The following is a 55,720-nucleotide window of genomic DNA, read 5'->3' on the forward strand; positions in this document are numbered from 1 at the left end:
GCTTTTTTTTTTCTTATATCCTTCGCCCGCTTTTGGGGGTCGGGCGGCCCGGGGGGTGGGGGGGGGGTGAGGGGCTTCTTCGAGATTTGTGTTCGCCTCGCCCCTCACCCCGACCCTCTCCCCGCAAGCGGGGAGAGGGAGAAGAGAGATGGAGGAATCAATGACCGAACAAAACATTCCGCTCTGGGAAGTCTTCATCCGCAGCCGCACCGGGCTCGCGCATCGCCATGTCGGCTCAGTGCATGCCGTCGATGCCGAGATGGCGCTGCAGAATGCGCGCGACGTCTACACCCGGCGCGGCGAGGGGCTATCGATCTGGGTGGTGCCGTCGCAGGCGATCACCGCCAGCGATCCGGCCGACAAGGATTCGCTGTTCGAGCCGACGGCGTCGAAAGTCTACCGCCATCCGACGTTCTATGAGGTGCCGGACGAAGTCGGGCATATGTAATCGTCAGCGGGGAGAGGTGAAGGAAACGGACATGACCGAAACTCCGCTCTTTGCCTACACGCTCCGGCTCGCCGACAACGCGCTGATCCTCGGCCACCGCGTGTCGGAATGGGTCGGGCATGCGCCGGTTCTGGAAGAAGACCTCGCGCTCGGCAATCTCGCGCTCGATCTGATCGGGCAGGCGCGCTCGTTCTATACATACGCCGGTGAGATCGAGGGTAAAGGTCGCGACGAGGATGCGCTCGCCTATCTGCGTGACGCCGCGGACTGGCGCAATGTGCTGCTGGTCGAGCAGCCAAACGGCGATTTCGCCCAGACCATCGTACGACACTTGCTCTACTCTGCCTTCGCGCATCCCTATTTCGAGGAATTGTCGCGCAGCAAGGATGCGACGCTTGCCGCCATCGCCGCAAAGGCGGTGAAGGAGATGGCCTATCATGTGCGCCACACCGGCGAATGGACCATCCGGCTCGGCGACGGCACCGACGAGAGCCATCGGCGCACTCAGAATGCGCTGGACGAACTCTGGCCCTTCACCGGCGAGCTGTTCGAAACCGACCAGATCGAGCGCGCCCTGATCGAGACGGGAATCGCGGTCGACCCTGCCAGCGTCCGCGCGCGCTGGTCGAGCACGCTCGATCATGTGTTCGAGGAGGCGGCGCTCACCCGGCCGCGCGACGGCTATATGCAGAGCGGCGGCCGCAGCGGGCGCCACTCCGAGCATCTTGGCTTCATTCTCACCGAATTGCAGTTCCTGCAGCGCACCTATCCCGGAGCCAAGTGGTGATCGCGACGGTCGCAGCGATTGATGCTCGCGAGCAGGTGGCGCGCGCCTGGAAGGCCGCGGAATCCGTGGTCGATCCGGAAATCCCGGTGCTGACCATCGCCGATCTTGGCGTGCTGCGCGATATCACCATCGTCGACGGCTTCATCGAGGCGACCATCACGCCGACTTATTCCGGCTGTCCGGCGATGAACCTGATTGCGCTCAACCTCGAACTCGCGCTCGAGGAAGCCGGCTTCCACATGCCGCGGATCAAGACCGTGCTGTCGCCGGCCTGGACCACGGACTGGATGACAGACGCCGGCAAGGCCAAGCTGAAGGAATACGGGATCGCGCCGCCAAACGGGAAGGCGTCGCGCCGCGCGCTGTTTGGCGAGGACGAGGTGGCCTGCCCGCATTGCGGCTCATCGAACACCGAGCGTCTGTCGGAATTCGGATCGACGTCCTGCAAGGCATTGTGGCGCTGCAGGGCTTGCGCCGAACCTTTCGATTATTTCAAGTGCATATGAGGCTTCGCCCATGGCCGTCGCGTTCCACACCCTGAAAGTTGCAGACGTGCGGCGCGAGACGCCCGACGCGGTGTCGATCGCGTTCGCGGTGCCGCCCGAGCTTGCGGAGGAGTATCGCTTTCATCCCGGCCAGCATCTGACGCTGCGGCGCGACTGTGATGGGCAGGACATCCGGCGCTCGTATTCGATCTGCACGGGGCTCGACGACCGCGAATTGCGGGTCGCGGTGAAGAAGGTCGATGGCGGCGTGTTTTCCACGCTGTGCAACGAGATCATCCGGCCGGGTGACATGATCGAGGTGATGACGCCGCAGGGCCGTTTCGGTGTCATGCCGGCGCCGGGCGCCGCGAAAACCTATCTCGCGATCGCGGCGGGTTCCGGCATCACGCCGGTGCTATCGCTGATGCGCAGCGTTCTCACCCGCGAACCGGGCAGCCAGTTCATGCTGATCTATGGCAACCGCACGGCCAAGGACATCATCTTCAAGGAAGCGCTCGAGGACTTGAAGGATCGTTTCCTTGGACGCCTCGTCGTGCATCACGTGCTGTCGCGCGAGCAGCAGGATATCGAGCTGTTCAACGGCCGCATCGACGCAGGCAAGATCGAAGCCCTGCTGAAATCCTTCGCGCCCGCGGAGCGGATCGATCATGCGTTTCTGTGCGGACCGGGCGCCATGATCGAGGAGGCGAGGGCAACGCTGCGGCGCCTCGGTACGCCGGAAGGCCACATCCATATCGAGTATTTTTCCACCGATGGCGTTCCGGTCGCGCCACGCCGTGCCGCCGCTGCCTCCGCCACGGAGCAGCCGGTCGCGCATGCGCATGTCACGCTGCACGGGTCGGCCTATAATATCCCGATGCTGGACGGCGAAACCGTGATCGATGCCGGCGAACGGATGGGGCTTGAGATGCCGTATTCCTGCCGCGGCGGCATGTGCTGCACCTGCCGGGCGAAGCTCGTCTCCGGCGAGGTCGAGATGGCGCTGAATTATTCGCTGGAGCCGTGGGAGCAGGAGGCCGGCTATGTGCTCACCTGCCAGGCGCGCCCGCTGACCAAAGAGATCGTCGTCGATTACGACGAGGTCTAGGCCCGACATTGCGCGCCTGCAATCAACACTTATCCGAACGGCAGGACGCAACATTGCGCCTGCCGCCGGATACTGTGCCGCAGCGGCTAGAGCATCAACGGAAAGCCGTCTCTATTTCTTGCTTGTGCACTGGCTGATGTAGGCTTGGCGCTGAGTTTTGTCGGTGATGTTTTTCGCCTTCGCCTCAGCCCGGCAGGCGTCTTTCTTCGCACGGATGGCGGACTGGTCTGGCTTCGCCGGAGCCTGGGCGAGAGCGGCAGGGGCAAATGAAACGATCAGCAGTGCAGCGAAAAGACCTGTCTTGGACATGGCATGACCCTTGGTATGCGTTAATTCGCGCGTCACGGGTGAGCCCGGACAACGGTAAAATTGCGGCAGAACAGAAGCCAGACGAAAGGCCCCAGGCTCCCTGCGATCATAGTTGATACCTGGTCGTGCCGGACCTGACGGGGTTTTATAGCGCCCGCGGTGAGATTTTGGCGGTCCGCTCAGGCGTCGCCAGCGCCTGCGCGCCCTCGATCAGCAATGTGGTTGCAAGATCTGCATAATCTTCGCGGCTCATCGTGCCGCCCTCGCGAAACCACATATAGTGCCAGTTCAGCATCCCGAACAGCGACATGGTCACGGGCTTCAGCAATGTTTTGCTGCGGCCGATCGCCGGCAGCACATCGGCAATCGCGGCGGCAAAGACCGCCACCAGATCGCGCTCCATGCCAATCAGCGCCTTCTGACGCTCCGGCGGCAGCTTCGCCATCTCGTTGATCTGAATCTTGTGCTGCTGATCGGCGTCGCGATAGGCATCGAGCAGGGCCCCAACGAGTGAACGCAACCGCTCGCGTGCCGGCAACGACATACTCACCGCATTGGCTGCGTCCAGCAACTCCTGCAAATGGACGCTGAGAATGTCGAACAGCAGCGTCTCCTTGCTCGCATAATAGTGATAGAGCAACGCTTTCGACACACCGCAGGCCGCCGCCACTTCCGCCATCGAGGTACGGTCATAGCCGTGCTGTGCGAACAGTTTGGCGGAGCGATCGAGGATCGCGCGGCGCTTGATGTCGTGATCGGCGGAGCGGGGGCGCGCCATCAGTCCTTCGGCCTCTTGTCGATCACCCGCCGCGCTTTGCCCGCGGAACGCTCCACCGCGCCGGGGTCGCCGACCAGCACCTTGATGCCGATCCCGATGTTGTTGCGGATATGCATTGCGAGCGACGCCGCCTCGGCGGTGCGCTCCGCCTCGCCGTGAACCTCCGGCCGGGCTTCGACGAACAGCGTTGCGACATCGAGCCGGTCCTCGCGCGACAGCTCGATCAGGTAATGCGGCGACAGCCCCTGGCAGCGCAGCAGCAATTCCTCGATCTGGGTCGGGAACACGTTGACCCCACGGATGATCATCATGTCGTCGGACCGGCCCGTGACCTTCTCCATGCGCCGGTGCGTGCGCGCGGTTCCGGGCAGAAGCCGCGTCAGGTCGCGGGTGCGATAGCGGATGACCGGCAAGCCTTCCTTGGTCAGCGTGGTGAAAACCAGTTCGCCCTTCTCCCCGTCCCGCAATGGCTTGCCGCTTTCCGGGTCGATCACCTCCGGATAGAAATGGTCCTCCCAGATATGCAAGCCGTCCTTGGTCTCGACGCATTCATTGGCGACGCCCGGTCCCATCACCTCGGACAGGCCGAAAATATCGACCGCATCCATGGCGAAAGCGTCCTCGAGCTCTGCCCGCATCTGGTTGGTCCAGGGCTCGGCGCCGAAAATGCCGATCGACAGCGAGCTCTCGCGCGGGTCGATGCCCTTGGCTTTGAACTCATCCAGGATCGCCAGCATGTAGCTCGGCGTCACCATGATGATGTCCGGCTCAAAGTCGGTGATGAGCTGCACCTGCCGTTCGGTCATGCCGCCGGACACCGGGATCACCGCGCAACCAAGCCGCTCGGCTCCGTAATGCGCGCCGAGCCCGCCGGTGAACAGGCCGTAACCGTAGGCAACATGCACCTTCATACCGGGACGGCCGCCGGATGCACGGATCGACCGCGCCATCAGGTTCGCCCAATTGTCGATATCGGCCTGCGTGTAGCCCACTACGGTCGGCTTGCCGGTAGTGCCGGACGAGGCGTGGATGCGCACGATTTTTTCCTGCGGCACCGCGAACATGCCGAACGGATAATTTTCGCGCAGGTCGGCCTTGGTGGTGAACGGGAATTTGGCGAGGTCTTCGAGCCGCTTGAAGTCGGATGGTCGCACGCCGGCGGCGTCGAACTTCTTGCGATAGGCCTCGACATTGTCATAGGCGTGCTTCAGCGACCAGGCGAGGCGCTGCGTCTGCAATGCGGCGATCTCGTCGCGCGAGGCGGTTTCGATCGGCTCCAGTCCATACGGCTTGTAGGATGCGTCGACCATGGCTCTATGCCTTCCCGGCAGGCAGCAACGTGCCCTCGATGGTGCGCGAATGGCCGCGGAATTCGGCGATCACGGTGCCGTCCTCGCGCGTCACGGTGATGTCGTAAATGCCGGAGCGGCCGGCGCGGTGCCGTTCGACGCCCCTTGCGATCAGGCGGTCGCCCAGCTTGCCGGCGGTGAGAAATGTCACCGCGCAATGCTGCGCCACGGTGCGCTGGTTATAGGTGTTGCAGGCGAAAGCGAAGGTTGAATCGGCCAGCGTGAAGATGAAGCCGCCATGCGCGATATTGTGGCCGTTCACCATTTTGTCGGTGATGGTCATCGCCAGCACTGCGCGGCCGGGCTCGACCGAGATCAACTGCATGCCGAGACCCTTGCTGGCAGAATCCTCCGCCCACATGGCATCGGCACAGGCGCGCGCGATTTCGCCCGCGTCCATGGTCACGATCCCTTCTCGCCGGTGAATTTCGGCGCGCGTTTCTCCATGAAGGCGCTGACGCCTTCCTTGTAGTCCGGGCTCGATCCGGCGCTGCGCTGGAAATCCCGTTCGAGGTCAAGCTGGGTGGCAAGATCGTTGGTTTCGGCAGCGTCGAGCGCGCGCTTGATCAGCGACAGTCCGTAGGTCGGACCGACGGCGAAGCGCATGCACAATTCATTGGCGGCGCCGATCAGTTCGCCATCCGGCACGCATTTCCAGATCAGCCCCCAGCTTTCCGCTGTCTCGGCCGGCAGCGGATCGGCCAAGAGCGCCAGTCCGCGCGCGCGGGCAGGGCCCACCAGCCGCGGCAGAAACCAGGTGCCGCCGGAATCCGGCACCAGTCCGATCTTCGCGAAGGCCTGCAGGAAAGACGCCGACTTGGACGCAACCACGATGTCGCAGGCGAGCGCGATATTGGCGCCGGCGCCGGCCGCAATGCCGTTCACCGCTGCAACGACAGGGAAGGGAAGCGCCCGCAACCGTCGGATCAGCGGATTGTAATATTGCTCCAGCGTGCCACCGAGTACGATGGTCTCACCGGGCTTTGCCAGCCGGTCGTTCAGATCCTGACCCGCGCAGAAGCCGCGGCCGGCGCCGGTGATCATCAGCGCCCTGCAGGTGGAATCGTTTTCCGCATCGTCGAGCGCCTTTTTCAGCGCGACATGCATATCCTCGGTGAATGAATTCAGCCGCTGCGGCCGGTTCAGCGTGATGACGCGATAGCCCGTACGCACGTCGACGAGAATGGAACTCTCGTCCATCCGCACCTCCCGATTCCCGGCGCATTGTTGCGCTCTGGTGTTTTCCACCCTTACGGCAGCAAGACAATCGACAAAGTTACTTGACTGACCGTCCGGTCGGATAATTAATATGCCGGACATTCGGGTGTCAACGCGGTCGGATTTGATAACGGCCCAAACATCCGCGGGAGGACGCATGAATTTTTTCGAGGCGCATCGCGCGCAGCTCGAACAGGCGGTCAACGCGTGCCGCACGCGCTCCTATTGGAGCGCCTATCCGGAAATTGCCAGCGGCAAGATCTATGGCGAGACCGCGAAAGCGGACGGCGAGGCCGCGTTCAAGGCGCTGCTCGGCAAGCCTTTCGATCTTGGTGAGAGCGGCGGCAGACAGGTCGGCCGCGAAGTGTCGCCCTTTGGCATGGCGCTCGGTATCACCTATCCGGCGGCCGATGCCGACGTGCTGATCGAACGCTCCATCAAGGCGGGACAATCCTGGGCGCGCGCGTCTATCGAAGATCGCGTCGGCGTTTGTCTCGAGATGGTGAAGCGTCTCAACGCGCAGAGCTTCCTGGTCGCCAACGCCGCGATGCATACGACCGGGCAGGCCTTCATGATGGCGTTCCAGGCCGCCGGTCCACATGCGCAGGACCGGGCGCTGGAAGCAATCGCCTACGCTTATGACGAGATGACTCGGGTGCCGCGTACTGCGCAATGGGTTAAGCCCCAGGCAAGGGCGATCCGATCGTGCTCGACAAGAGTTTCCGTATCGTGCCGCGCGGTGTCTCGCTGGTGATCGGTTGCGCCACCTTTCCCACCTGGAACGGTTATCCGGCGATCTTCGCCAGCCTTGCCACCGGCAATAGCGTGATCGTGAAGCCGCATCCGGGCGCTATCCTGCCGCTCGCGATCACGGTGAGGATCGGTCGCGAGGTGCTGAAAGAGGCGGGCTTCGATCCGGATGTGATCATGCTGGCCCCCGACGAAGCCGATGCACCGATCACGCAGGATCTGGCCGCGCATCCGGGTGTCGCGATTGTCGATTTCACCGGCTCGCCGGCGTTCGGGCAGTGGGTGCGCGAGAATGCAGCCACCGGCCTTGTCTATACCGAAGAGGCCGGGATCAACTCCATCGTCATCGATTCGACCGATGACTTCCGCGGCATGTGCGGCAATATCGCATTCTCGCTGTCGCTTTATTCCGGGCAGATGTGCACGGCGCCGCAGAACATTTTCGTGCCGGCCGGCGGCATCGAGACCGATGACGGGCACAAGAGCTACGACAAGGTCGCCTCCGGCATTGCGACCGCAATCGACAAGCTGCTCGGCGATCCCGACCGCGCCGCCAATGTTCTCGGCACCATCCAGAACGAGGCGACGGTGGAGCGTGTGGATACGGCGCGCAAGCTCGGCCGGATCGTGCGCGATTCAAGACCGGCTCCGATTGCCGGCTTCGACACCGCACGGACGGCATCTCCGCTGCTGCTTGCCGTGGATGCGAAAGACGACCGCGCCTGGGGTGAGGAGCGGTTCGGACCGATCGCCTTCGTGATCCGTACCGCATCGACAGACGAGTCGATTGCCCTCGCGTCGCAGTCGGCGCGACGCAAGGGCGCGATCACGGCCTCGCTCTATTCCACGGATGACAATGTGGTCGATGCGGCGGCCGACGCCTTTGCGCGCGCAGGTGTCGCATTGTCGGTGAACCTGACTGGCGGCATCTATGTCAATCAGTCGGCGGCGTTCTCGGACTATCACGTGTCGGGCGCCAATCCGGCGGGCAATGCATGCCTGACGGATTCCGCGTTCGTCGCCAATCGTTTCCGCGTCGCTCCCATGCGGCGCCAAAAAGCAGCCTGAACACGTCAGAAAATATCCAAGGGAGGATAAGCATGAGACTTCCGATCAAACTGCTCGCTGCCGCAGCGGCCATGGTGCTGTCGGCGTCGTTCGCCCAGGCACAGGCGCCGATCAAGATCGGTTCGGTGCTGTCGGTTACCGGCGGCGCATCGTTCCTCGGCGATCCCGAAAAGAAGACGCTGGAAATGTATGTCGCCGATCTCAACGCCAAGGGCGGCATCAACGGCCGCAAGATCGACCTCGTCATCTATGACGATGCCAGCGATCCCAACCAGGCGCGCACCTTTGCAACCCGCCTGATCGAGCAGGACAAGGTCGATGCGTTGCTCGCCGGGTCGACGACCGCAAGCACCATGGCGATCATTCCGCTGGCGGAAGAGGCCGAAATTCCGCTGATCAATTTCGCCGGCGCGGTGCAGGCGGTCCATCCGGTGAAGAAATGGAACTTCAAGACACCGCATACCGATCTGATGGCTTGCGAGAAGATCTTCGAAGACATGAAGAACCGCAATCTCACCAAGATCGCGATGATCTCCGGTGCCGATGCCTTCGGCAAGTCGATGCGCGACCAGTGCATGACCGTAGTCAAGAAATACGGCATCGAGGTTCTGCACGAGGAAACCTACCAGCCACGCGACAATGACATGACCGCGCAGCTCACCAACATCAAGGGCAAGGCCGGAGTGCAGGCTGTGCTCAACCCGGGCTTCGGCCAGGGGCCGGCGATCGTGACCCGCAACTACAAGCAGCTCGGCATTCCCCATCCGCTCTATCAGAGCCACGGCGTCGGCACGAAGCAGTTCATCGAACTGGCGACACCGGCGGCGGCGGAAGGCGTCCGTCTGCCGGCCGCGGCGCTGCTGGTTGCGGAGAAACTGCCCGACAGCGATCCGCAGAAGAAGGTCGTGGTCGATTACAAGAAGACCTACGAGGCCAAGACCGGCCAGCCGGTCTCGACGTTCGGCGGGCACATGTATGACGGCCTGATGATCCTGGTAGAAGCGATGAAGCGCGCCGGCGGTCCGGACAAGGCCAAGGTGCGCGACGAGATCGAGAAGACCAAGGGCTTCGTCGGCACCGGCGGCGTCGTCAACATGTCGCCGACCGATCACATGGGCCTCGACCTGTCGGCGTTCCGGATGTTGGAGATCAAGAACGGCGACTGGGAACTGGTGAAGTGAAGGTTGTCAGCGGGTAGACTCTCTGCTCCCCTCCCCACGCGAGCGTAGCGAGTGGCGGGGAGGGGTCGGGGGTGGGGGGATGAGCAGCGCGCATAGACAACGCCGAAGCGATCCTCGTATTCCGCGAGCACGTCGGCTGCGCCGCGACGTGACGTTGGCGGAGCGGAAGCTTTGGTGGCACCTCAAACGACTTTCGCCGGAAGTCTCGCATTTCCGGCGACAGGCGCCGATTGGTTCCTACTTTGTGGATTTTGCTTGCCATGCGCAGCGGATCGCAATCGAGTTGGATGGTGGCCATCACAATGAGGCGGCGCAGTTTCAACTCGACAGGCAGCGCGATGCCTACCTTGCGTCAAAGGGCTATCGCGTCTTGCGCTTCTGGAACGACGACGTGCTGACCAATATCGACGGAGTATTGTCCGTGATCGCCGATGCGCTGACATCCGTTTCGATCGCGGCGCCCCCCACCCCCGACCCCTCCCCGCCGCTTCGCGGGGGGAGGGGAGTCGCGAGCAGTGGAGGCTGAAAGAACGCCAGATGCCCGAATTTCTCCAGTTCACCTTTTCCGGACTGACCGTGGGCGCGATTTACGCCCTGGTCGCGCTGGGATTCACGCTGATCTACAACGCCTCCGACGTGATCAATTTCGCGCAGGGCGAGTTCGTCATGATCGGCGGCATGGTCACCTTCTTCGCCGTGGCCGCCGGATTTCCGCTGCCGCTTGCGGCGTTGATCGCGCTGGTCGCCGCCGTACTTGTCGGCGTGCTGCTGCACCGGCTGGCGATCGAGCCAGCCAAGGGCGCGTCACCCGTCACCCTCATCATCATCACCATCGGCGCCTCGATCTTCCTGCGTGGAATCGCCGCGGTGGTGTTCGACAAGAACTATCATTCCTATCCCGGCTTCGCGGGCACGGAGCCGATCCAGTTCGGCGGCGCAACCATCTTGCCGCAAAGCCTTATCGTGCTCGGCGGCACGCTCGTCATCGTCGTCGCGCTGTGGCTGCTCGCCACCCGCACCATGATCGGCAAGGCGATGGCGGCGACCGCCGCCAACCGGCTGGCAGCGCGGCTGGTCGGCATCAACACCGCCGCGATCGTCGGCGTATCGTTCGCGCTGTCGGCAGCGATCGGCGCCATCGGTGGCATTCTGGTGACGCCAATCACGCTGACGAATTACGATGTCGGCACGCTGCTCGCGCTGAAGGGCTTCGCCGCCGCCATGCTCGGCGGCATGGGGCATCCGCTTGGCGCGGTGGTGGGGGGGCTATTGGTCGGACTGCTGGAGACGTTCGGCGCCGGCTACATTTCATCCGCCTACAAGGATGCGGTGGCCTTCCTCGTCATTCTCGGTGTGCTGTTCGTCATGCCGCAGGGGCTGTTCGGCAAAGCCAGCATCGAGCGCGTTTGAAATGCCGAGCCTGCTGAAACGATACGGCGTCGTGCTGCTGGTCTTGGCGCTGGTGGTCGCGCTGCCATATCTCGTTCCGACCAGTTTCTATCTTCGGATTGCCGCTCTCGTTTTCATCTTCAGTCTCGCCGTTCTCGGCATCAATCTGCTGATGGGTTTTGCCGGGCAGGTCAGCCTCGGCCATGCCGGATTCTTCGGCATCGGCGCTTATGCGGTGGCGGTGCTGCCGACGCATTTCGGCATACCGTCCTGGATCGCACTGATTGCGGGCGTGATCGTTGCGGGCCTGCTGGCTTTTGTCATCGGCCGTCCGATCCTCAAGCTGAAAGGGCACTACCTCGCGGTTGCAACACTTGGTATGGGTATCCTGATTGCCATGGTGTTCACCAATGAAGCGCGCCTGACCGGCGGCCCGGATGGCATGCCGGTGCCGCGGCTGGTGCTGTTTGGATGGACCGCGCGCGGCTCGGTGACCTGGTACTGGATTTCCGGCGTGACACTTGTGCTGGCGACGCTGCTGACGGTCAACCTGATCGACTCGCCGACCGGGCGCGCGCTTCGCGCCATTCACGACAGCGAGGTGGCGTCGCGCGTGCTCGGCATCGATGTCGCGCGCTACAAGCTGATCGCTTTCGTCTTGTCCGCAATCTATGCGGCCGTGGCCGGCGCCTATCTGGCGCTGTTCGACGGACTGGTGACGCCCGCGACCGCAGGCTTCCTGCGCTCGATCGAATTCGTGGTGATGGCGGTGCTGGGCGGCCTGGGGTCGATCCTGGGCTCCATCGTTGGCGCCGCGCTGCTGACGATCCTCCCCCAATTGCTGACGGTGTTCCACGATTACGAGCACATCGCGCTCGGCGCGATCATGATCGTGTTCATGATCTTTCTGCGCGCGGGCATCGTGCCGAGCCTTGCCAGCCTGTTCCGGCGGAGCCCGTCATGAGCGTGCTGTCGACACAGGGGCTCGGCATCGATTTCGGCGGCGTGCGCGCCGTGGACGACGTGTCGCTTTCGGTCGATGCCGGCGAAATCTTCGCCATCATCGGACCGAATGGCGCCGGCAAGACCACGCTCTTCAACATGATTTCGGGGCTTTACCAGGCGCCGCGCGGCAAGGTCACGCTGGAAGGGCAGGACGTCACCAACCTGCCGGCGCATGTGCTGGCGGCGCGCGGTCTGTCGCGCACGTTCCAGAACCTGCAGATGTTCTTCCGCATGACCGCGCTGGAAAACGTGATGGTCGGCCGTCACCTGCACGAGAACCGCAACGTGTTCGCGCATATCTTCCGGCTTCCGAGCGTGGTGATTCAAAACCGCGCCTCCCGCCGTCGCGCGGAGGAATTGCTGTCGCTCGTGGGCCTGAGCAAGCTCGGCAACCGGCCGGCCGGCGAATTGCCCTATGGCGCGCTGAAGCGGCTCGAAATCGCACGCGCGCTTGCATCCGAACCGAAGGTGCTGCTGCTCGATGAGCCCGCCGCCGGCTGCAACGCAGTCGAGACCGAGGAGGTCGATGCGGTGATCCAGAAGATCGCGGCGCAGGGCGTCGCGGTCGTGCTGGTCGAGCATGACATGCGGCTGGTAATGAAGATATCGAACCGCATTCATGTCCTCGACCAGGGCCGCACGCTGGCGCAGGGCACAGCGCAGGAGGTGCGCGCGAATCCGGCGGTGATCGCGGCCTATCTCGGTGCGCATGCGGGCGGGGAGGTGGCCGATGCTGGTCATTGACAACCTGTCCAGCCGCTATGGCCGGATCGAAGTCCTGCACGGGCTTTCGCTCGAGGTGAAGCAGGGCGAGATCGTGACGCTGGTCGGCAGCAATGGCGCCGGCAAGACCACGCTGCTGCGTGCGATTTCGGGCGTGCAGCCGGTCTCGGGCGGATCGATCCGTTTCCTCGGCGATGCGATCGACCGCGTCGCACCGCATGTCCGTGTCGCACGCGGGATCGTGCAGGTTCCGGAAGGCCGGCAGGTGTTCGCGCCGCTGTCGGTCGAGGACAATCTCCGGCTTGGCGCCTGGTCGCGCAAGGACAACGAGATCGCAACCGACATCGAAGGCGTCTATGCGACCTTCCCGGTGCTCGCGGAGAAGCGAGCGATTGCCGCGGGCTCGCTCTCCGGCGGCCAGCAGCAGATGCTGGCGATGGGACGTGCTTTGATGGCCCGCCCGAAACTGATGCTGCTCGACGAACCGTCGATGGGGCTTGCGCCAATCCTGGTCGACCAGATTTTCTCGATCGTCGCCGCGCTGAAGCGGCAGGGCATCACCGTCCTGCTGGTTGAGCAGAATGCCTATGCGGCGCTTGCCATCGCTGACCGTGGCTATGTGCTGGAGACCGGACGCATCTCGCATTCCGGCACCGGGCGCGAATTGCTCAACGACACACGGGTGCGCGAGGCGTATCTGGGGGTTTAGTTTCGTAGCCCGCATGAGCGCAGCTACATGCGGGGTTGCGACCGACGCGGATATCGCTGCGCTCATCCGATGATGGATCACGTCATCCGATCGGCAGCTTGGCTTCGTCCTTCAACGTCTCCAGCACGATGCTGGAGCGCACCCGCTCCACCGCCTCGTGCGGCAGCAGCACATCGTTGACCAGCGCCGACAGCGCCCGCAGATCGGTCACCACGACCTTGAGCAGATAGTCTGAATCGCCGGTCAGCGCGTGGGTCTCCTGCACCATTGCCAGCGTCGCTACCAGATCGCGGAAGCGCCGCGCGTTGTTGCGCGAATGCGTGGCGAGTGCGACGAAGATGAAGACCGTGATGCCGAAGCCGAGCAAAGCGGGATCGAGGTCGGCGCGATAGCGGCGGATCACGCCGGCCTGTTCCAGCCGCTGGCGGCGGCGGGAGCATTGCGAGGGCGACAGCCGGACCGCATCGGCAAGCTGCTGGTTGGTCAGAGCGCCGTTATCCTGGAGCGCGGACAGCAGCTTGAGGTCGGCGTCATCGATGGTGATCGGTTCGTGTGCCATTGAGCGTAAAAATGCATGAATTGCGCATAACATAGCGAGAAAGCAACAAATTTGCACGCAATTTGCACCCGGTGTCGGGTATTTTCCACCTCAGAACAATAAGCTTTTCGCACAGGAGATCGCCATGGGTCCGTTTCCGCATGACGCGCCGGCTGCCGTCATTTCCGAATTGAATCCGATGGGCACCGACGGCCTCGAATTCGTCGAATACGCCCATCCCGAGCCGGAAAAACTCGGCAAGCTGTTCGCGACCATGGGCTTCACGCTGGTCGCCAAGCACCGCTCCAAGAACGTGCAGCTCTGGCGCCAGGGCGACGTCAATTTCGTAGTCAATGCCGAGCCGAAGTCGTTCGCACAGCGCTTCGCGGCCGAGCACGGTCCCTGCGCCTGCGCGATGGCGTTTCGTGTCGTCGATGCGAAGAAGGCCTATGAGCGCGCGCTGTCGCTGGGCGCCGAGCCCGGCGAGACCAGCGTGGGGCCGATGGAGCTTGCGATCCCGGCGATCAAGGGCATCGGCGGTTCGCTTCTGTATTTCGTCGATCGCTACGGCGAGAAAGGCTCGATCTGGGACGTGGATTTCGTCTGGACCGGCGAGCGCGACCCGAAGCCGGAAAATTGCGGTCTGTATTATCTCGATCACCTGACCCACAACGTGCTGCGCGGCCGCATGGATCACTGGGCCGGCTGGTATCAGAAGCTGTTCAATTTCCGGGAGATCCGCTTCTTCAACATTGAGGGCAAGCTCACCGGCCTGATCTCGCGGGCGATGACGTCGCCCTGCGGCAAGATCCGCATCCCGATCAACGAGTCGCTCGACGACAAGTCGCAGATCGAGGAATATCTGCGCGAATACAAGGGCGAGGGTATTCAGCACGTCGCGATGGGCTGCCGCGACATCTACGAGAGCGTCGCGAAGCTTGGCGCCAACGGCCTGCCCTTCATGCCGCAGCCGCCTGCGACCTATTACGAGAAGATCGACGCGCGTGTGCCGGGCCATGGCGAGGACATCGCCAAGCTGAAAGCCAGCGGCGTGCTGATCGACGGGGAGGGTGTCGTCGACGGCGGCATGACGAAGGTGCTGCTGCAGATTTTCTCCGGCACCGTGCTCGGCCCGATCTTCTTCGAATTCATTCAGCGCAAGGGCGATGACGGTTTCGGCGAGGGCAATTTCCGCGCGCTGTTCGAGTCGATCGAGGAGGATCAGATCCGCCGCGGCGTGCTGAAGGCGGACCAGGACGCGGCGTAAGGTCTGGGACCGCGCCGGTATCGCAAACCTGTCATGCCCCGCGCGAAGCGGGGCATCCCGCCAGGTGTTTACGGACTTGTGGCGTGGATCGCCCGCTTTTGCGGGCGATGACAGCTATCCAATGTTGAGATCACTTCCTGACAAACACCTGGAGCAGCTCCATCACCTTGTCGCGTGCCCCGGCGCCCATCTTCTCCGCGAGCTTCGCTTCGTGGCGTGCGGCCAGCGCCTTGGCGCGCTTCAGAAGTTTCTGACCGTCCTTGGTCAGTTGCAGCGCATGGGTGCGTCGATCGGTCGGGGAGGGCAGGCGCTCGGTCAGGCCGCGCTTCTGTAGATGGTCGAGCATGTGAACCAGCCGCGCGCGCTCAATCGCCAGCCGGTCGGCAAGCTCGGCCTGCGACAGCCCCGGATTGGCGCCGATCACCGTCAGCACCGAATATTGCGCTGGGCGAATGTCGATCACCGAAAGCGTGCGGATGAAGTCCTGGAACACCCAGACCTGCGCACGGCGCAGCGCGTAACCAAGATGCGTGTCGAGCACATCGAGCGCGATGTCGCGGCGGCTCTTCGGCGGACGCGATAACGGCGCCGCGGCAGGGCTGTCAGCCATTGATCCTCCCAGCGCCCGGTACGCTTGCCGGACGCAAATTGTTGTTCTCAACACTGATTGTGCTATACAACAATTTGCTCTAATCGGAAACTGGGCTTGTGCGCGGGCCGATGTCGCAGAAGTCAGGCATTGCAAGTCGGCCGAAACAATAAGAAAAAGGGACCAATCACGGTCCCAGGGTCAGCGGACCATCAAGGGAGGAGTTACAAAATGTCCATCAAGTCTCGTCTTCCGCGCGTCACGCGCCGCACCTTCGCCGCCGGTCTCGGCGCCGCAGGCATCGTTGCCGGTACCGCGCCGTTCAACATCGGCCGGGCGCAAGGCGCGCCGCTGAAAGTCGGTGTGCTGCTGCCGCGTTCGGGCGTTCAGGCCTTCATCGGCCAGGATTGCCAGCGCGGCGTCGATGTCGCAGCCGGCATTCTCAAGGATATCGGTCAGCCCAGCCTTCAGATCATGAATGCCGACACCGAGTCGGACGTCCAGATCGCCCGCGCGCAGGCCGAAAAGCTGATCAACGAAGGTGCCCAGCTTCTGGTTGGCGCGTTCGATTCCGGCCAGTCGACCGCGATCGCGCAGGTCGCAGAGCAGCGCGGCATTCCTTACGTCATCAACATTGCAGCGGCCCCGCCGATCACCGAGCAGGGCTACAAGTTCGTGTTTCGCAACTTCCCCGTAGCCGGCAAGATCACCTCGGACGCGATGACGAACCAGAAGGAAATTTTCGGCGAGACCGGCAAGGCGCCGAAGAAGGTCGCCTTCATGCATGTGACCGATACCTTCGGCAGTGCGATGGCAAAGGTGCTGCCGGGCGCGATCGAGAAATTCCAGATGCCGTATCAGATCGCGGACACCATCGCTTACGATCTGAAGGCGCGCGACCTCTCGGTCGAAGTCGCCAAGGCCAAGGGCACCGGCGCCGATGCGCTGCTGGTGGTCAGCCGGCTCAACGACGCGATCCTGATCACCCGCGAGCTGGTCAAGCAGCGCTGGGAAGGCATGGGCGTGCTCAGCATGGGCCCGGGCTGGTATGAGGACCAGTACATGAAGACCCTCGGCAAGTTGTCCGACGGTCCGATCAGCTTCGTGCCCTGGTACGATCCCAACAAGAAGCTCGCCAAGGCGTTGCAGGCGGCGCTTGCCAAGCAGTTCCCCGACACCAACATGAACACCAACCATGTCTATACGTTCGAGGCGCTGCTGATCGCGGCTGACGCCTACAAGCGTGCCGGTTCGGCCGATCCGAAAGCGCTCGCCGATGCCGTGCGTACGACCGACATCAAGGACAACGTCTCCACCGGCCCCGGCATCCAGTTCGACGCCAAGGGTCAGAACGACAAGCTGGTCAATTCGGCGATTCAGAACCGCGGCGGCAAGCTCGTCACGGTGGCCCCGAAGGGCGCCACCGACGCCAAGGTCGACTGGCCGATGACGCCCTATGCCAAGCGCTGACGCAAAATAGCGACAAGACGCTCCGGCCGCCTCGCGGCCGGAGCCGGCTCTCATCAGACTGGCCCACGCGGGATAGGCCGTGCCAACCGAAATCTATTTCAATGTCGCGATCAGCGGTCTGCTGACCGGACTGATCTACGGCCTCAGCGCGCTCGGGCTTTCCGTCATTTTTGGCGTGATCCGGATCGTGAATTTCGCCCATGGCGAGATCATGGTGCTCGGCATGTTCTTCACCGTGGTGGCGTTCCGCCATCTCGGCATCGATCCGCTGCTCGCGGTGCCGTTCATCGCGGCAATCCTGTTCTGCTTCGGCTATCTGCTGCAGGACTGGGTCGTGCGGCGGGTCGCGCATCTGCACGATTATTTCCAGTTCCTGCTGATGGCCGCAGTCGCGGTGATGCTGATCGCGGTCTGCCTGATGCTGTTCGGGCCGCAGGCGCAGGGCGTGAACGTCCCCTATGCCCTCGACTCCTTCTCGGTCGGCCCGCTGATCATCGACAAGGTGCGGCTCTACGCCGGAATTGTCGCGCTGCTCGGCTCGGGCGCGATGTTCGCCTTCTTCAAATACACCGACACCGGCAAGGCGATCCGCGCCTGCGGCGACAATTACACCGGTGCGCTCGTGGTCGGGCTGAACGTGCGCCACTATTTCGCGCTGACCTTCGCCATCGGCTGTGCGTGTCTTGGTGCCGCCGGGGCGATCATGGTGATGATCGTTGACGTGCATCCCTATCTCGGCCCGCCCTATACGCTGCTCGCCTTCATCATCGTCATTCTTGGCGGCATGGGCAGCCTGCCGGGTGCGCTGCTCGGCGGCATCCTGATCGGCATGTCGGAGGCGCTCGCGGGCATCCTGCTGCAGCCATCGCTCAAGAGCGCCTTCAGCTTCGGGATCCTGATCCTGGTGCTGCTGTTCCGTCCGCAAGGCCTGCTCGGGAAAGTTCAGCGATGAACCGGCTGTTTGACGGCGTACCGGCCCATGGCCTTGTGCTGCTTGCCCTGTTTGGGGCGGCGCTGGTCGCGGCACCCTATCTGGTCAGCAATTACGTGCTGAGCGTGCTGATCATCGTTCTGTATTTCGCCTATGTCGGACAGGCCTGGAACCTGATGCTCGGATTCGCGGGTCTGCTCTCGCTCGGGCATGCGCTGTTTGTCGGCATCGGCGCCTATGCCAGCGCGGCGCTGTTCATCCGCTACGGCATTCCGCCGCTGATCGGTGTCTTCGTCTCGGTCGCGCTGTCGGTCGCGGTCGGATGTCTGATCGGCTATCTCGGTTTCCGGTTTTCGATCCTCGGCGTCTATTTCGCGCTGTTGACCATCGCCTTCGCCGAATTCACCGGGATCATGGTGGACCACACCCGCTGGCTCGGCGGCACCGAAGGCCTGTTCCTGCCGGTCGCCAACCGCGACCGGATCGATCTCGTCAATCTTCGCGGCTCGCCGGTGATGTTCTATTACGTGATCCTGACGATGACCGCGCTCGCGCTCGCGCTGTGCCGGCTGCTGCTGAATTCAAAGCTCGGTTACTACTGGCAGGCGATCCGCGAGGATCAGCAAGCCGCGGAGGCAAGCGGCATTCATTTGTTCAAATACAAGATGATCGCGGTCGCGATCTCGTCCGGGCTCACCGGCATCGCCGGCGTCTGGTACGCCTTCTACTATAACAACCTTTTCCCGGAATCGACGTTCGGCACCAATCGCTCGATCGAGATGATCCTCGGCACCATCGTCGGCGGCGTCGGCACGCTGATGGGTCCGATTATCGGCGCCTTCGTGCTCACCCCGCTCGGCGAAACGCTGACTGCGCTGACCGAAGGCATGAAGATCGACGGCATCAAGCAGTTCTTCTGGGGCCTGTGCGTCGCCATCATCGTGCTGTTCCGCCCCTCCGGCGTGTGGCCCTGGATCGCGCGTGCGTTGCGGCTCGACAAAAAGTCGGATGGAGGCCGCTCATGACCGCGGCGTCGCTTTCGGTCAAAGGCATTTCGAAAAGCTTCAGCGGTCTGCGGGCCGTCGACGATGTGTCGTTCGAGGTCAAGGCCGGCGCGATCCAGGCCCTGATCGGACCGAACGGCGCCGGCAAGACCACGGTCTTCAACATGATCGCCGGCGTGTTCCGGCCCGATACCGGCGACGTGCTGCTCGATGGCGCCTCGCTGGTCGGCAAGCGTCCGGACCAGATCTGCCATGCCGGTGTCGGCCGCACCTTCCAGATCGTGCGTCCGTTCAACGATCTCACGGTCGAGGAGAATGTCGCGATCGGCGCGCTGGCCTGGACCGATGACGTGAAGGAAGCGCGGGACTACGCCAACGATGTCCTGAAGCTGCTCGGCCTCGACGACAAGCGCTCCGCGCGCCCCACGGGCATCACGCTGCCCGACCGCAAATGCCTGGAAGTGGCGCGGGCGCTCGCGACCAAGCCGAAAATCCTCTTGCTCGACGAGGTCATGGCCGGCCTGCGTCCGACCGAGACCGACCGCATGGTGACCGTGTTCCGCAAGCTCAACGACGATACCGGCGTCACCATCCTCTTGATCGAGCATGTGATGCGCGCGGTGATGGCGCTGTCGGCGCATATCGTGGTGGTGAATTACGGCAAGGTGATCGCGGAGGGCACGCCGGAAGTCGTGACCCGCGATCCCGACGTGCTGGCGTGCTATCTCGGCGCCGAGGCGGTGCACTGATGCTGAAGGTCGATGGCATCGATGTATTTTACGGCGACGCGCAGGCGCTCGACGGCGTGTCGGTCGAAGTGCCGAAAGGTGCGATCGTCGCGATTGTCGGCGCCAACGGTGCCGGCAAGACATCGCTGATCCGCACCATTGCCGGCATGGTCCGTCCGGTGCGCGGCAATATCCGCTTTCACGACAATGAAATCGCCGGCCTGCCGAGCTACAAGGTCTGCAATCTCGGCATCGGGCAGGTGGCCGAGGGCCGCCAGATTTTCCCTAATCTCTCGGTCTCCGAAAATCTCGACATGGGCGCGATGCTGCCGCGCGCAAGCGCGAGCCGCGTGAAGAACCGCGATCGCGTGCTGGCGATGTTTCCGCGTCTGCGCGAACGTTCGGGGCAGGCGGCCGGAACGCTCTCGGGCGGCGAACAGCAGATGCTGGCGATCGGCCGTTGCCTGATGGGTGAGCCCGAGCTGGTGATGTTCGACGAACCGTCGCTCGGTCTGGCTCCCGCCCTGGTGCAGGACGTGCTGGCCACCATCCGCGACCTCAATCGCGACGGGCTGACCTGCGTGCTGGTCGAACAGAACGTGGCGGTCTCGCTGAAGCTCGCGAGCCGTGCCTATGTGCTGGAAAACGGCCGCATCACGCTGACCGGCACGGGCCAGGAATTATTGGCCGACGATCGCGTCCGGCAGGCGTATCTGGGAATGTAGAGAGGGACTACCGCCGCATCAGCGCGTTGAGGGCCGCGACGCGTACCGGCAGCGGCGATTCCGGAAACAGCGCGCGCAACTGGCTAAGCGCCTGCGAGGCGGTCGACGGCTGCTTTTCCACCAGCACATGCGCCATCGCGCGGGCCAGCTGGGTTTCGCTCTGGCCGGTCATGAAAGCCGGCGCCAGGGTGACGTCGCCAAAAGCCTCGGGCTCGGCGATCCGAACGGTCTTGCGGGCAGCAAGCATGGTCATCAACGTCCTCACAACGTCTGTCCTGTTCCGGTCCGGCTGTAACGCGGCTTATCTGATTTGGTTCCTCCTTGGGAAGCCCCGGCGGTCGATTTTATGTTATTTGAATCAATGGTTTGCGCAATCCTGACGAGTCGGAGCAAGATTGCGCAACCGGGATTTGACTAAATGCACGCGCCTCGGCAAATCGGCTCGGGACGGGCCGGAGGCCCGCAGGGAGAGAAACCATGAAGCTGTATTATGCGCCCGGAGCGTGTTCGCTCGCCGTCAACATCGCGCTGCACGAGGCGGGGATCGCGTTCGATCTCGAGCGCGTCGACAACAAAACCAAGGTCACCAAGAGCGGCGAGAATTTCTGGGACGTGAACCCGAAGGGTGTGGTCCCGGTGCTCACACTCGACAGCGGCGAGACGCTGACCGAGGTGGTGGCGCTGCTGCAATACGTCTCCGACCAGAAGCCCGGGGCCGGCCTGATGCCGAAAGCCGGCACCATGGATTATTATCGCGCGCTGGAATGGTTGTCCTTCATCGGCACTGAACTGCACAAGCAGTTCACGCCGCTGTTCAAGGAGGGCACGCCCGGCGACTACCGGATGATCGCCAAGCAGAATGTCATGAATGCCTTCAAGCATATCGATGAGCACCTCGCCGGCCGGCAATGGCTGGCGGGCGATCGCTATTCGATTGCCGACATCTACCTGTTCGTGGTGTCGAACTGGGGACGCTTCCAGGAAATCGACGTCGCGCAATGGCCGAACCTGAACGATCTGCGCACGCGCATCCGCGCGCGGCCCAAGGTCGAGGAGGCGATGAAGGCGGAAGGGCTGATCAAGCCGGCAGCGGCTTGAGGGCTCGTTTTTCCGCGCCGAGCGGTGCGCGTAAATCCTGGGCGCGCGGCCGGTGGCCGCGCGCCGGAATTGCAAAAGTTACTTCGGCTTGCCGATCGTCACCGTGAGCGAACCGACGCCCGCGACCTCGCACTCGATCTTGTCGCCGATATTGACCTGGCCGACGCCGGCCGGGGTGCCGGTCATGATGATGTCGCCCGGCGCGAGTTCGACCATCTCCGACAGCTTCCAGATCGTCTCCGGAACGTTCCAGATCATCTGGTCGAGGTCGCCGTCCTGCTTCACCGCGCCGTTGACCTTGAGCACGATGCGGCCCTTGGTTGGGTGGCCGATTTCGGAGGCCGGCACCAGCGGACCGCACGGTGCGGAGGCGTCGAAGGCCTTGCCGATTTCCCACGGGCGCTTGACCTCGCGGGAGGCGATCTGCAGGTCGCGGCGGGTCAGGTCGATGCCGACGCCATAACCCCAGATGCAGTCATTGGCCTTGTCCGGCTTGATGTTGATGCCGCCGGACTTCAGCGCCACCACCAGCTCGACCTCGTGATGCATGTCCTTGGTCAGCGGCGGGTAGGGCACCACGCCGCCATCCGGGACAATGGCGTCGGCCGGCTTGGCGAAGAAAAACGGGGGCGCGCGTTCGTCCTGCCCCATCTCGCGGATGTGCTCGATGTAATTGCGGCCGACGCACCAGATGCGGCGGACCGGAAATTTTTCGGATGAGCCTTTGACCGCGAGTGCGGCCTGGGGCGGCGGAGGTATGACGTAACGATCGCTCATAGCCGATGATGCTTTTTTGTCACAGGCAGCCGAAGTTCGGCAGGGAATGCGGCACGCGGTCGCAATAGCGATTGGCCGCAGGTGGGGCCTCCGCATAGCATGGCACTGGATGGCGTCAAAGCGCGCGCGGGTCGAACGGCCTGTTGCTGCTGCTGCCGGCGCCAAACATTTGAGCGGGGGCTGCGAACGCCGGGATTGGGGGATCCCGGCGTTCGTATTTTTTACGGACTAAAGTCCCGGCGCTCGCGTGACGAAGCGAACGCCCCTTGTGCTGGTGGCCTGATCTCAGCCCGAGATGGCGCTCAGGCTCAGCGCCAGCCGCCGCCGGGCAGCGGACCGTGATACGGCGTGTCACGGCAATGTCCCCACGGACCGCGCCAGTATCCCGGAGGGCACTCGTGCCACGTCCACATGTAACGGCCGTAATATCCGCCCGGATAGGGGCCGGTGCCGTAGCGATGGCAGGCACCGCCGGGGCCGCGGTAGCGGGCAGGGCCGCAGCCCTGGGCGACTGTCTCGACGCTGGGCTGGATTTCGATTTGCTGAACGACAGCCGGCGCAGCTTGCGCCGACGAGAGCAGAGCCGCTGCGAGCGGCAAGGCCAGAAGAGTTCTGATCATCGAGTCGCCTCCTGATTTGGACAGCGATTCGATATCATTCGTTGACGCCGGTCTGAAACGTCCAAGCGCGATAGCACTTATGATGATTTAACATCGCGGGTTCCAATGCCCGCAACCGCGCTTGTACGATTCGGTCCTGATATTTGTGCGACCGATCGCTCGCCGGAACGACTGCTTACTCCGCCGCGACGGTGTCCGCGGTCGGAAATTCCTGCGCCTGCAATTGCAGCCGGTAGAACGACGCATAGCGACCGCCCTGGCGGAGCAATTCGTCGTGACGGCCCGATTCCGCCACCACGCCCGCTTCAATCACGAAGATGCGGTCGGCATGGGCGATGGTGTTCAGGCGATGCGCGATGGCGATAGTCGTGCGCCCCTGGGTCAGATGCGCGAGCGCGCCCTGGACCAGCCGCTCGGATTCGGAGTCGAGTGCGGCCGTCGCCTCGTCGAGCAGGATCAGTCTGGCGTCGCGGATCAGCGCGCGCGCGATGGCGATGCGCTGCCGCTGGCCGCCGGACAATTGCAGGCCCTGCTCGCCGGTATGGGTGTCGTAGCCTTTCGGGAACGACATGATGAAGTCATGCGCGTTGGCGGCTTTGGCGGCGGCGACGATGTCGTCTTCGGTTGCGCCGTCCTTGCCGAACGAGATGTTGTCGCGGATCGTGCCGTGGAACAGGAATACGTCCTGTCCGACATAGGCGATCTGCTGGCGCAGCGAGTGACGCGACACGCTGGCGATATTCTGCCCGTCGATCTCGATCGCGCCGGATTGCGGCTCGTAGAGACGCAGGATGGAATTGAGGATGGTCGACTTGCCGCCGCCGGAGGGGCCGACCAATGCGCTCATCTGGCCGGCCTCGGCGACGAGTGAGATGCCGCGCAGGACCGGCTCATTCTCGCGATAGGACAACCACACGTCGCGGAACTCGACCTGGCCCTTGTCCATCACGAGTTTCGGCTTGTCGTTGTCGGCGGCTTCGGTCGACGGCGCGTCGATGATGTCGAACAGCTGGCGCACGCCGATCAGTCCGGCATTCAATTCGATATTGAGCCGCGCCAGCCGCTTGGCCGGCTCGTAGGCCAGCAGGAACGCGGTGATGAAGGAGAAGAACTCGCCCGGCGTGGCGTTCATTTCGATGGTGCGATAGCCGCCATAAATGACGCCCGCTGCGATGGCGACGCCGGCCAGCGCCTCCATCATCGGGCTCGAGCGGTTCGACACGCGCGCCATCTTGTTGGCTTCGTGTTCGACCGCGGCGACGTTGTCGTAATAGCGCTTGCGCAGGCGGTCTTCGAGCGTGAAGGCCTTGACGATACGAATGCCCTGGACGGTCTCCTGCATGGTCTCGAACAGCCGGGTGCCGCCGGTAAACTGCGCCTTCGCAACCGCCTTCACGCGGCGCACCAGCTTGCGGATCATCCAGATCGCCGGCGGCGCGATCACCGCGGCGGACAGCGACATCACGGGATCCTGGATCACCATCACGGTGGCGAGACCGACCAGAGACAGGAAATCGCGGCCGACAGCGGTGATCAGCAGGTTGAGCACCTGCATCGCGGACACCGCTCCGGTCGACAGCCGGTGCAGGAATTCCGACGAATGCCGCTCGGCAAAGAAGCCGAGATTCTGTTGCATCAGCCGGTCGAACAATTTCCGCTGGTTTTCGGCGATGATGGCATTGCCGACTTGCGACAGGATCACCGCCTGGAGATAGGTGGCGCCGCCGCGCGCGCAGAAAATCACGATCGTGAACAGGCCGATGACCACGATCGCGTGGAAGCTGCGATCGACATAGGCCTTGTTGACGATGGTGCCCATCAGATAGGCGATCGCGGCCGTGCCGGCCGCCGAGATTGCCATGAAGAAAAAGGCGGTGGCGTAGGATTTCCAGTGCTTCGCGCCGTACTCGGTCACGAGCCTGCGAATCAGCTGATACGAGCTTTCCTTGTCGGCCGGGACGGGAGGCGCCATTCGATATCAAGCCTGTACGGGATCATCGGACAGGGCGTCCGCCCCGCCGGCTACCTGCCCGCTTGGGGGCGAGATTTCAAGTCTATTACCCTTTTCCGGGCCATGACGTTCGCGGTCCGTAGCCCGGATGAGCGAAGCGAAATCCGGGGACCACCCGCATATCGCTTCGCTCATTCGGGCCACTGAATGGGTTACCGGCCGCGAGGGGGCGGACGGAGAAACCTAGCTGTTCCGGGTCCGCAATTTCTGTTCCCATTCCAGCGCGTCCCGCACGATGACGGGCAGATCGTCATAGCGGGGTACCCAGTGCAGGATCTCCCGTGCCCGCTCGGAGGCCGCCACAATCCGGGCCGGGTCGCCCGGCCGGCGCTCGGCTAGTTCGACCCGGAAATCGACCCCGGAAACCTGCTTCACGGTGTCGATCACCTGGAACACCGAGAAACCGCGTCCATAGCCGCAATTGAAGGTGGCGCTGTCGCCGCCCGCGCGCAGATAGCGCAGCGCATCCGAATGCGCCCGGACCAGATCGCTGACATGGATATAGTCGCGGATGCAGGTGCCGTCGGGGGTCGGATAGTCGGTGCCGAACACATCCATTTTCTGGCGCAGGCCGAGCGCGGTCTGGACCGCGACCTTGATCAGATGCGTGGCCGCGGGGGTGGACTGGCCGGTACGCATCTGCGGGTCGGCGCCGGCCACGTTGAAATAGCGTAGGACCGCGTATTTCAGCGGATGGGCGAAAGCGGTGTCGCGCAGGATGATTTCGGTCATCAGCTTCGACGAACCGTAGGGCGACATCGGATCCGGCGCGGCATCCTCCGCCACCGGCACCGACTTCGGATTGCCGTAGACCGCGGCGGTGGAGGAAAAGATGAAATGCTTCACGCCACCTTTCACCGCGCCCTCGATCAGCGTGCGGGAATTGGCGGTGTTGTTCCTGTAATAGCCCAGCGGATCGGCGACCGAGTCCGGCACCACGATCGAGGCGGCGAAATGGATGATCGCGTCGACCCCGTGCTTCGCGATGATCGACCGCGCCAGGTCCTCGTCGCCGGTATTGCCCTCGTAAAATGGCACATGGTCCGGAATGGCCCAGCGAAAGCCGGTGGACAGATTGTCGAGTACGACCACGTCCTCGCCGGCGTCGAGCAATTCGTAAACCATGTGGCTGCCGATATAGCCGGCGCCGCCGGTGACGAGGACGGTCATGGACCGGGATCTCCGCAAAAGAATCCCGCGACCATAGGCGACGGCCATGAAAAATGAGTAATAAGAGGTCCCGTTTTCCCCGATCAGGCCCGCCTTGACCGACCTCGACGTCATCATTCCAAACCTGCACTGGAACTATACCGGTGTGACGGCGACCAACCGGATGATCGCGCCCCGGATCGCCGGGCTTGCGACCGCGCGTTGGCTCGGCCCGGATGCGCCGGACGGCATCGAGACCATGCGCTTCTCCGAGTTGCTCGCCCTGCCGTTCCGGGGGCGGCGCCGGTTCGTCTGGCATGCACGCCGCAACAACGAGATGATGGTGGGCCTGCTGCTGAAATGGCTCGGCTGGCCGCTCAAGCTCGTGTTCACCTCGGCGGCGCAGCGCCATCACACCTGGATCACGCGCTGGCTGATTGCGCGCATGGACGGCGTGATCGCCACCAGCGATGCATCGGCGTCCTATCTCAAGGTTCCGTGCGAGGTCATTCTGCACGGCGTCGATACCGCGCGCTATCACCCGCCAAAGAACCGTGACGCCGAATTCCAGATCAGCGGTCTGCCGGGAAAATATGCCATCGGCTGTTTCGGCCGGGTCCGGCACCAGAAGGGGACGGACGTTTTTATCGAGGCGGTGTCGCGCGTATTGCCGCTCTATCCTGATTTCAGCGCGGTGGTGGTCGGCGCCGTCGACGACGCCGCGTTTGAAGCCGAGCTGAAAGCCCGTGTGGCGCAAGCCGGGATCGCCGATCGGGTGCGCTTTCTCGGCGAGCGGCCGATCGACGAAGTGCCGCTCTGGTTCCGCCGCATCCTCATCTACGCTTTCACGTCACGCAACGAAGGCTTCGGGCTGACGATGCTGGAGGCGATGGCGTCCGGCAATGCGCTGGTTGCGGCGCGCGCGGGTGCTGCGGAAGCGGTGGTGACCGGTGGTCAGATCGCGTTGCTGGTGCCGGCAGGAGACGCGACCGCGCTTGCGACGGCGCTCGAGACGCTGATGCGCGATCCGGCTCGCACTGCGGCAATGGGCGAACGCGCGCGCGACTATGTCGCATCGCAATTCAGCATCGAGGCCGAAGCGAAAAAGATCGCCGCTGTGTATCGGCGTGTGCTCGGCCGCGATACCGCGCCGCAAAACTCCGGCACCGACGCGTTGCGCTGACCTGCATCTCGAAAATTAAGGTCGTTTGCGGCGCTAAATTTGAGGGAAATACCGGTGATCGGTGTTGCCCCGCGCCAACCACGTTTGCGTGAAAGCTCCCGCGCGGCGTTGTCCCATCATAAAATTGACAACGGCTGCGACTAGCGATGAAACGCATTCAACAAAAAAGAACATGAGGAGGAGGCCATGACGGCAGCGTCCATGCGGCTTTCCACGTTCGGTGCTCTGCCTTGCGCACAATGCGGCGCGCAACTGAAACGTCCGGCCTGGTCGGAGCCGGTGAACCAGCGGCAGGTGCGTCACCTCTGGAATTGCGGCGACTGCGGCTATGTGTTCGAGACCATGGTGGTGTTCTGTTCGGACGTCGAACCGGCCGAGCCGCTGGCGGCATAGCGTCAGCCGCGCTGTACGCGTTGAGCCTCGATACGCGCCCACGCACGCATCCCAGCGCGACGCTTTGGCTTGCCGGGTAGGTGAGTGCAGTGGGCGAAAGCCCAAAGTTGCAATCGCTTTCGACTTGGATCATTGAAGTCCCGGAAAATTGTATACAGGCGCGTAACGGCGCGTCCGGGACAACAGGCCGCGCGTCGCGCCGCCGAGGGGAGAAGTCGATGGCTGCCAAGAATCTCGAAGATGTGCTGAACACCGTGAAGAATCCGGTCGATCTGCTGCGCAACCAGCAGACCGGGCCGAATGTCTATCCGGGCGTGCCGGCGGAATACACCAATTGGCGCGACGAGCAGCAGGCCTGGCAGAACACCTGCGTCCTGTTCAATCAGTCCTATCACATGGCCGATCTCGCCGTCGAAGGACCGGATGCGCTGAAGCTGCTCTCGTACCTGTCGATGAACAGCTACAAGGGCTTCGAGCCGAACAAGGCCAAGCAATTCGTGCCGGTCACGCCCGAAGGCTACGTCATCGGCGACGTCATCCTGTTCTATCTCGCTCCGAACAAGTTCAATCTCGTCGGCCGCGCGCCGGCGCTGAACTGGGTGATGTTCCACGCCGCCACCGGCAAGTATGACGTGAAGGTCGAACTCGACCAGCGCTCGGCTCTGCGCAGCGACGGCAAGCGCAAGTCCTATCGCTTCCAGGTGCAGGGCCCGAACGCCATGAAGGTGATCGAGAAGGCGATCGGCACCAAGCCCGGCGAACTGAAATTCTTCAACATGACCACGCTCACGATCGCCGGCAAAAAGGTCGGCGCGCTGCGTCACGGCATGGCCGGTCAGCCGGGTTGGGAATTGTTCGGTCCGTGGGAAGAGGGCGAGGATGTCCGTCAGGCGCTGATCAAGGCCGGCGAAGATTACGGCATGCGCCTCGTCGGCGGCCGCGCCTATTCGTCGAACGCGCTGGAGTCCGGCTGGATCCCGTCGCCGCTGCCCGCGATCTATACCGGCGAAGGTACGAAAGCCTATCGTCAGTGGCTCCCGGCCAATGGTTACGAGGCCGGGGCTTCGATCGGCGGCAGCTTCGATTCGAACAACATCGAGGATTACTACTTTACGCCCTGGGACATGGCCTATGGCGGCTTCATGAAGTTCGACCACGACTTCATCGGCCGCGAGGCACTGGAGAAGAAGGCGAAGGAGCCGCACCGCAAGAAGGTGACGCTCGCGCTCGAGAACGAGGACGTGACGCGCGTGCTCGGCACCCAGTTCCAGAAGCACAACCGCGCCAAGTTCATGGACTGGCCGTCGGCGGTCTATTGCATGCATCCGTTCGACCGGGTGATGGTCGACGGCAAGACCGTCGGCGTCTCGACCTGGATCGGTTACTCCTCGAACGAGGGCAAGATGCTCACGCTCGCTGTGATGGACGAGGAGTTCGCGGAGCCCGGCACCGAAGTGATGTTCCTGTGGGGCGAGGCCGATGGCGGCTCGCGCAAGCCGACGGTCGAGAAGCATATGCAGACGCAGATGCGCGCGATCGTCAGCCCGTCGCCCTATGTCGAAGTGGTGCGCAAGGCCTACGCGCCCGGCGGCTGGCGCAAGGCGGAGGCGTAGGCGAGGCCCGCGGCAAAACGGATTTCGCGAGTACAGGCCGATCCCGGCGCCATCCGGGATCGGCTTTTTCGTTCGGACGCCGGCTCAGTCGGCCTTGATCCCGGCACCCTTGATGATCGGCCACCACTTGGCGATCTCGTCGGCCTGGAACTTCACCAGAAATTCGGTCGTTTGCTGGTCGGACGGATATACGTCCTGACCGACGCCGGCCAGTCGTTCGCGGACCACAGGGTCGGCGAGCGCCTTGCGCAATGCATTGTTCAAGGTTGCGATCACGTCCTTGTTGGTCCCTTTCGGTGCGAACAATGCGGTCCAGGTCGAGACATAGAATCCGGATAGCCCCGCCTCATCGACAGTCGGTACGTCGGGCGCGGCCTTGATGCGCTGCTGCGCGGTCACCGCATAGGCGCGGATATTGCCGCTTTTGACATGCGGCAACGAGGTCGCCGGCGTATCGAACATCAGGTCGATATTGCCGGCCACAAGATCCTGCATCGCAGGGGCCAGGCCACGATAGGGAATGAAGCGGAATTGCGTGCCTGTCTTGGCATGGAAAAACGCGCCGGCGACGTGACCGACACTGCCGACGCCGGATGTGCCTTGGCTGGCCTTGTCCGGGTTCTGTTTCAGCCATGAAATCAGTTCCGGAAGTGAGTTGGCCGGGAGTTTATTGCTGGACACGATCAACAGCGGATTGGATGAAATCAGGCCGACCGGCGCGAAGTCGTCCTTCACGTCATAGGCCAGCTGGTAGATGGCGCCGTTTGCGACATGAGTCCCCCAGATTCCGGTGATCAGCGTGTAGCCATCCGGTGCCGCCTTCGCCACGCGCGCGGCGGCGAGACTTCCGGCCGCGCCGCCGACATTCTCGATGACGAACGGCTGTCCGAGGATGTCCTTCATCCTTTCCGCCACAATCCGCGTCGTGGTGTCGATCGGACCGCCTGCGGCAAAAGGAACGACGATCGTGATGGGTCGATTCGGAAATGGCTGCGCAAGACTTGCGGTGATGCATCCAAGCAGGATGCCGGTTGCTGCGATTAGTCGCTTCATTGTGTTCCCTCCTGGTTTTCTTTTATGGCCGGCGATAGAGACAGGAATTCCGACATGCGCGTGCCCGGATAAAAGGTCTGCTGGAAAGACGGTCGCGCCTTGCTTCGCGCGTACCAGTCGGTGACGCGCGGAAAGTCATTCTCCCAGATCGAGCTCATGCCCAGATCCGCCATGCGGTCGATCAGGGGCGTCACGATGATGTCGGCCAGCGTATAGCGCTCGCCGAGCAGCCACGGCCCGTTCGCGAGAGCGGCGTCCATCCGCGAGCAGGTATTTCTCATCTGCTCGATCGAGGCCTCCACATCCTCCTTCCTGAAACCGCTCGGGCCCATACGGCGATAGAATTGCTTCCGGATCGGCCTCACGTCGGATTCGACACCCTCGAAGGTTTTGCGGTCCATGCCCTCGTATCGCGGCAGGAATCCCATGTTGAAGGACGGGACGCGCACTGCGGCCGTCGGCACTTCCTCCAGGAAGCGCATCCACGCGCGCATTCGCGCGCGTCCGGCCGGGTCTGACGGAGACAGCGGCACCTGCGGGTATTTTTCCTCGAGATATTCGCAGATGACGCTCGAATCGACGATGATGTCGTTGTCATCGACAAGGGTCGGCACCACGCCGTTCGGATTGAGCTTCAGATACTCGGGACGCAAATGCTCCTTGGCTTTCCCGAGGTCCAGCTTGATGTCGTCAAATGGAAGGCGCTTCTCGGCAAGGCAGATGCGAACCTTCTGGCTGCAGGTCGAATGCGCGGCATTATAAAGTGTAAGCATCGTTGGTCCTTGCTGATCGGCAAAAGGGTGGCGTCGGGCATGACTGGACCCCGCCCGCGGTCCAGGACGCAATTCAGCGCGCGCACATCGCGCTCAGTTCGGCGTGTGTGGTCAGCCACGCTGCGGCGTTCGCCTGCGCGAGCCGGATCGCCTGCTTGAATGCGATCGCGCCTGCCGGCCGGCCGAAGACATGCGCATGTGCGGTAAGGTCGAGGCAGGCGAATGGACTACGGATCTCAGACCAGCCGTCGAGCATGGATTGCAGCGTCTGCACGAATGCATCGGGCGAATGCCCGTAGCGAATACAGAGTGGAAAATCGTTCACCTCCATGGTGAACGGGATGGCGGTGATCGGTCCGGCGGCGGTATCCACGCGGTAGGGAAGGTCACGGTCGAATGCGTCGGCAAACCAGGAGAAACCCTCCAGCGCCAGCAATTCGGGGGTATTGAGGCTCGGCGTGGCGCGCGGACTGATCCAGCCTGCCGGACGGTGGCCCGATGACGATTGCAGGGCCTGGATGCAACGCTTCAGGTCGGCATGTTCTTGCTCGCGGCTTTGGTATGCGGGGATGATGTGCTGCGACCAGGAATGTGCCGCGACCGGATGTCCTGCGTTGACGATCGCCTGCATGAGGTCCGGATGGCGCTCCGCCAGCACGCCACTAACGTAGAACACGGCCTTCGTCCTGGTGTCTTCCAGCACGTCGAGCAACCGCCAGGCTCCGGTCCGGGCGCCGTATTCGGCCCAGGACTTGGCCTGCGTGTCGAACACGCCGGCGCGCAGGGGATTGCCCATGGGCCCGATGCCCGGCGCCGCGTCGTCGGTCCAGCCCTCGAGCATGACACTCACGGAGACGCCGACAGGTCGTTCTTTCGGCCAATTGTGCGGCAGCGCGGCCGGTGGCGTCATGACGATCACTCCCTATCCAAATGTTTTATCCATTTGGATAAATCAAACAGGATGAGTTAGGCTGTTGTCAATGGGACGCGCCATGAAGAATGAACAGCCGCTCCACAAGGACGTGCCGGTGGAGCTCGCGCAGAACGGCGGGACGCCGCAGCGCATCCTGCACGGCGCCATTCAGTTGTTTGCGGATCACGGCTTCGATCAGGTGACGGTCCGCGACATCGCCGAGCGCGCGAAGGTCAATCACGCAGCGATCAGCTATTATTTCGGTACCAAGGAGCAGCTCATCAGGCATGCGATTGCGACGGTGATCGCGCCGCTGAATGCGCAACGGCTCGAGACGCTGGATGCGGTGAAGGCCGGATCGCGCAAGCCGAAGCTCGACGCCGTGGTGCGCGCCATGGTTGAGCCGACCGTGGCGGCCTGCATGCAAGGTACGGGCGTGCAGCGTCACTACGCGCGCATGCTGATCCTTGCCTTCGCGCTTCGCCAGCCCTTCGTCGAGGAGGTGGTGTCGCAGCAAACCGACAATGTCGCGGCGCAATTCGTCGACGCGCTTGCGGCGGCTCTGCCGGGCCACGACAGGGCCGATATGTATTGGGGTTTCGATTTCATGATCGGATCGATGCTGCACATCCTGCTCGACACGTCGCGAAATCATCGGCTGCGGCGCATCTCCGGCGGATTATGCGACACATCCGACCCGGGCGAAGTCACCGAACATCTGGTGCGCTTCGTCACCGCCGGGATTCGGGCGAGGTCGGTCAAGTCGCGCTGACGGCCTGTGCCGGTGACGCGCGATCGATGGTGCGCCATTCAGACATGGATCAGCCGAAGCGCGTGTTGAGGGCGTCATAGACCATGCCCATGACCACGCTATAGGTCTGGACCATGGCGAATGAGAACAGTGCCGGCGACATGCCAAGGCCTGCATTGAGCGCGAACACGCCGAGGCCCAGCATCGGAAAGAAGGCCAGATTCATCAGGGCCCATCCGAGAAAGCCAAACACGAATCCTTTGACGGCGCCGTTGCGGCCGGGCAGAAACCGGTAGACCAGTCTGAAGATGAAGCTGATGACGATGAAGCCATTCAGGAAGGACAGTATCCAGCCTGCGCCCGGATTGACCGTTTCACCGGTCATGCGGGTGAGCATCGCCTGAAAGCTGCTGTAGGGATTGAAGGTCGGCAGCAATCCCGAGCGGGATTTGAAATACATCAGCAACCAATGCGCGATCATGCCGCAAAGGCCGGCGACGAGGGTTTTCCAGAGCCAGCGTCTGTTCGGTAATGTGAGGCCGCCGCGCATGTTATTTTACGTGGCCATCGTGCCCTTCGCATGCAGGATCAGCACGTCACGTACCGCGCGGTTAAGCGGCGTCGGCACATTCACCTCGGCGCCAAGATCGACCACGCCACCGCTCAACCATGGCAGTTCCAGCGGCTTGCCGGTCTGCAGGTCGTGATACATCGACGCGATCATGCCGGCGGGCAATGTGTCGGCAAAGGCGATCTGCCGGTCGGCAAAGTTCTCCGCGAGCGCCACTCCGCGCGCACGCCCCACCGCGACGATCTCCTTCATCAGGTCGAGCAGGAATTGCCGCGTCAGCGGATTGTCCCGGATCGCGCCGATCGGTGCGCGCATCGACGTGGTTGCGCCCGCGACCGACGCCAGGAAGACGAACTTCCGCCAGATCACCAGATTGATATCGGCGCTGATCTCGGCCTGGATACCGCCGGCGAGACAGGCTCGATGGAAATCCTCGACGCGTTTCGATTGCCGGCCGTCGAACTCGCCGAAAGCGAGCCCCTGCATCGATCCCGTCTGCGTGATCACGCCCGGCGCAGTGATCGCCGCCGAGACATAGCTGGTGCCGCCGACAAGCGCATGGTCGCCGACGATCGGTCGCAGCATGTCGTCTTTCTGCACACCGTTCTGGAACGAAATCAGGCCGGTATCCGCCCCGATGCACGGCAGCAGCGAACGCGCGGCGCTTTCGGTATCCCATAGCTTGACCGCGAACAGGATCATGTCGACGCGGCCCGCTTCGGCCGGATCGTCGGTCGCGTTGACCTTCGGCAGCGCGATCGGATCGGCACCGCCCTCGATCCGCAGGCCGTTCTTGCGCATGGCGTTCAGATGCGCGCCGCGCGCAACGAACGTGACATCGGCGCCGGCTTTGGCCAGCCGCGCGCCGAACACACCGCCGACACCGCCCGACCCCATGATGAGAATGCGCAAAGTGGATGCTCCTGGCGGTTTGTCCGAAGACACTTGTTGCCTTTCGGCTATAGCGAATGCGGTGGCTCAAATCCACCGGGCGGCGAGCGCATGTCCCATGCGCGATACAGGCTGGCACCGCGCCGCTGGCTGCAAACGTGTCAATTCTTCTGCGTCTTGATCTCGTTGAATTTGGATAAGGCCCGCTCGAACTTTTCGTTGAACAACCACATTGCATCGAGAATGTCGCGGTAGGTCGCCGATGACTTCGCCCGGTCGGCCTGCCCGAAGGTGAACATGGAATTGTTGCGCAGATAGCCCATGATCCGTGGGTCGGACACCCGGTATCCGGCAATGTTGCCCGATCTGATCGCGGCCTTGGTCGGTGTGGGAACGATCTGGATCAGCTCGAACAGCTTCAGTTGATCGATCGGGTCGGGAAATGCCTTTACGATCGTCGGGATATAGGCGAACGCGTCGGCATGTGCATTCATCAGCGCATCGCGCACGTTGATCCAGTGATTGTATCGCCGGTCGAGCTTGCCGACACGCGCCTCTTCCTTCGCGTCGCGCGCGATCAGGGCCGGATCGAAGACCGCGATGGACGGTTTGATCGCTGCCCATTTCCTCTGGCCGCTCTGACTCTCGGACACGCCGGTCTGGAAACTTCCCTTGTATTTGTTGGAGCGCGCATTGCCGATATTCTGGTTGCCGTTGCTTTCGGCAAAGAAGATGCCAAGGCTGATACGGCCGGCGACATCGGCATGAGCCGCGTCGAGGCCCCGGGCGCGCGCAATGGCGGCTCCGAGATCGACCACGTCCCGAAATGGCGTCTCGGAGCTTTGCGCATTAGCGGGCGGCGCCTGCATGATGCCGAACAGGCGGAGATATTCATCGATCAGCGGCTCGTTGTCGGCATCGAAATAGGCCGGCGGGATTGCGAACTTGTTTGGTTTCCCGATTTTCGCAGGCAGCGCATCGGTGAGATCCTTGTAGGTGCTGATCAGCGCATTGCGTGCGAGATAAAGCGCCTGGCCGGGCAGGTTCGGTAGTGGCTGCTTCGCGTCGATTTGTGCGCGCCGCTGGCGAAGAACCGATCGGAAGTCGTTGAGCGCCTGATTGTACCGGTTCAGCGCCTCCGACTGCGAGGCCGTAATTGGCGACTGCGCGCGGGCGTCCGGCAGCGAGAGGCATGCAAGCAACGCGAGGGCGGCGGCACTCAGTGCCGCAATCGCGCCGGACGTTGCTCCATGGACGATAGTCCGCATGTCACTACTTTTCGAAAACTACCCGCTCCACAAAATTCGCGAGATTGCCGCCGCTGAACAGGTGCCCTGTAATGCCGACCGCCTGCGCGGCGCGAAGATCCGATTCCTTGTCGCCGATCAGGAAGCTACGCGATGTCTCGACCGGCCATGTCTGCATCAGGTCGAGCAGCATGCCGGGCTTCGGCTTGCGCCAGTCGGAATCGATCCGGTAGGCGGCGAGCGGTGCATCCGGATGAAACGGACAGAAGCGGATGTCGTCGATGCGGGCACCGTCCCTCGCCAGTTCGCCGCGCATGTGGTCGTGCAGGCGCACGACATCGTCCTCGGTAAACAATCCGCGGGCGACGCCGGACTGGTTCGAGATCACGAAGACGTGGAAGCCGGCCTCGTTCAGCCGGCGGATCGCCTGCGCCGCGCCGTCAATGAAATGGAAGCGCTCGATCGTGCCGATATAGCCGTCGTCGCGATTGATCACGCCGTCGCGGTCGAGGAACGCCGCGGGTTTTTGTGCCGTCATTGATCGGTCCGCCGAGGAAGCACGCTCACTGCGCGATATCCTATGCTCGCGGCGCCTCGATGCCAGAGGAACGGTGCTTCTACGAGCATCAACGCTGGACGGCAGCGGTAAAATGATCGGGCAGGGTCTGTCGCACAGCGTCCATCACCCGATCCACCGTTACGCCGGCGGTGCTGCGGTCCTTGATATTGGCGAACGACCCGGGCGGCTCGACGATCGCCGACAAAGGGTTCAGCGGGGCCCACAAACGCGCAGATGTCGGGCCGAAGATCGCCACGGTCGGCGTCCTAATGGCCGCAGAGATATGCATCAGACCGGAATCGTTGGTGACGGCGAGGTCGGCCGCGGACAGCGCGACGATCGCGTTGCGCAGATCGTTTCCCGTGAGATTCAAGACACTTGGGCCGCCTGTCGCGGCGATTTGCGCGGCGATGCTTGTCTCGGCCGGTCCGCCGAGGACCCAGACATCGGCACCCTGTTCGGTGAGTTGCCTGGCCAATTCGGCATAATTCTGCACCGGCCACGCCTTTCCTGGTCCCACCGCGCCCGGCGCCAGTGCCACGACCGGCCGGCCTGTCCGGCGCAAGTCATTGCGCGACAACCAATTTTCCTGCTCGGCGGCCGGCACCACGATTTCCGGCAGCGGGTAAGTCGCTGGCGGCACAGCATTTTTCGGCTGGGACAGGGCGACGAAACAATCGATCATGCGCTCCAGCCTGCGCTCGCCGAAACGCATGTCATTGACCAGCAGAAATCGAAATTCCCCTGCAAAACCAGTCCGTTCCGGTATTCCGGCGAGGAACGGTGCAAGCGCCGCCTTCCAGGTCCGCGGCATGATCAAGGCGGTGCCATAATGTTCGCGGGCGAGCTGTTTCCCCAGCGCCGCATATTGCGCGAAGGGCAACCGACGTCGCGGCAGATCGGCGACGATGCCCTTTCGCACGCCCGGCAGATAATCGAGGATTGGCGAGCAGAGCGAGCTGGTCAGCAGGTCGATCGGCCGGTTCGGCCAGCGCTGCTTGAGCAGCCGGATCACCGAATGAACCCGCACGAAATCGCCGATCCACATATATGGGACGATCAAAATGGGGTTGTCCGGACGGTCGGCCGGATCGATTTCGCCGTATTTTTGTGAATCTGGACTCATTGTTTCGGAATTGAACTTGAGTTCACTTTTTTACGCGCGGCATCCGCAAATAGGCTGGTTTGCGTGGCTTTGTCGAATCCACCGTAAACACCGTCTCGTTGCGCTCAAGTTGCGCGCTTGCGCCCGGTGGGGCAAAGGAACGCCATTGGGGCCGGGCGGCGGAGCGCGTCAGCGATGCTTTTGGTGACCGGCGGGGCCGGTTTTATCGGATCGAATATCGTCGCCAGCCTCAACGAGGCCGGCCGGACCGATATCGCGGTCAATGATACGCTCGGCACCGACGGCCGCTGGCGAAATCTGGCCAAGCGGCAGATCGCCGATTTCGTTCAGCCGCAGGAATTGTTCGGCTGGCTCGATGGTCGCAAGCTCGACGCCGTGATCCATATGGGCGCAGTCTCCGACACCACTGCAAGTGACGGCGATCTCGTGATGAATTCCAATTTCCGCCTGTCGCTGGCGCTGCTGGACTGGTGCACGCAGACCCAGACCCCGTTCATCTATGCCTCGTCGGCCGCGACCTATGGCAACGGAGAGCACGGCTTTTCTGACGATGATCAGCCCGATCATCTGCGATCATTGCGGCCGATGAACCTGTATGGCTGGAGCAAGCATCTGTTCGACCAGGCGCTGATTGCCCGAAAGCTGCGGGGCGAAAAACTGCCGCCGCAATGGGCCGGCCTGAAATTTTTCAATGTCTTTGGCCCGAACGAATACCACAAGGGCAAGATGGCGAGTGTACTGGCGCGCATCTTCGACGAGGCAAAGGCCGGCCAGACCGTCCGGCTGTTCAAGTCGCACAAGGCCGGCATCGCCGACGGCGACCAGCGCCGTGATTTCATCCATGTCGACGACGTTGTCGCGGTGATACGCTGGCTGCTGGACAGCCCGCGTGTGTCCGGACTGTTCAATGTCGGCACCGGCGAGGCTCGCAGCTTCCGCGACATGATCGAAGCGATGTTTTCGGCACTGCAAAGGCCGCCGAAGATCGAGTATATCGACATGCCCGAAGCGATCCGCGGCCAATATCAGTATTTTACGCAGAGCGAGGTCGGAAAGCTGCGTGCGGCCGGCTACAATGCAGGCTTCACGCCGCTCGAAGAGGCCGTCGGCCGCTACGTCACCCAATATCTCGATTGCGAAGACCGGTACCGCTGAATGTTCGATTTCGACCAGAACCTGTCGCGGCTGTCCGGCGTCACCGTTCTGTGCGTTGGCGACCTGATGCTGGACGATTTCGTCTATGGCGAGGTTGCCCGCATCTCGCCGGAGGCGCCTGCGCCGGTGATTGCGGTGAAGCGCAGCGAGATGGTGATCGGCGGCGCGGGCAATGTCGCGCGCAATATCGCGAGCCTCGGCGCGCATTGCATCTTTGTCGGCCTCGTCGGCGAGGATGATGCCGGCCGCACGTTGAAGGCGGCGCTCGCCGCGGAGCCCTGCATCACCGCGTCGCTTGTCGTCGACGGATCGCGACCCACCACACGCAAGGTGCGGTTCGTATCGGAGCATTATGCCACGCATCTGCTGCGCGCCGACTGGGAAGAAGCGCGCCCGGCCGATGCCAAAGCCGAGAAGGCGCTGCTGGAGGCGGCAATGGCCGCATTGCCGCGGGTCGATGCCGTGGTCCTGTCGGACTATGCCAAGGGTGTACTGACGCCTGCACTGATCCGGCACTTGCTCGAGGCGGCCAGTGTGGCCGGGAAACCGGTAATCGTCGATCCCAAGGGCAACGATTACAGCATCTATCGCGGCGCGACGGTGGTGACGCCGAACCGCAAGGAATTGTCGGAAGCGGTGCGGCGCGAGACCCGCGGCGATACCGAGGTTGCCGACGCCGCGGAGGAATTGCGAACGACGCTCGGCTGCGAGGCGGTGCTGGTCACCCGCAGCGACGACGGCATGACACTGGTCACGCGCGATAGCGCGCCCGTTCATGTTCCTGCCTACGCCGTGAAGATCAGCGACGTTTCGGGCGCCGGCGATACGGTGGTTGCGGTTCTGGCCGCCATGCTCGGTCTCGGCGCCGACTACGAATCCGCGATGCGTGCGGCGAATGCGGCCGCCGCGGTGGTGGTCGGCAAGCGGGGCACAGCGACGGTTTCGCTCGGTGAACTGCGCCATCGCATTCTGCCGTCTGCGACGCTGGCGGCTGAAGACAAGATTCTTTACGACTGGCGGGATCTCGATGCCCGGCTCGATCTGTGGCGCAAGCAGGGGCTCCGTATCGGATTCACCAATGGATGTTTCGACATCCTGCATCCCGGGCACGTCAAGCTGATGGCGCAGGCGCGAGCCGCCTGCGACCGGCTGGTACTCGGGCTTAACAGCGACGCGTCGGTGTCGCGGCTGAAGGGGCCTGAACGTCCGGTGCAGAAAGTTCAGGCGCGGGCGGAGGTGCTGGCTGCGCTTGAAGCGGTGGATCTCGTCGTGGTGTTCGAGGAGGATACCCCGCGCAACCTGATCGAACGGGTCCGGCCGAATATGCTGATCAAGGGCGCCGATTATACGCGCGAGCAAGTGGTCGGGCACGACATCGTCGAGGCCTATGGCGGCGAGGTCCTACTTGTCGATCTGCTCCCGGGGCATTCGACCTCGGACATCGTGAAGCGATCGCGCTCGACGGCCAGGAACTGACGCCCGGATGGATCGCGCCGTGTCCGCCGTATTCAAGCCAGAGTTCGAAGCGGCAATGGTTCGCGAGTTTTTCCGCGACCGGCCCCGCGGCTTTTTCGTTGAAGTGGGCGCCAACGACCCGAAGAAGGATTCGCAGTCCTGGCATTTGGAGGAGGCGGGCTGGACCGGCATCCTGGTCGAGCCGCTGCCAGATCTCGCGGCCGAATTGCGACGCCAGCGCAAGGCTCAGGTGTTCGAGGTGGCGTGCTCGTCCCCCGATCGCGCGGGGCAGGTCATGCGGTTGCATGTGGCGGGCGCGTTCTCGTCGTTCGATCCCAATCTTGCGGTGACAGGGATGCGCGCCGACCGCACCATCGATGTGAAAGTCCGAACCCTCGACGACGTGCTCAGCGAGGGGCAGGCGACGGTGCCGATCGACCTGATGTCGGTCGATGTCGAAGGACATGAACTCGAAGTCCTGAGCGGTTTCGACTTCGAACGATGGAAGCCGCGGCTGGTGCTGCTCGAGGATCACGTCAGCAATCTCGACAAGCATCGTTTCATGACCCGTGCCGGGTACACGCTCATGCGCCGGACCGGGCTGAACGGCTGGTATGTGCCGCGTGAAGACGCGCCGCCGATGGGCTTGACCGGCCGCTGGCAGATCGCCCGGAAATACTATCTCGCCCTTCCGTTCCGGATGTTGCGGGACGCGCGGCGGCGCTTGCGTGATCGTATCCGGTTCAGGCGCGAGGACGCTTCGCGATGACCGTGCGCCTCTCAGCCATCGTGATTGCCAAGAACGAAGCGCACAACATCGAGGCGTGTCTCGACAGCCTTGCGTTTTGCGATCAGCGCATCGTCGTTGACGGCGACAGCGACGACGGGACCGCGAGCCTTGCCGAGGCAAAGGGAGCGAGCGTCACGGTCCAGACGGAATGGCATGGTTTCGGCCACCAAAAGAATCTCGCCCTTTCGCTCGCCACGGGCGAGTGGGTGCTGAGTGTCGATGCGGACGAACGGGTGAGCGGCGAATTGGCCGCAGAAATACGGCGCGTTATCACCGAGGGCCTTTCGCAAGCTTACGAGATGCCGCGGCTGTCGACCTTCTGCGGTCGTCCGATGCGGCATTCCGGCTGGTATCCGGATTATGTGCTGCGGTTGTTCCGGCGTGACCGCGCGCGTTTTTCCGACGATCTCGTGCACGAGCGGGTGGTCTACGATGGCGAGGTCGGGCGCTTGAGGCACCCGCTGACTCATCATCCCTTGTTGCGTCTTGAGGATGCGCTGTCTCGCATGGATCGCTATTCGAGCGCGCGCGCCGAGATGATCGTGAGTTCCGGGCGCCGCGTCTCCTTCTTCACCGGGATCGCCCGTGGTTGGTGGACGTTCGTCCAGACCTATTTTATCCGGCTCGGCTTTCTCGATGGGCGCGAAGGATTTCTGCTGGCGGTGGCCAATGCCGAGGGCACCTATTACCGCTATATGAAGGCGTGGATGAAGGGGCGAGGCCGTGGCTGACCTGATCTCCCTCATCGTCACGACCTGGAACCGTGAAGATGCGCTCGATGCAGTTCTTCGCTCGTTGGCGGCGCAGACCGACCGCAATTTCGAGGTCGTCGTTGCCGACGATGGCTCGGGCGAGGCGACGGCGAAACTGATTGCGGACTGGGCGCCGAAGTTCAATCATTCGCTGAAACATGTGTGGCAGGAGCATCGCGGTTTCCGCGCGGCCGAGATTCGCAATCAAGCAATCCTGGCGAGCCGCGGCTCCTATTGCATCTTCCTCGACGGCGACTGCATCGCCCGGCCCGGATTTGTTGCGACCCATCGCAGGCTTGCCGAGCAGGGCTGGTTCGTGACCGGCAACCGGATCCTGATGTCGGAAACGCTGACGCGAACGGTGTTGCGCGAAAGGCTCGATCCGGAACACTGGACCTATGGAGAGTGGGCACGCGAGCGCAGCCGCGGCGGCATCAATCGCACCGTACCGCTGATGCGCCTGCCACTCGGTCCTTTGCGCAAGCTGCGGTTCCGCGCCTGGCGCGGCGCACGTTCATGCAACCTTGGAATCTGGCGCAGCGATCTCGATCGCGTCGACGGGTTCGATTGTGCCTATCAGGGCTGGGGGCGGGAAGATTCCGATCTTCTGGTGCGGCTTCTGCATGCCGGAGTTCGGCGCAAGGACGGCGTGTTCGCCACCGGCGTGCTGCATCTGTGGCATCCGACCGCCGACCGGTCGTGGTTGCCGGACAATGACACCAAGCTCGATGCTGTCCGCAGCGACCGTCGAGTCACTGCGCTCCAGGGACTGTCGACGATGTCTCCAGCGGGCGCCCGCCCGCCACAGGTGACGGCATGACGGCGTTGTATGATCGCGCGCAATTGCGCAAGCTTGCCGACGGGCTCGCGGCCGCGGTCGTTGCGGTTTTGCCGTGGTCGACGTCGGCCACTTATATCTTTTTAGGCGTCTGGCTTGTTGTCTTCCTGATATCCGTCGATCCGGAGGAATGGTCGCCGGTGATGCAGTATCGCGCGGCGACCATTCCTGTGCTGCTGGTCGGGTTCGCAGCTGTTGGAATGCTGTGGGCTCAGGCGCCCTGGGCAGATCGTTGGGGCGCCTTCGCCTCCTTTGCGCGACTGCTGGTTATTCCACTGCTGATGGTGCAATTCCGCAGATCGGACCGTGCGCATTGGGTTTTTCTCGCCTTCGCCGCATCCTGCACGGTGGTTCTCGCCTTGTCCTGGATCATGGTCGCGACCGGCATGAAGCCGCTCAGCCGCGGCGCGAGTCATGGCATTCCGGTTCGCGACTACATTGCGCAAGCGCAGGAGTTTGTGCTGTGTGCGGCTGGGTTTGCGTATCTGGCCGGCCTGCGACTGATGCAGCGGCGCTGGGCCCTGGGCTTCGGCTTGCTGGCACTAGCGCTTCTGTTCGTCGCCAATGTGCTGTTCGTGACGTCTAGCAGGACCGGCCTCGTGACATTGCCGGCGCTGCTGCTGGTGCTGGTTGTTATGCAGTGCCGTCTGCGATATGCGCTGATTTTTGCAGGCGTGATCGTTGCGGTAAGCGCCGCTTCTCTGGCCAGCTCCTCGCTGATTCAGAAGCGCTTGTTCGGCATCTTCACGGAAATCCGCGACGCGCAAAGCAAGCAGATCGAGACATCGGCTGGCCAGCGGGTTGAGTTCTGGAAGGCCGCGGTCGAGATCATCGCCGACGCGCCGGTGATCGGGCATGGGACCGGATCGATCAAGCAAACATTCGCGCAGGAAGCGGCGCGCCGCGATCCCCGTGCTGTCCCGACCACCAACCCGCATAACCAGACGCTGACCGTGGCGGTGCAACTCGGCATGATCGGCACTGCGCTCCTGCTCGCGATGTGGCTGTCGCATCTGCTGCTGTTCCGTTGTCCGGGCTTTGCCGGATGGGTCGGCCTGGCGGTTGTGGCGCAAAATGTGTTGTCATCGCTGTTCAACAATCATCTGTTCGATTTCACCCAATCCTGGATTTACGTCTTCGGCGTGGGCGTGGCCGGAGCCAGCGTGATCAGAGCACGGCACGAGACCGCCGTACTCGAAAGGCCGGCATCTCCCGCGAGGTCGGACCGTGACCGCGAGTCTTGATCTCCCGCGCAAACCGCGGATCCTCGTGATCGCAATGCGGCGCCTGGGCGATGTATTGCTCACGACACCGCTGATCCGCAGTCTGCGCCGAGCCTGGCCGGACGCCATACTCGACGTCATGGTGTTCGCCAACACGGCAGCGATCCTTGCCGGTAACCCCGACATCGATTCCGTCATCGTCTGCCCGGAGCGGCCATCGGCCGTGGAAAGCCTGGCCCTCATCCGCAGGCTCTGGCGACGCTACGACCTTGCGGTATCGACGCAGGCCGGCGACCGGCCCTCCTTCTTTGCCATCGCCGCAGGCCGCCATCGCGCAGCCGCGACCGAAGATCGCGCGATCGGAAAATTCAAGGCGATGTTCATGCATCGGCGCGCAGCGATGGATCCCGAGTTGCACCGGGTCCAGGAAACATTGCTGCTCGCCCGCGCGCTGGGTATCGAGGCGTGTGACGAGATCGTCGCGCCGCTTGCGCCTGACTTTGCCGTTCCCGCGCAGGATTATGCGGTTCTGCATGCGGCGCCGTTCTTCCGCTACAAGCAATGGCACAAGCAGGGCTGGCAGGCATTGGCCGACGATCTTGTCCGTCGCGGACTGACGATCGTGGCCACCGGCGGCCCGCACCCGGAGGAACGCGCCTATTTGAATGCAGTGTGGCAGGACCGGCCCGATGTATTGCGCATGGACGGTGCGCTGACATGGCCGCAACTCGGTACGCTCCTGACGCAGGCGCGTGTGTATGTCGGCCCCGATACGTCAGTAACGCATCTTGCCGCCGCCACCGGCTGCCCCACTGTTGCGCTTTTCGGGCCGACCGATCCGCGCCGGTGGGGGCCGTGGCCCTTGGGCGGGCTGGCCGAGCCGTGGCAATCCGCCGCTCAGGTGCAACGACGCGGCAATGTCTGGCTCATCCAGAATCCGCTGCCCTGTATGCCGTGTCTGCTGGAAGGCTGCATGCGGCGCGTGGACAGTCACAGCCTGTGCCTCGATTATTTGCCTGTCGAGCCTGTCCTTGGTGCGGTCGAGGAGGCTCTGGGCCGGACCGGGGGTGGCGTCCCGGCGAAAACGCCGCTATTCAACGCGTCGTCCCCCTTTATCGTACCTTGATCGATGTTCCGGCTTCGCACTATGACCACAAAGAAGGCCCTGATCGTGTTGCACGATCTGGCTGTCACTGCGGCGGCCTTGGTCGTGGCTTTCTATATCCGCTTCGAAGAAGAGCGGCTGTCGGTACGCATCGAGTGGCTGTGGGTGCTGCTGCCCGGCATGCTGGTCTATGCCGGCGTCGTCTATCATATTTTCCATCTTGATGATGCGAAGTGGCGGTTCGCCTCGCTGCCGGACCTATGGAACATTTTCCGTTCCGCGACGGTGCTGGCGCTGACGCTGCTCGTCCTCGACTACATCCTGATCGCGCAGAACCTGTACGGGACGTTCTTCTTCGGGAAGGGAACCATCCTGATCTATTGGGTTCTGCAGATGTTTTTCCTGGGTGGTCCGCGGGTCGCCTACCGCTATTTCCGGTATTCGCGTGCGCGCACCAAAGCCAGCCGCAATGATTCCACCCCCATTCTGGTTCTTGGGCGCGCCGCCGATGCCGAAGTTCTGCTGCGCGCGATCGAAAGCGGTGCGGTCAAGAAAATCTGGCCGGTCGGCGTGCTGTCGCAATCTCCTGCCGATCAGGGCCAGTCGATCCGCGGCATTCAGGTGCTCGGCACTTTCGATGATATCGAACAGGCGGTGACAAGGCTTGCGGCGCGCGGCACCAATGTGCGGCGGATCGTGCTGACGCCATCCGCATTCGAGCCGGATGTGCCAATCGATACCGTGCTGATGCGGGCCCGCAGGCTGGGGCTCACGACAAGCCGGTTGCCGTCGCTGGACGACAGCGTGGAGGCGTTGCGGCTTGCGCCGGTGAATGTCGAGGATCTGCTGCTGCGGCCGAGCGTGAAGATCGACTATCGTCGCCTTGAGCAATTTGTCAAAGGCCGTTCAATCGTCGTGACCGGTGGCGGCGGTTCGATCGGCGCGGAAATCTGCGACCGCATCGTTGCGTTCGGTGCAGCCCGGTTGCTGGTGATCGAGAATTCCGAACCGGCCCTCCATGCCGTGCTGGAAAAGCTCGCCGGCGACCAGCAGGGCGCCCTGATCACCGGACGGCTTGCCGACATCCGCGACCGCGATCGCATCATGCGGCTGATGGCCGATTTCAAGCCGGACATGGTGTTTCACGCGGCGGCGCTGAAGCATGTGCCGTTGCTCGAGCAGGATTGGGGCGAGGGCGTCAAGACCAACGTCTTCGGTTCGGTCAATGTCGCCGACGCCGCTGCGGCGGCCGGCGCGACGGCGATGGTGATGATTTCAACCGACAAGGCCATCGAGCCGGTGTCGGTTCTGGGAGCCACCAAGCGCTTTGCGGAAATGTATTGTCAGGCGCTGGACGGGCAATTCGCACGCAAGGCGGAACCCGGCGCGGTGCCGATGCGGCTCATTGCGGTCCGTTTTGGGAACGTGCTGGCTTCCAACGGTTCTGTGGTTCCGAAGTTCAAGGCGCAGATCGAGGCCGGTGGGCCGGTCACGGTTACGCATCCGGACATGGTGCGTTACTTCATGACCATCCGTGAGGCTTGCGATCTCGTTGTCACCTCGGCGGTGCATGCGCTGGGCCCGGCTCGCTCCGACGTTGCGGTTTATGTTCTGAATATGGGGCAGCCGGTGAAGATCGTCGATCTTGCCGAGCGGATCATCCGGCTGTCGGGGCTCGAGCCCGGACGCGATATCGACATCACCTTTACCGGCATCCGTCCCGGCGAGCGGCTGCACGAAATCCTGTTCGCGCGCGAAGAACCGACCGCCGAGATCGGTGTGGAGGGTGTCGTGGCGGCGCGGCCGATGTCGCCCTCTCTCGACACCATGCGCGTCTGGCTCGCCACGCTCGAGCAGGGGCTGGTCCGAGAGGACAAAAGCGCAATCTATCGCGTGCTGCGCGATGCGGTGCCGGACTTCAAGGGCGAGGCGGCCTGAGGCGTCCGACGTGGCGGTGCGGCCTCAGCGTGCTCGCTGCGCCAGCTTTGCCAAGGCATGCGGGGCATCGGTGGCTGGGATCCAGCCGGCCTCCCGCAATTTGGCATTGTCGGCGATGGACGGATAGGCGATGCGGTCCCAAGCATCCGCCATGCCGACCAGTTTCAGCGTGCCGCGCACCCAGGATTTAGGGAGACGAATCATTTTCGGGCCGCGGCTTCGCGCTCGGCGCAGGATCGCAATCATCTCGGCGAGCGACAGCGCCGTCGGGTCCGAGACGATATAGGTCTCGTTGGCCGTCGCAGGCCGTTCCAGCACGAAGCGGATGGCCGAGAGCATATTCTCCAGTGCCAGGAGGGAGCGGCGCTGATCGAATGCACGGAAGGGCAACGGCACAGGCAGCCTGGACAGCTTTTCCAGTTGCGCAACATTGCCTTGCGCGCCCGGGCCATAAATCACCACCGGCCGCAGGATGGTCGCGGGCACCCCATAGCCACGCACGAATGCTTCCGCCGCGAGTTTCGAGCGTCCGTAAGCGTCTGTCGGCTGTGGCGTGTCGGTTTCAGTGAGAATGGTGTTCGCGGCGGGGCCGGTCTGGGCGCGGATCGACGAGACAAAAACCAACCGACGAATATTGGCGCTCAGCGACGCCGCCAGCGCCAGTTCCTTGGTCGCGATTCGGTTGATCCGGTCGTATTCTGAATCGGGGATAGCGCGGGAGACATGCGCGATCCCGGCGAGATGCACGATGGCATCAACATCCGCCAGCAAGGGCCGCCAGTCGACCGGGCGCGACAGATCGGGAAGCGTAACGATATTGACGAATTCGGCCGCGGGGACTTTCGCTGGGCTGCGTGCGGCAGCGCGCACATGATAGCCGGCGCGCGACAGACTTTCGGTCAGTGCACGTCCGACAAAGCCACTCGCGCCGGTCACCAGAACCCGCATCAGGTGCGCTTCCTTGAAAACCGCCTCAGCAGAAAGCCTACCATCGTCGCACCTGCTGCCAAGCAGACGATCTCGATAGCAGGCGTGTTCCAGTACACGCTCACAAACGCGAGGCCCACCAGAACGACATTGACCGCGAAAACTTGTGCGATGACCTCGCGGACGCTGAAGCCGTTGTCGGTGGCGCGCTGGTAATAGTGTGTGCGATGCGCCTGCCAGACGCGCTCGCCGCGGGACAGACGTCGGCTTAGTGTCAAAGTCGCATCCATCAGGTAGTAGAGCGGCAGCAACAAAGCGGCGGCAAGATAGCCCTTGACGGCGACAAGCGCGAGCAGCCAGCCTGCGATCAGTCCGAGCGGCAGGCTGCCGACGTCGCCGAGAAACAGCCGCGCGACAGGTTTGTTGAACGGCGCAAAGCCGATCAGGGCGCCGAGTAGCGCCAGGGCACAAAGCGTGGCGTACACTGGCAGGACGCCAACCCAACCGAGCAGGACCAGCCCGGCGGTGAGCGGCACCATCTCCGCCACCGTCATCCAGTCCAGCCCGTCCATGAAATTCACGAGATTGACGAACCAGACTCCGCCGATGACTAGCAAGATGCGCTCGGTCCACCACGGCAGGAACGGCGTCATCTGAAAATCGGCGGGCAGCGCGGCGATCGCGATGGCCACGGCCGCGAACTGGACCAAGAGGCGCGGCACGACGTCGATCGAGCGTATGTCATCGACCGCGCCGAGGATCGCGATCAGGATCGTCGCTACGAAGATCGAGACGATGCTGCCCGCCTGGTCCCCTATGACATCGCTTGCGGTGAGGGCCAGGGCTGAGACGGCGATCCAGGCGCCGATGACGCCGATGCCGCCGCCCTGCGGGGTTGGTATCGTGTGAGAGGAGCGCGCATTCGGCCGCGCCAGCGCATAGCGGATGAGCAGCGGATGCAGCAGCTTGATCAGCAGGATCGTGAGGGCGGCCGCGCCCGTAATGACGGCAATCGCCGCAACGCTGCCGTGGCGGAAGGGCTCAAGGAGCAGATCCATTCGACCGGGCTGTCAGGCCACACCAATCCGCAACAGGTCGTGCAAATGCACCACGCCGACCGGCCGCGATCCCTCCACCACGAACATGGCGGTGATCTTGGAGGCGTTGAAGGATTCGATCACCTCGCTGACCATCTGGTCGGGACGGCAGGATTTCGGGTTGCGGGTCATGATTTCGTCAACACGGGCCTCGGTCAGTCCCGGCCGCATGTGACGGCGCAGATCCCCGTCGGTGATGATGCCGCACAGATGCCCGCGCGTATCGACAATGCCGATACAGCCGACACCCTTCGCCGACATCTCGACCACCGCTTCCGACATCGGCGCGCCGGTTTTCGTCAGCGGCAGGGCATCACCCGTGCGCATCACATCGCGGGTGAATTTCAAAAGCGCGCCGAGCCGTCCACCCGGATGCAGGACATGGAATTGCTGCGCCGAGAAGCCGCGTGATTCCAGCAGGGCGATCGCCAGTGCGTCACCCAGCGCAAGCTGCATCAGCGAGGACGTGGTCGGCGCCAGATTATGCGGGCAGGCTTCGCGCGCCTGCGGCAGCTGCAGCACGACATCGGCGGCGCGCCCGAGGGTGGACGACGCATCCGCCGTCATGGCGATCAGGCTGATGCGAAACCGTTTCGCATAATCGGTGAGGTTTTTCAGTTCCGCTGTCTCACCGGACCAAGACAGGGCGACGATCGCGTCGTTCTCGGTGATCATGCCGAGATCGCCGTGGCTGGCCTCGCTCGGATGCACGAAAAACGCCGGGGTGCCAGTGGAGGCGAAGGTCGCCGCCAGCTTGCGCGCGACATGGCCGGATTTACCCATGCCGGTTACGATCAGGCGGCCACTGGCGGCGCGGATCTTCTCCACGGCGGCGATTAGAGCGGACCCGAGGCCGTCGCGCAGGGCGGCCGACAGGGCGGCGATGCCGCCGGCCTCCAGCTCGAGCGTACGAACGGCGGAATTGATCAGGCGGGCATCGTATTCGGACATCTGCGAAGCGGCATTGTCGCGGGGGGCAGCCATATCGAGAAACTTTCGCTGGATGAGCTCCCGGCGTCACATCGGTCGCGAACGGGGTGCACGCCACCAATTAGCCGGCAATGGGGAGTCGATACAAACGAAAACGCAGGGCATAGAGGTTTTATGGTACCTGCATTGGATAAGCCGGCCCAAAGCCAAGGGTACGCGGAACTGCAATCTTGTCCCATGTGGGACGGGGGCTTGGTCGGTTATCGCCCTTCATGTCGAGGCGAGGAAAGGTTCTGGCAAGAGAGCAGCGCCGGCGGGAGAAGCCTGCGCTATTGCTTGAGCCAGCGCTGCGACCATGCCTGTGCCATCAGGATATTCCACAAGCCGGTGGCATTGTCCTCGACACCCGCAATGTGCCGCCGCCAAATCCTTTCCACCGCTTTCGTGTCGAATAGCCCGTGTCTCTGCAATTCCTGAGGGGCGAGAAGGTCCGATGCCCATCCGCGCAGCGGTCCGCGCAGCCACTGCGACAACGGGACCGAGAACCCGCGCTTTGGACGGTCAGTCAGCGCCGGCGGAACGTAGCGCGCCAGCACATCGCGCAGCAGTCCTTTCGGCCCGCCATGATGGTGCACCTGTTCCGGAAGGCTCCAGACAAATTCCACTAGCCGGTGATCAAGCAATGGTTCCCGCGCTTCCAGCGAGACGGCCATGCTGCAGCGGTCGACCTTGGTAAGTATGTCGTCCGGAAGATAACTCGCGATATCGTTGGCTTGCATGCGCGAGATCAGGTCCGGCAGGCTGCGTGCAAGATCGGTGAGTGGCTGGATGCGGTAGCCGTCCACGGCATCGAGCACCGGCGAGTGGTCAAGTCCGACGCGAGCGAGTGCAAGGGCGGCTTCATCGGAGCTTAATGCGCGCATCGCTCTTGCAAGCCGCCGTGACTTTTCCCCGATGCGCTCGGCACGGGCCGGATCGAGCAGCCGCGCAGCAAGCGGCCTCATCAGCCCTTCCGGCAGCGCCGCCAATGTGCTTCCACCAAGCCTGCGGACCGGATGCGGCAGCCCGCCCAGGCTGCCCCAGATGCGCTCCAGCCAAGTGTACTTTGGGTAGCCAGCGAAAAGCTCGTCGCCCCCATCGCCGGACAGGGCGACCGTGACATGCTCGCGCGTGGCGCGGGAGACAAGAAACGTTGGCAATTGCGATGAATCCGCAAACGGCTCGTCGAACCAGTCGGGAATTTGCGGCACGAGGTCGAGAGCGGCTCGTTCGTCGAGCCGGATTTCGGTGTGATCCGTGTGCAGATGCTCGGCCACCGCACGGGCGACCTGCGACTCGTCATAAGCGGAGTTCTCGAAGCCGATGGTGAAGCTGCGCACGTGCGACCTGGACTGCGCCTGCATCAGTGCCACGACGAGGGATGAATCGATACCGCCCGAAAGAAATGCCCCGACCGGCACATCGGCCACCATGCGGCGGCGCACGGAATCGCGCAGCAGCGCATCCAGCGCATCGCGCGCGTCCGCAAGGCCATATGCACTTTGTCCGCGTCGGCGGACGACATCCTCGATGCGCCAGTAACGCCTCTCATTCACCTCACCGGACGACACTGTCATGATCGCGCCCGGTTGCAGCTTGAAGACGTTCCGGAAAACGGTGGCTGGGGCCGGGATGTAGCTGTAGGCGACCAGGGCCGCGATCGCCTCGCGATCGACGTCGCGCTTGAAGGACGGATGCTGCATCAACGCGCGCAATTCCGAGCCGAAAAGCAGTGTGTTGTCGGCAATGGTCCAGTAAAGCGGCTTTACGCCGAGCCGGTCGCGCACGAGATAGAGTATCCGCTCGCTGCGGTCGAACACCGCAAAGGCGAACATGCCGATCAGCCTTGCAACCGTCGCCTCGACGCCCCATTGCATGAAGCCGGCCAGCATCACCTCGGTATCGGACTTGCTGCGAAAGCTGTGACCGAGGTCTGTCAGTTCGCCGCGCAGGTCTTCGAAATTGTAGACCTCGCCGTTATAGGTGATGACAAAACGGCCATTGGCCGAGTGCATGGGCTGACGTCCAGCCGGCGACAGATCGACAATGGCCAGGCGGCGATGCGCGAGCCCAATGCCGGCTTCGGCGTCCTGCCATTCGTCGACCCCATCCGGTCCACGATGCGCCAGTGCGTCGACCATGCGTCGGGCCAAGGTTGCCGGAGCAGTCTCGTGCGCCGGCGCACGCAAATCGAAGAGGCCGGCTATACCGCACATCGCCATGAACTCCAGGGCGACACGGCCCGCTGTGACAAGGAGGATTTTGCTATCTAATCGTAGCACACGGACAATCTCGAAAACCACTGATCCGCTCCTATGCAGAGGAGGGCGGATGAAGGAGGGGAACCCAGGCCGGCAACATCGCGTCGACGCGCGCGTCGACTGGCCTGATGACGGTGTCTAACGATAATTGAAATAGCGAGCCGGCCAGCCACTTTCGCGCAAGATGCCGGCTTGAACCTCGGCCGGCATTGTGGTCCGCCAGTGATCCTCGGACTGAATGGTGTGCATGCCGGCAAAGGCAAAGCCCGGACTGCCACCGATTGCATGGTGTTTCACAGGTCCGTCTCGAAGTCTGGCTTCGCAGTCCGCATCTTGCAGAATATCGCGGCAGACCTTTTCCGGATTTGCACAAAAGTCCTCGTAAAGAACTGTTCTCCATGGCAGGCGCGGTGTCGCCCAGCGCAAGGCTAGGGTGGCGCCGTTGAGACGGCGCCAATGTCTTGCCATCTCCGATATTCCGATGCCCGTCCGGCGCTGGCCCGACTGGACCACGCCGCGGGGATCGCGGACCACGTGAATTGGGAACACCTTCACATCTCGCAGGGCCGCGTAAAGTAGCAATTGGTCCGGGTCTTTACTCGAGTCGATAAACACCCGTGCGGGATCCACCGCCTGGATCGCCTGCAATGTGTCCCTGAGGGACGCCGCTGCGCGGGATTCTGCCTTCAGCAGACGTCCACCCGCGGAAACGGCAACTGCGTTCCCAAGCATGCGGAGCCGTGAATGGTCCGTAGCGATAAAGTCGGCAACGCGAGGGCCCCAGATCTCACATGTTGCGATGTCGGCGCCGCAACCGCATTTCGCGCCTCGCGCGGCAAGCTGGGATAGCCGCTTCACCTCGCCCAGCGCAGAGACGCCATGAAACTGACCCAAAGCCGCTTGCAGGATTGTCGAGCCGCAGCGGGAGGTTCCGACAAGACAAATAACGTTCAACGGAGAGATCCGGGGTGTATCGAAAGCGCCAAACGATATTCAGAAATACCCATGTTCTTGCATGACGCGCTTATCAAGCCCGAACTCTTCGGCGAGCTTGAGGTTGCTGTCCTTGAAAGTTTCGAAGATCGTCTTTTTTTCCTGGTCGGTCACTGCCGGGATACGGACGCGGAGAGAATCCGCAAATTTCAGTCCGAACATCTCGAAAACCTTGATAGCCTGGTGCCGCAGCGAGTTCTTGTGAAGTTTCCTGATTACGATGGTGCCGGCCTCTTTTCGTGTCTGATTGAGCTGACCTTCGCCCAGGTTGGCCTTGATAATTGCGGGGTCGACACCGATAAGTTTGCTGAGTTCGGCGCTGAACCGGTCGCGATTGCGGACGAAATCCTCGAAAAATACCACGTGCACGCGCTCTTTGCCGAACGCCGAGGCATAGGCGCTCACCACATCGTAAAAGTTGAAGATCTTCGAGTCGCCGGCCCAGTTGCTCTCGACATTGTGTGCGAGGAAGTCCGCGAAAGTTTTCTTCTTCAGCTTGCGGTAGTTCTGCACGAAATAGGAGGGAACAATATCCGGCTGCTTCCTCAGCAAGATCATCACATCGACCTGGTCGGCCTGCGGTGCGAAATATGCCTTCAGCAGGTTCGCGCCGACGATTTGATCCGTGTAGTGCCGTTCGTTCATCATGAACAGACCTTCGGACAGGACGTTGGTCAGACTGTCCGACAGGTCGCCTAGGGAATTTTCCGGGTCGTAAGCCTTGCCGTCGACGACGTCGTCGAACCAATCCTTGTAATGCCCCTTGTTCTGTCTCACGCCGTAGAAATCGCTCTCGAAGGCCCTTCCAAGGAAATTGATCGCCCCCTGCTTGTGAAGCGCAAGGAACAGTCCGTTTTGCAGGCTGGTGCTGGCCGCCTTAGGAAATCCAACATGTAATAACAGGCGTTTCATTGCCTCGTATCCTTCCGAAATCCTCCGAACTTCGTGGTTCTTCCACGGTTTAGCGGCGACAGGCAAGCGGGGTGCGTTAGCACGAATGTCAGTGTTGCGGCGTCGTTTGCCGACGAGACGGGCGGTGTGGTGCGAACGGACTGTTGAGCGCATTCACCGGACGCACGATAGGCTGCCCGATCTTGGCGGGTAGCCACATCGCAAGGTGCCGGCTGCTGCAAACGGGATCGCCCTTTTCTGCGTGCGGGCAGCGACGGGCTCAATGCGCCCCATTTGACAGGCTTGCTTTCCCCGAGGGGAGCATGCAAGTCGATGACTGCCGCGGCATTGCCAGGCGGAAAGGCCCCGTATAGGTTGGCCGCACGAGCTGCAAAAAACTCAAATTCGCGTGAAAAATCAATGCGTAAGGTAAGGAGCAGGGACGCTGCGGACATTGGCTCTTTTTTGCTGCGGCTGGCTGGCCATTCGGCCGCGCCGCGCGGATAACAACGATCCGATCTACCACATGGAAAGCACCCACCATTCTCGCTCTGAAGCCGGACGTCAGTTCCGCTTGAATGCGAGGCCGGAAGCGCTGGGAGGGGTTGTATCAACCCCAGTCCGCATCGCGCGCCGGTTGTCCGGTATGATGATGGTGGCAGCAACCGCCTTTCCCCGCAGGTGTTCCCGGCCGCATCGGGCTTCGGCGCGCTGCCGGAATTTTGCAGCACTCTCCTATAAATCTCGCTTCGGCACGCTCGATTTCGTGGCGGGCTTGAATGGCTTCGACCGGCCGATCCTCGTCATCCGCAGATGCGGCCTCAAGCGGCTGCGCGCTACCAACGGAAGCGCTTGACAATGCTCCAGATGGTGCTTGCCTTTATCTGCCGTCATAAGCTGCTGCGCTCACCATTACTGGCGGCGTTGTTGTTTCGGGCCGCTTTGCATGAATCCAAGGGGCTGAAGTCTCGCAACGGACGCTATGTTGCGCTTCTGATGTCGCGGCCTGGCCTCACCGAAGATGCCATGAGCATATTCGGAACAGCTCAGCAATTTGAGTGCGTCTCCGCTCCACAGGGGCTACTGAAGGCGATCGCAAGCGGCATACTCAAAGAAACGATCGACGAGCAGAACTACGCCAACCTCTCTGAAGAAGAAGAGCGCAGCAAGCGGGTCTATCGTGAATTTCTGCAGAGGATGTTTGGCTGGCTTTTGCGGTTTTACCGCATCGATGTCATCATCAGCGGGAATTTTGCGTATTTTGCCGAACGCGAATTGCATTCCGCCGCAGAATCCCTCGGCATCCCGTTCGTGGTCCTTCACAAGGAGAACCTGAAGAGCGAGGCTCGAGTCGACTATTTCAAGGACATCTACCGCAACCGCCGTGGCCCGTTCACCGGCCGACGCATCGTTGTCTACAACTCAGTCGAGCGGGAGATTCAACTCGCGTCGGGCGTGGTGTCGCCGGATCGTGTCAGCGTCTGCGGCATGCCGCGCCTTGACCGATCGCATCAATGGCGTCTTGCCGCAGCGGGCACGACTCTGCCCGCCCGTCCAAGTGTCATCTTCTTCACGTTTGGAGCGAAGACCGGCCTGCCTGGGATCCGGCGAAAAAATCAGCTGCCTGGTCTCATCCGTAAGGCGCATGGCAAATTCACCGAGCCGATGGATCCGGAAGTCGAGCGGTTGACCTGGGCGGATACGCTTTCGCAGACCATGCGAGCCATTGCCGATTTTGCCGCCGGCAACCCGCATGTTCGCGTGATCATGAAGTCGAAGCGCGGTTATACGCAGCGAGAGTTTTTCCAGGACGTGACCGGCCAGGGCATCCCCCCGAATATCGAATGGGTGGAGGAGGGGGATCCCATGCCGCTCCTTGAAAAGGCCTGGGTTGTGGTCAGCATGAATTCGACCGCTGTGCTGGAGTCGCTGGCGACAGGAAAAACCGTGCTCACCCCGGCTTACGCGGAGGCCGGCACCGAATTGATGCGGCCGTGGCTTGCAGATTTTGGTCCTGCGATCGAGCGTATGCAAAGCGG

General features: G+C 62.8%; 57 protein-coding genes and 1 pseudogene (1 of these 58 cut by a window edge). 32 read left to right on the forward strand and 26 right to left on the reverse strand.

Annotated elements, in window-relative coordinates; all coding sequences use genetic code 11:
• The first annotated feature begins 160 nt into the window (after window positions 1–160).
• From paaB to paaE, 4 genes are read left to right on the forward strand one after another with little or no spacing between them, the layout of a single operon-like run.
• On the forward strand, window positions 161–448 hold the full coding sequence (gene paaB / locus AC5I5I_RS13800) for a 1,2-phenylacetyl-CoA epoxidase subunit PaaB (RefSeq protein WP_495973922.1): 288 nt from the start codon (window positions 161–163) through the stop codon (window positions 446–448).
• A gap of 31 nt (window positions 449–479) precedes the next feature.
• A complete protein-coding gene (paaC, locus tag AC5I5I_RS13805) occupies window positions 480–1,235 on the forward strand; it encodes a 1,2-phenylacetyl-CoA epoxidase subunit PaaC (RefSeq protein ID WP_495973924.1) in 756 nt (251 codons plus the stop codon).
• Complete coding sequence (gene paaD, locus AC5I5I_RS13810) at window positions 1,235–1,741, forward strand: 1,2-phenylacetyl-CoA epoxidase subunit PaaD (protein WP_495974781.1); 507 nt, start codon at window positions 1,235–1,237, stop codon at window positions 1,739–1,741. Before paaC ends, paaD begins: the two co-directional genes overlap by 1 nt.
• Before the next feature lie 10 nt (window positions 1,742–1,751).
• A complete protein-coding gene (gene paaE / locus AC5I5I_RS13815) occupies window positions 1,752–2,828 on the forward strand; it encodes a 1,2-phenylacetyl-CoA epoxidase subunit PaaE (RefSeq protein WP_495973926.1) in 1,077 nt (358 codons plus the stop codon).
• 111 nt (window positions 2,829–2,939) lie between these two features.
• Here the strand turns inward: paaE and AC5I5I_RS13820 are convergent, their stop codons facing one another.
• The 5 genes from AC5I5I_RS13820 to paaG form a co-directional block, all read right to left on the reverse strand.
• Window positions 2,940–3,137 (reverse strand): hypothetical protein, encoded by a 198-nt coding sequence (locus AC5I5I_RS13820; RefSeq protein WP_495973928.1) that lies wholly within the window; start codon window positions 3,135–3,137, stop codon window positions 2,940–2,942.
• A 145-nt stretch (window positions 3,138–3,282) separates the two neighbouring features.
• The gene (locus AC5I5I_RS13825) at window positions 3,283–3,915 is read right to left on the reverse strand and encodes a TetR/AcrR family transcriptional regulator (protein ID WP_495973930.1); all 633 of its coding nucleotides are present in this window, start codon (window positions 3,913–3,915) and stop codon (window positions 3,283–3,285) included.
• Complete coding sequence (paaK, locus tag AC5I5I_RS13830; protein WP_495973932.1) at window positions 3,915–5,225, reverse strand: phenylacetate--CoA ligase PaaK; 1,311 nt, start codon at window positions 5,223–5,225, stop codon at window positions 3,915–3,917. Before paaK ends, AC5I5I_RS13825 begins: the two co-directional genes overlap by 1 nt.
• A 4-nt stretch (window positions 5,226–5,229) precedes the next feature.
• Complete coding sequence (paaI, locus tag AC5I5I_RS13835; RefSeq protein ID WP_495973934.1) at window positions 5,230–5,664, reverse strand: hydroxyphenylacetyl-CoA thioesterase PaaI; 435 nt, start codon at window positions 5,662–5,664, stop codon at window positions 5,230–5,232.
• Window positions 5,665–5,666: 2 nt separating this feature from the next.
• On the reverse strand, window positions 5,667–6,464 hold the full coding sequence (gene paaG, locus AC5I5I_RS13840; RefSeq protein ID WP_495973936.1) for a 2-(1,2-epoxy-1,2-dihydrophenyl)acetyl-CoA isomerase PaaG: 798 nt from the start codon (window positions 6,462–6,464) through the stop codon (window positions 5,667–5,669).
• A gap of 175 nt (window positions 6,465–6,639) precedes the next feature.
• Between paaG and paaN the strand changes: the two are divergent.
• From paaN to AC5I5I_RS13875, 7 genes and pseudogenes are all read left to right on the forward strand, one after another.
• A pseudogene (paaN, locus tag AC5I5I_RS13845) lies at window positions 6,640–8,300 on the forward strand (phenylacetic acid degradation protein PaaN).
• A 32-nt stretch (window positions 8,301–8,332) separates the two neighbouring features.
• On the forward strand, window positions 8,333–9,481 hold the full coding sequence (locus AC5I5I_RS13850) for an ABC transporter substrate-binding protein (RefSeq protein ID WP_495973938.1): 1,149 nt from the start codon (window positions 8,333–8,335) through the stop codon (window positions 9,479–9,481).
• 79 nt (window positions 9,482–9,560) lie between these two features.
• Window positions 9,561–10,007 (forward strand): endonuclease domain-containing protein, encoded by a 447-nt coding sequence (locus AC5I5I_RS13855; RefSeq protein ID WP_495973940.1) that lies wholly within the window; start codon window positions 9,561–9,563, stop codon window positions 10,005–10,007.
• An 11-nt stretch (window positions 10,008–10,018) separates the two neighbouring features.
• Window positions 10,019–10,891: a branched-chain amino acid ABC transporter permease gene (locus AC5I5I_RS13860; RefSeq protein ID WP_495973942.1), complete on the forward strand. Its 873-nt coding sequence runs from the start codon at window positions 10,019–10,021 to the stop codon at window positions 10,889–10,891.
• Window position 10,892: 1 nt separating this feature from the next.
• Window positions 10,893–11,834 carry a branched-chain amino acid ABC transporter permease gene (locus AC5I5I_RS13865; RefSeq protein ID WP_495973944.1) on the forward strand — a complete coding sequence of 314 codons (942 nt, stop codon included), beginning with the start codon at window positions 10,893–10,895 and terminating at the stop codon, window positions 11,832–11,834.
• The gene (locus tag AC5I5I_RS13870) at window positions 11,831–12,619 is read left to right on the forward strand and encodes an ABC transporter ATP-binding protein (RefSeq protein ID WP_495973946.1); all 789 of its coding nucleotides are present in this window, start codon (window positions 11,831–11,833) and stop codon (window positions 12,617–12,619) included. The genes AC5I5I_RS13865 and AC5I5I_RS13870 overlap by 4 nt, the downstream gene beginning before the upstream one ends.
• Entirely contained in the window at window positions 12,606–13,307 is a 702-nt protein-coding gene (locus tag AC5I5I_RS13875) for an ABC transporter ATP-binding protein (protein ID WP_495973948.1), read from the forward strand. The genes AC5I5I_RS13870 and AC5I5I_RS13875 overlap by 14 nt, the downstream gene beginning before the upstream one ends.
• Window positions 13,308–13,389: 82 nt before the next feature.
• On the opposite strand, the gene AC5I5I_RS13880 is transcribed toward AC5I5I_RS13875, so the two are convergent.
• Entirely contained in the window at window positions 13,390–13,866 is a 477-nt protein-coding gene (locus AC5I5I_RS13880; protein ID WP_495973950.1) for an Lrp/AsnC family transcriptional regulator, read from the reverse strand.
• A gap of 124 nt (window positions 13,867–13,990) precedes the next feature.
• On the opposite strand from AC5I5I_RS13880, the gene hppD reads away from it, so the two are divergent.
• Window positions 13,991–15,112: a 4-hydroxyphenylpyruvate dioxygenase gene (hppD, locus tag AC5I5I_RS13885; protein WP_495973952.1), complete on the forward strand. Its 1,122-nt coding sequence runs from the start codon at window positions 13,991–13,993 to the stop codon at window positions 15,110–15,112.
• A 130-nt stretch (window positions 15,113–15,242) separates the two neighbouring features.
• Here the strand turns inward: hppD and AC5I5I_RS13890 are convergent, their stop codons facing one another.
• Window positions 15,243–15,722 (reverse strand): MarR family winged helix-turn-helix transcriptional regulator, encoded by a 480-nt coding sequence (locus AC5I5I_RS13890; RefSeq protein WP_495973954.1) that lies wholly within the window; start codon window positions 15,720–15,722, stop codon window positions 15,243–15,245.
• Window positions 15,723–15,932: 210 nt separating this feature from the next.
• Here AC5I5I_RS13890 and AC5I5I_RS13895 point away from each other — a divergent pair, with 210 nt between their 5' ends.
• From AC5I5I_RS13895 to AC5I5I_RS13915, 5 genes are all read left to right on the forward strand, one after another.
• A complete protein-coding gene (locus AC5I5I_RS13895; protein ID WP_495973956.1) occupies window positions 15,933–17,171 on the forward strand; it encodes an ABC transporter substrate-binding protein in 1,239 nt (412 codons plus the stop codon).
• Between the two features lie 79 nt (window positions 17,172–17,250).
• Complete coding sequence (locus AC5I5I_RS13900) at window positions 17,251–18,123, forward strand: branched-chain amino acid ABC transporter permease (protein ID WP_495973958.1); 873 nt, start codon at window positions 17,251–17,253, stop codon at window positions 18,121–18,123.
• A complete protein-coding gene (locus AC5I5I_RS13905; RefSeq protein WP_495973960.1) occupies window positions 18,120–19,127 on the forward strand; it encodes a branched-chain amino acid ABC transporter permease in 1,008 nt (335 codons plus the stop codon). Before AC5I5I_RS13900 ends, AC5I5I_RS13905 begins: the two co-directional genes overlap by 4 nt.
• Window positions 19,124–19,855: an ABC transporter ATP-binding protein gene (locus tag AC5I5I_RS13910; RefSeq protein ID WP_495973962.1), complete on the forward strand. Its 732-nt coding sequence runs from the start codon at window positions 19,124–19,126 to the stop codon at window positions 19,853–19,855. Before AC5I5I_RS13905 ends, AC5I5I_RS13910 begins: the two co-directional genes overlap by 4 nt.
• Entirely contained in the window at window positions 19,855–20,559 is a 705-nt protein-coding gene (locus tag AC5I5I_RS13915; RefSeq protein WP_495973964.1) for an ABC transporter ATP-binding protein, read from the forward strand. The genes AC5I5I_RS13910 and AC5I5I_RS13915 overlap by 1 nt, the downstream gene beginning before the upstream one ends.
• A 7-nt stretch (window positions 20,560–20,566) precedes the next feature.
• On the opposite strand, the gene AC5I5I_RS13920 is transcribed toward AC5I5I_RS13915, so the two are convergent.
• Window positions 20,567–20,812 carry a hypothetical protein gene (locus AC5I5I_RS13920; protein ID WP_495973966.1) on the reverse strand — a complete coding sequence of 82 codons (246 nt, stop codon included), beginning with the start codon at window positions 20,810–20,812 and terminating at the stop codon, window positions 20,567–20,569.
• 224 nt (window positions 20,813–21,036) lie between these two features.
• Here AC5I5I_RS13920 and gstA point away from each other — a divergent pair, with 224 nt between their 5' ends.
• Entirely contained in the window at window positions 21,037–21,657 is a 621-nt protein-coding gene (gstA, locus tag AC5I5I_RS13925) for a glutathione transferase GstA (RefSeq protein WP_495973968.1), read from the forward strand.
• A gap of 78 nt (window positions 21,658–21,735) precedes the next feature.
• Here the strand turns inward: gstA and AC5I5I_RS13930 are convergent, their stop codons facing one another.
• From AC5I5I_RS13930 to galE, 4 genes are all read right to left on the reverse strand, one after another.
• Entirely contained in the window at window positions 21,736–22,434 is a 699-nt protein-coding gene (locus AC5I5I_RS13930; RefSeq protein ID WP_495973970.1) for a fumarylacetoacetate hydrolase family protein, read from the reverse strand.
• A 308-nt stretch (window positions 22,435–22,742) separates the two neighbouring features.
• Window positions 22,743–23,054, reverse strand: a complete 312-nt coding sequence (locus AC5I5I_RS13935) for a hypothetical protein (RefSeq protein WP_495973972.1) — start codon at window positions 23,052–23,054, stop codon at window positions 22,743–22,745.
• A gap of 175 nt (window positions 23,055–23,229) precedes the next feature.
• Complete coding sequence (locus AC5I5I_RS13940; RefSeq protein ID WP_495973974.1) at window positions 23,230–25,026, reverse strand: ABC transporter ATP-binding protein; 1,797 nt, start codon at window positions 25,024–25,026, stop codon at window positions 23,230–23,232.
• Between the two features lie 222 nt (window positions 25,027–25,248).
• Window positions 25,249–26,235 (reverse strand): UDP-glucose 4-epimerase GalE, encoded by a 987-nt coding sequence (gene galE / locus AC5I5I_RS13945; RefSeq protein WP_495973976.1) that lies wholly within the window; start codon window positions 26,233–26,235, stop codon window positions 25,249–25,251.
• A 94-nt stretch (window positions 26,236–26,329) separates the two neighbouring features.
• Between galE and AC5I5I_RS13950 the strand changes: the two genes are divergently transcribed.
• The 3 genes from AC5I5I_RS13950 to desA all read left to right on the forward strand — a co-directional run bounded on the left by AC5I5I_RS13950 (window position 26,330) and on the right by desA (window position 29,403).
• Window positions 26,330–27,397, forward strand: coding sequence for a glycosyltransferase family 4 protein (locus AC5I5I_RS13950; RefSeq protein WP_495973978.1), 1,068 nt, complete (start codon window positions 26,330–26,332; stop codon window positions 27,395–27,397).
• Between the two features lie 186 nt (window positions 27,398–27,583).
• A complete protein-coding gene (locus AC5I5I_RS13955; protein WP_495973980.1) occupies window positions 27,584–27,790 on the forward strand; it encodes a hypothetical protein in 207 nt (68 codons plus the stop codon).
• Between the two features lie 218 nt (window positions 27,791–28,008).
• Window positions 28,009–29,403: a syringate O-demethylase gene (gene desA / locus AC5I5I_RS13960; RefSeq protein ID WP_495973982.1), complete on the forward strand. Its 1,395-nt coding sequence runs from the start codon at window positions 28,009–28,011 to the stop codon at window positions 29,401–29,403.
• Between the two features lie 84 nt (window positions 29,404–29,487).
• Here desA and AC5I5I_RS13965 read toward each other — a convergent pair whose 3' ends face one another.
• The 3 genes from AC5I5I_RS13965 to AC5I5I_RS13975 all read right to left on the reverse strand — a co-directional run bounded on the left by AC5I5I_RS13965 (window position 29,488) and on the right by AC5I5I_RS13975 (window position 32,139).
• Window positions 29,488–30,456 carry a tripartite tricarboxylate transporter substrate-binding protein gene (locus tag AC5I5I_RS13965; RefSeq protein ID WP_495973984.1) on the reverse strand — a complete coding sequence of 323 codons (969 nt, stop codon included), beginning with the start codon at window positions 30,454–30,456 and terminating at the stop codon, window positions 29,488–29,490.
• A complete protein-coding gene (locus AC5I5I_RS13970) occupies window positions 30,453–31,229 on the reverse strand; it encodes a glutathione S-transferase family protein (RefSeq protein ID WP_495973986.1) in 777 nt (258 codons plus the stop codon). Before AC5I5I_RS13970 ends, AC5I5I_RS13965 begins: the two co-directional genes overlap by 4 nt.
• Before the next feature lie 73 nt (window positions 31,230–31,302).
• A complete protein-coding gene (locus AC5I5I_RS13975) occupies window positions 31,303–32,139 on the reverse strand; it encodes a polysaccharide deacetylase family protein (RefSeq protein WP_495973988.1) in 837 nt (278 codons plus the stop codon).
• 82 nt (window positions 32,140–32,221) lie between these two features.
• Here AC5I5I_RS13975 and AC5I5I_RS13980 point away from each other — a divergent pair, with 82 nt between their 5' ends.
• On the forward strand, window positions 32,222–32,914 hold the full coding sequence (locus AC5I5I_RS13980; protein ID WP_495973990.1) for a TetR/AcrR family transcriptional regulator: 693 nt from the start codon (window positions 32,222–32,224) through the stop codon (window positions 32,912–32,914).
• A 49-nt stretch (window positions 32,915–32,963) separates the two neighbouring features.
• Here the strand turns inward: AC5I5I_RS13980 and AC5I5I_RS13985 are convergent, their stop codons facing one another.
• The 5 genes from AC5I5I_RS13985 to waaF form a co-directional block, all read right to left on the reverse strand.
• Window positions 32,964–33,443, reverse strand: coding sequence for a DUF6789 family protein (locus tag AC5I5I_RS13985; protein WP_495973992.1), 480 nt, complete (start codon window positions 33,441–33,443; stop codon window positions 32,964–32,966).
• A gap of 6 nt (window positions 33,444–33,449) precedes the next feature.
• Window positions 33,450–34,376 (reverse strand): ketopantoate reductase family protein, encoded by a 927-nt coding sequence (locus tag AC5I5I_RS13990; RefSeq protein WP_495973994.1) that lies wholly within the window; start codon window positions 34,374–34,376, stop codon window positions 33,450–33,452.
• 140 nt (window positions 34,377–34,516) lie between these two features.
• Window positions 34,517–35,623: a hypothetical protein gene (locus tag AC5I5I_RS13995; RefSeq protein WP_495973996.1), complete on the reverse strand. Its 1,107-nt coding sequence runs from the start codon at window positions 35,621–35,623 to the stop codon at window positions 34,517–34,519.
• Between the two features lie 4 nt (window positions 35,624–35,627).
• A complete protein-coding gene (locus tag AC5I5I_RS14000; protein WP_495973998.1) occupies window positions 35,628–36,140 on the reverse strand; it encodes a D-glycero-alpha-D-manno-heptose-1,7-bisphosphate 7-phosphatase in 513 nt (170 codons plus the stop codon).
• A gap of 88 nt (window positions 36,141–36,228) precedes the next feature.
• On the reverse strand, window positions 36,229–37,287 hold the full coding sequence (waaF, locus tag AC5I5I_RS14005; protein ID WP_495974000.1) for a lipopolysaccharide heptosyltransferase II: 1,059 nt from the start codon (window positions 37,285–37,287) through the stop codon (window positions 36,229–36,231).
• Window positions 37,288–37,461: 174 nt separating this feature from the next.
• Here waaF and rfaD point away from each other — a divergent pair, with 174 nt between their 5' ends.
• Genes rfaD through AC5I5I_RS14045 form a run of 8 tightly spaced genes read left to right on the forward strand, consistent with a single transcriptional unit; the run spans window position 37,462 to window position 46,543 of the window.
• Entirely contained in the window at window positions 37,462–38,442 is a 981-nt protein-coding gene (rfaD, locus tag AC5I5I_RS14010; RefSeq protein ID WP_495974002.1) for an ADP-glyceromanno-heptose 6-epimerase, read from the forward strand.
• The gene (gene rfaE1 / locus AC5I5I_RS14015; protein ID WP_495974004.1) at window positions 38,443–39,918 is read left to right on the forward strand and encodes a D-glycero-beta-D-manno-heptose-7-phosphate kinase; all 1,476 of its coding nucleotides are present in this window, start codon (window positions 38,443–38,445) and stop codon (window positions 39,916–39,918) included.
• Between the two features lie 7 nt (window positions 39,919–39,925).
• The gene (locus tag AC5I5I_RS14020; protein WP_495974006.1) at window positions 39,926–40,666 is read left to right on the forward strand and encodes an FkbM family methyltransferase; all 741 of its coding nucleotides are present in this window, start codon (window positions 39,926–39,928) and stop codon (window positions 40,664–40,666) included.
• Complete coding sequence (locus tag AC5I5I_RS14025; RefSeq protein ID WP_495974008.1) at window positions 40,663–41,418, forward strand: glycosyltransferase family 2 protein; 756 nt, start codon at window positions 40,663–40,665, stop codon at window positions 41,416–41,418. Before AC5I5I_RS14020 ends, AC5I5I_RS14025 begins: the two co-directional genes overlap by 4 nt.
• A complete protein-coding gene (locus AC5I5I_RS14030) occupies window positions 41,411–42,259 on the forward strand; it encodes a glycosyltransferase family 2 protein (RefSeq protein ID WP_495974010.1) in 849 nt (282 codons plus the stop codon). The genes AC5I5I_RS14025 and AC5I5I_RS14030 overlap by 8 nt, the downstream gene beginning before the upstream one ends.
• Complete coding sequence (locus tag AC5I5I_RS14035; RefSeq protein WP_495974012.1) at window positions 42,256–43,521, forward strand: O-antigen ligase family protein; 1,266 nt, start codon at window positions 42,256–42,258, stop codon at window positions 43,519–43,521. The genes AC5I5I_RS14030 and AC5I5I_RS14035 overlap by 4 nt, the downstream gene beginning before the upstream one ends.
• The gene (locus AC5I5I_RS14040) at window positions 43,505–44,626 is read left to right on the forward strand and encodes a glycosyltransferase family 9 protein (protein ID WP_495974014.1); all 1,122 of its coding nucleotides are present in this window, start codon (window positions 43,505–43,507) and stop codon (window positions 44,624–44,626) included. The genes AC5I5I_RS14035 and AC5I5I_RS14040 overlap by 17 nt, the downstream gene beginning before the upstream one ends.
• Window positions 44,627–44,629: 3 nt before the next feature.
• Window positions 44,630–46,543, forward strand: a complete 1,914-nt coding sequence (locus AC5I5I_RS14045) for an SDR family NAD(P)-dependent oxidoreductase (RefSeq protein WP_495974016.1) — start codon at window positions 44,630–44,632, stop codon at window positions 46,541–46,543.
• A 24-nt stretch (window positions 46,544–46,567) separates the two neighbouring features.
• Here AC5I5I_RS14045 and AC5I5I_RS14050 read toward each other — a convergent pair whose 3' ends face one another.
• The 6 genes from AC5I5I_RS14050 to AC5I5I_RS14075 form a co-directional block, all read right to left on the reverse strand.
• Window positions 46,568–47,491, reverse strand: coding sequence for an NAD-dependent epimerase/dehydratase family protein (locus AC5I5I_RS14050; RefSeq protein WP_495974018.1), 924 nt, complete (start codon window positions 47,489–47,491; stop codon window positions 46,568–46,570).
• Window positions 47,491–48,528, reverse strand: a complete 1,038-nt coding sequence (locus AC5I5I_RS14055) for an MraY family glycosyltransferase (protein WP_495974020.1) — start codon at window positions 48,526–48,528, stop codon at window positions 47,491–47,493. The genes AC5I5I_RS14050 and AC5I5I_RS14055 overlap by 1 nt, the downstream gene beginning before the upstream one ends.
• 12 nt (window positions 48,529–48,540) lie before the next feature.
• Window positions 48,541–49,551, reverse strand: a complete 1,011-nt coding sequence (locus AC5I5I_RS14060; protein ID WP_495974022.1) for a KpsF/GutQ family sugar-phosphate isomerase — start codon at window positions 49,549–49,551, stop codon at window positions 48,541–48,543.
• A 275-nt stretch (window positions 49,552–49,826) separates the two neighbouring features.
• On the reverse strand, window positions 49,827–51,758 hold the full coding sequence (asnB, locus tag AC5I5I_RS14065; RefSeq protein WP_495974024.1) for an asparagine synthase (glutamine-hydrolyzing): 1,932 nt from the start codon (window positions 51,756–51,758) through the stop codon (window positions 49,827–49,829).
• Window positions 51,759–51,935: 177 nt separating this feature from the next.
• Window positions 51,936–52,751, reverse strand: coding sequence for a sulfotransferase (locus AC5I5I_RS14070; protein WP_495974026.1), 816 nt, complete (start codon window positions 52,749–52,751; stop codon window positions 51,936–51,938).
• 39 nt (window positions 52,752–52,790) lie between these two features.
• Window positions 52,791–53,702 carry a hypothetical protein gene (locus AC5I5I_RS14075; RefSeq protein WP_495974028.1) on the reverse strand — a complete coding sequence of 304 codons (912 nt, stop codon included), beginning with the start codon at window positions 53,700–53,702 and terminating at the stop codon, window positions 52,791–52,793.
• A 433-nt stretch (window positions 53,703–54,135) separates the two neighbouring features.
• Between AC5I5I_RS14075 and AC5I5I_RS14080 the strand changes: the two genes are divergently transcribed.
• Window positions 54,136–54,537: a hypothetical protein gene (locus tag AC5I5I_RS14080; RefSeq protein ID WP_495974030.1), complete on the forward strand. Its 402-nt coding sequence runs from the start codon at window positions 54,136–54,138 to the stop codon at window positions 54,535–54,537.
• Between the two features lie 2 nt (window positions 54,538–54,539).
• Window positions 54,540–55,720 carry the 5' portion of a hypothetical protein gene (locus tag AC5I5I_RS14085; RefSeq protein WP_495974032.1) on the forward strand. The gene runs 217 nt beyond the window's last position, so the window shows 1,181 of its 1,398 coding nt (coding positions 1–1,181); it begins with the start codon at window positions 54,540–54,542; the stop codon falls past the right edge of the window.

The organism is Pseudorhodoplanes sp., from assembly GCF_059499825.1.

Bases quoted from the DNA above. Each gene is read 5' to 3' on its own strand.
- paaB (WP_495973922.1), top strand. From the start codon at position 161: ATGACCGAACAAAACATTCCGCTCTGGGAAGTCTTCATCCGCAGCCGC.
- paaC (WP_495973924.1), top strand. From the start codon at position 480: ATGACCGAAACTCCGCTCTTTGCCTACACGCTCCGGCTCGCCGACAAC.
- paaE (WP_495973926.1), top strand. From the start codon at position 1,752: ATGGCCGTCGCGTTCCACACCCTGAAAGTTGCAGACGTGCGGCGCGAG.
- AC5I5I_RS13820 (WP_495973928.1), bottom strand. From the start codon at position 3,137: ATGTCCAAGACAGGTCTTTTCGCTGCACTGCTGATCGTTTCATTTGCC.
- AC5I5I_RS13825 (WP_495973930.1), bottom strand. From the start codon at position 3,915: ATGGCGCGCCCCCGCTCCGCCGATCACGACATCAAGCGCCGCGCGATC.
- paaK (WP_495973932.1), bottom strand. From the start codon at position 5,225: ATGGTCGACGCATCCTACAAGCCGTATGGACTGGAGCCGATCGAAACC.
- paaI (WP_495973934.1), bottom strand. From the start codon at position 5,664: ATGGACGCGGGCGAAATCGCGCGCGCCTGTGCCGATGCCATGTGGGCG.
- paaG (WP_495973936.1), bottom strand. From the start codon at position 6,464: ATGGACGAGAGTTCCATTCTCGTCGACGTGCGTACGGGCTATCGCGTC.
- AC5I5I_RS13850 (WP_495973938.1), top strand. From the start codon at position 8,333: ATGAGACTTCCGATCAAACTGCTCGCTGCCGCAGCGGCCATGGTGCTG.
- AC5I5I_RS13855 (WP_495973940.1), top strand. From the start codon at position 9,561: ATGAGCAGCGCGCATAGACAACGCCGAAGCGATCCTCGTATTCCGCGA.
- AC5I5I_RS13860 (WP_495973942.1), top strand. From the start codon at position 10,019: ATGCCCGAATTTCTCCAGTTCACCTTTTCCGGACTGACCGTGGGCGCG.
- AC5I5I_RS13865 (WP_495973944.1), top strand. From the start codon at position 10,893: ATGCCGAGCCTGCTGAAACGATACGGCGTCGTGCTGCTGGTCTTGGCG.
- AC5I5I_RS13870 (WP_495973946.1), top strand. From the start codon at position 11,831: ATGAGCGTGCTGTCGACACAGGGGCTCGGCATCGATTTCGGCGGCGTG.
- AC5I5I_RS13875 (WP_495973948.1), top strand. From the start codon at position 12,606: ATGCTGGTCATTGACAACCTGTCCAGCCGCTATGGCCGGATCGAAGTC.
- AC5I5I_RS13880 (WP_495973950.1), bottom strand. From the start codon at position 13,866: ATGGCACACGAACCGATCACCATCGATGACGCCGACCTCAAGCTGCTG.
- hppD (WP_495973952.1), top strand. From the start codon at position 13,991: ATGGGTCCGTTTCCGCATGACGCGCCGGCTGCCGTCATTTCCGAATTG.
- AC5I5I_RS13890 (WP_495973954.1), bottom strand. From the start codon at position 15,722: ATGGCTGACAGCCCTGCCGCGGCGCCGTTATCGCGTCCGCCGAAGAGC.
- AC5I5I_RS13895 (WP_495973956.1), top strand. From the start codon at position 15,933: ATGTCCATCAAGTCTCGTCTTCCGCGCGTCACGCGCCGCACCTTCGCC.
- AC5I5I_RS13905 (WP_495973960.1), top strand. From the start codon at position 18,120: ATGAACCGGCTGTTTGACGGCGTACCGGCCCATGGCCTTGTGCTGCTT.
- AC5I5I_RS13910 (WP_495973962.1), top strand. From the start codon at position 19,124: ATGACCGCGGCGTCGCTTTCGGTCAAAGGCATTTCGAAAAGCTTCAGC.
- AC5I5I_RS13915 (WP_495973964.1), top strand. From the start codon at position 19,855: ATGCTGAAGGTCGATGGCATCGATGTATTTTACGGCGACGCGCAGGCG.
- AC5I5I_RS13920 (WP_495973966.1), bottom strand. From the start codon at position 20,812: ATGACCATGCTTGCTGCCCGCAAGACCGTTCGGATCGCCGAGCCCGAG.
- gstA (WP_495973968.1), top strand. From the start codon at position 21,037: ATGAAGCTGTATTATGCGCCCGGAGCGTGTTCGCTCGCCGTCAACATC.
- AC5I5I_RS13930 (WP_495973970.1), bottom strand. From the start codon at position 22,434: ATGAGCGATCGTTACGTCATACCTCCGCCGCCCCAGGCCGCACTCGCG.
- AC5I5I_RS13935 (WP_495973972.1), bottom strand. From the start codon at position 23,054: ATGATCAGAACTCTTCTGGCCTTGCCGCTCGCAGCGGCTCTGCTCTCG.
- AC5I5I_RS13940 (WP_495973974.1), bottom strand. From the start codon at position 25,026: ATGGCGCCTCCCGTCCCGGCCGACAAGGAAAGCTCGTATCAGCTGATT.
- galE (WP_495973976.1), bottom strand. From the start codon at position 26,235: ATGACCGTCCTCGTCACCGGCGGCGCCGGCTATATCGGCAGCCACATG.
- AC5I5I_RS13955 (WP_495973980.1), top strand. From the start codon at position 27,584: ATGACGGCAGCGTCCATGCGGCTTTCCACGTTCGGTGCTCTGCCTTGC.
- desA (WP_495973982.1), top strand. From the start codon at position 28,009: ATGGCTGCCAAGAATCTCGAAGATGTGCTGAACACCGTGAAGAATCCG.
- AC5I5I_RS13965 (WP_495973984.1), bottom strand. From the start codon at position 30,456: ATGAAGCGACTAATCGCAGCAACCGGCATCCTGCTTGGATGCATCACC.
- AC5I5I_RS13970 (WP_495973986.1), bottom strand. From the start codon at position 31,229: ATGCTTACACTTTATAATGCCGCGCATTCGACCTGCAGCCAGAAGGTT.
- AC5I5I_RS13975 (WP_495973988.1), bottom strand. From the start codon at position 32,139: ATGACGCCACCGGCCGCGCTGCCGCACAATTGGCCGAAAGAACGACCT.
- AC5I5I_RS13980 (WP_495973990.1), top strand. From the start codon at position 32,222: ATGAAGAATGAACAGCCGCTCCACAAGGACGTGCCGGTGGAGCTCGCG.
- AC5I5I_RS13985 (WP_495973992.1), bottom strand. From the start codon at position 33,443: ATGCGCGGCGGCCTCACATTACCGAACAGACGCTGGCTCTGGAAAACC.
- AC5I5I_RS13995 (WP_495973996.1), bottom strand. From the start codon at position 35,623: ATGCGGACTATCGTCCATGGAGCAACGTCCGGCGCGATTGCGGCACTG.
- AC5I5I_RS14000 (WP_495973998.1), bottom strand. From the start codon at position 36,140: ATGACGGCACAAAAACCCGCGGCGTTCCTCGACCGCGACGGCGTGATC.
- waaF (WP_495974000.1), bottom strand. From the start codon at position 37,287: ATGAGTCCAGATTCACAAAAATACGGCGAAATCGATCCGGCCGACCGT.
- rfaD (WP_495974002.1), top strand. From the start codon at position 37,462: ATGCTTTTGGTGACCGGCGGGGCCGGTTTTATCGGATCGAATATCGTC.
- rfaE1 (WP_495974004.1), top strand. From the start codon at position 38,443: ATGTTCGATTTCGACCAGAACCTGTCGCGGCTGTCCGGCGTCACCGTT.
- AC5I5I_RS14020 (WP_495974006.1), top strand. From the start codon at position 39,926: ATGGATCGCGCCGTGTCCGCCGTATTCAAGCCAGAGTTCGAAGCGGCA.
- AC5I5I_RS14025 (WP_495974008.1), top strand. From the start codon at position 40,663: ATGACCGTGCGCCTCTCAGCCATCGTGATTGCCAAGAACGAAGCGCAC.
- AC5I5I_RS14035 (WP_495974012.1), top strand. From the start codon at position 42,256: ATGACGGCGTTGTATGATCGCGCGCAATTGCGCAAGCTTGCCGACGGG.
- AC5I5I_RS14045 (WP_495974016.1), top strand. From the start codon at position 44,630: ATGTTCCGGCTTCGCACTATGACCACAAAGAAGGCCCTGATCGTGTTG.
- AC5I5I_RS14050 (WP_495974018.1), bottom strand. From the start codon at position 47,491: ATGCGGGTTCTGGTGACCGGCGCGAGTGGCTTTGTCGGACGTGCACTG.
- AC5I5I_RS14055 (WP_495974020.1), bottom strand. From the start codon at position 48,528: ATGGATCTGCTCCTTGAGCCCTTCCGCCACGGCAGCGTTGCGGCGATT.
- AC5I5I_RS14060 (WP_495974022.1), bottom strand. From the start codon at position 49,551: ATGGCTGCCCCCCGCGACAATGCCGCTTCGCAGATGTCCGAATACGAT.
- asnB (WP_495974024.1), bottom strand. From the start codon at position 51,758: ATGGCGATGTGCGGTATAGCCGGCCTCTTCGATTTGCGTGCGCCGGCG.
- AC5I5I_RS14075 (WP_495974028.1), bottom strand. From the start codon at position 53,702: ATGAAACGCCTGTTATTACATGTTGGATTTCCTAAGGCGGCCAGCACC.